Source organism: Acidovorax sp. K2F (assembly GCF_025246485.1).
Taxonomy (GTDB): domain Bacteria; phylum Pseudomonadota; class Gammaproteobacteria; order Burkholderiales; family Burkholderiaceae_C; genus Acidovorax; species Acidovorax delafieldii.
Window position 1 is genome coordinate 1 of sequence record NZ_JAOBSQ010000052.1, and the last position, 57,062, is coordinate 57,062.

The window sequence follows — 57,062 nt, forward strand, 5'->3', positions numbered from 1 at the left end:
AGCTCCCGCCCCATCATCGAATCCCTGGAGGCTTTCGCTACCCAATGGACCGGCGAACTCATCCTGATCACCAGCCGCGCCAGCCTGGCGGGCGAGCTGGCCAAGTTTGACTTCTCCTGGTTCATACCCAGCCTCATCAAACACCGCAAGCTGCTGGGAGAGGTGCTTCTGATCTCCTTCATGCTACAGCTCTTCGCGCTGGTCAGCCCCTTGTTCTTCCAGGTTGTGATGGACAAAGTGCTCGTGCACCGGGGCGTCACCACGCTCGATGTGCTCGTCATCGGCTTGGTGGTGGTGGTGGTGTTCGAGAGCCTGCTCAACGCCTTGCGCACCTACGTTTTCAGCCACACCACCAGTCGCATCGACGTGGAGCTTGGTGCGCGGCTGTTCCGCCACCTGGTGCAACTCCCGTTGGCCTACTTCCAGGCCCGCCGCGTGGGCGACTCGGTGGCCCGCGTGCGCGAGCTGGAGAACATCCGCAGCTTTCTCACCGGCAACGCCTTGACCGTCGTGCTCGATGTGCTGTTCTCGGTGATCTTCATCGCCGTCATGCTGTTCTACAGCGTGCCGCTGACCCTCATTGTGCTGGTCAGCCTGCCCCTGTACTTTGGCTTGAGCCTGGCCGTAGTGCCCATTTTGCGGAAGCGGCTCGACGTCAAGTTTGCCCGAGGAGCAGAAAACCAGTCCATGCTGGTGGAGACCGTCACCGGCATCCAGACCGTCAAGGCCAGCGCGCTGGAGCCCAGCTTCGCTCGCCGCTGGGACAACCAACTGGCCGCTTACGTCAGCGCCAGCTTCAAGACCCAGAACCTGGCCAGCTGGGCCCATGAAGGCGTCAACCTCATTGGCAAACTCGTCAACGCCGCCACGCTCTGGTACGGCGCCCACCTGGTCATGGGAGGCGAACTCACCGTGGGCCAGTTTGTGGCCTTCAACATGTTCGCCCAGCGCGTGGCCCAGCCCATCATGCGCATGGCCCAGCTGTGGACCGACTTCCAGCAGACCGGCATCTCCATGGCCCGCCTGGGCGACATCCTGAACACCCGCACTGAAGTCCCCCCCAGCAGCGCCGCCCAGCTGCCGCCCATCAAAGGCCGCATCACCCTGGACGGCATTCACTTCCGCTACCGCCCCGAAGCTGCTCCCGTGCTCGGCGGCGTGAGCCTGGACGTGCGCCCTGGCGAAGTCATCGGCATCGTCGGCCGCTCCGGCTCCGGTAAAAGCACCCTCACAAAACTGGTCCAGCGCCTGTACACGCCCGAACAAGGCCGCATCCTGGTGGACGGCATCGACATCAGCCTGATCGACGCCGCCCAACTGCGCCGCCAGGTTGGCGTGGTGCTGCAGGAGAACCTGCTGTTCAACCGCAGCGTGCGCGAGAACATTGCCATTGCCGACCCCGCCGCCCCCATCGAAGCCGTGGTCCACGCCGCTCAACTGGCCGGCGCACACGACTTCATCAGCGAACTGCCCGAGGGCTACGACACCCTGGTGGGCGAACAAGGCGGCAGCCTCTCGGGCGGCCAGCGCCAGCGCATCGCCATCGCCCGCGCCCTGTTCACCAACCCGCGTATCCTCATCCTGGACGAAGCCACCAGCGCGCTGGACTACGAGTCGGAGGCCATCATCCAGCGCAACATGCAGCACATCTGCCAGGGCCGCACCGTGCTCATCATTGCCCACCGTCTATCCGCCGTGCGCCATGCCCACCGGATCATCGTCATGGACAAGGGGCGCATCGTGGAGGCCGGCCCGCACGACGCCCTGATCCAGAAACAGCAAGGCCTGTACGCCCATCTGTGGCGCATGCAGGATGGAAGTGGCAGGGCCACGGCACCACCCACGCCCGGGGGCGGCAGCCACCCCACGCAAGAGGTGGCGGCATGAGCAGTTCAACAGCAAATACCCTTGCCGACGCAGCAGCCCCTCGCCATCCCGCCGTCGAACTCCTGGCCCGCTACTGCGCCATCTTTAAAGCTGTCTGGCAGCACCGTCACGAACTCGCGGGCCCCGCACGATTGGCCGACGAGCAAGCCTTCCTGCCCGCAGCGCTGAGCCTGCAAGAGACCCCCGTGCACCCCGCACCCCGGCGCATCGCCCACATGCTCATGGCCCTGTTCCTCATCGCCCTGGCCTGGGCCATTCTGGGCAAGATCGACATCGTGGCCGTTGCCCCTGGCCGCATCATCGTGAGCGACCGTACCAAAGTCATCCAGCCCCTGGAGCGCAGCGTGGTCCAGCGCATCCTCGTCAAAGACGGGGACCATGTGGAAGCTGGCCAAGCCCTGGTGGAACTGGACCCCACCGCCGCCCGGGCCGACAAAGCCAGCCTGAGTGAGTCCCGCAAAGCCGCCCAATCGGAATGGCTGCGCTCCAAGGCGTTGCAGCAGCTCCTCTTGAAAGCAGAGCACACATCCCATTCGTCTGGAACACCTCCGCTTGGCAAAACGGCCATCCAGGGTACTCCCACCGACTGGACCGCCGCCGACAAAGCCGACGCCCATGCCCAATTGGCCGCCGAGTGGAGCGACATCACTGCTCGCCTGGCCAAGCTCTCGGCCGAGCACCAGCGCCGCCAAGCCGAGATGGCCACCGTGCAGGCCATGATCGGCAAGCTCGAAGCTACCCTGCCCATTGCCCGCCAGCGCGAGCAAGACTTCCAGGCGCTCACCACCCAGGGCTTCATGTCCGGCCACGCCAACCAGGACCGCGCCCGCGAACGGATCGAGCTCGAACGCGACCTGGCCACCCAGCAAGCCCGGTTGCAAGAAGCCCGGGCCGCACTGCGCGAAGCCGAACAAACCCGCAGTGCCTACCTGGCAGAAACACGAAGAGCCTTAAGCGAACGCCAAGCCCAGGCGGACTTGAAGCGCCACCAGACTGGGCAAGAACTCAACAAGGCTACCCAGCGCGAACAACTCGCCACCCTCACGGCCCCGGTAGCAGGCACCGTGCAGCAACTGGCCATGCACACCGAAGGCGGCGTGGTCACCGAAGCCCAGGCTCTCATGGTCATCGTGCCCGATGCGGCCAGCGTGAGCGCCGAAGTCACTTTGGAGAACAAGGACATCGGCTTTGTGGCGCCAGGGCAGGAGGTGGCGATCAAGCTGGAAACCTTCCCGTTCACAAGGTACGGCACGGTAAAAGCCAGCGTGGACAAGGTCACGCAGGACGCAGTGAATGACGAGAAACGCGGAGCGATCTTCCCGGCGACCCTGAAACTGAACCAGTCCACCATCGATGTGGACGGCAAGCCCATCAAGCTAGGGCCGGGGATGAATATCACTGCGGAGATCAAGACCGGGCAGCGCCGAGTTATTGAATACCTGCTCAGTCCGATTCAACGGGCGGGGGGTGAGAGCTTGAGGGAGCGATGACTGCAAATGCTGATAGTCAAATTGGACCAATCAATAAGGAGAAACTTGTGAGAAATATGCTATTTGATGAAGCGACCCAGACATACAACGGAATCTTGGCCCCATATCCGTTTAATGACGAGTTAATGATTCAGACTTTCATGGGAATCAACAAACCATTACTCACAAATAGTAGCTGGACGCTCGATTTGCAACTGCAAGCTGCTGAATATTATTCATCAACCCTACCCACCCTCCCAAATAGTCAATGGCCATGGATAAACAGCCAGTGGGTTGACTTGAACCAAACAACCTACAAATTATTCAACAGCACGGAACACTCACTTCAACAGTTGATAAACGCCATGGCAATATTTCCCATGGCGCCAAATATGAACAAATGGAGTGGCAGCCTTGACCAAGCTACATTGGCACCGGCAGAAATTCACGATCCGTTACCGTTTGGTTTCTGATTATTCCAGGAATTCAATTAGGCGTATCAATGATGGACAACCCACCAAACAAGCCGTCCCGATATTAATTAGAAATTCAAATTTCAGCCCGAGGAAAAATTATTTTTGAATATTGCCAACAGAATTTAATCTTTCAAAATTTATAAACACACAACATGCCACAAATAATCATGGATGAAAACCTAAGACTACTCATAAAACTGGGGTATTTTTCCCTTTCGGCAATTGTATTTATTGGCTTCAATATTCCATTTTGGTCAGAAATGAGGAATGAGCGTTCATATTTCTCAAATTTAATCAAAGTCATCAAGGATAAAAGAAAAGGCTCAATACCTCTCGCAGTTTCGTTCTGCAATCTACTATTTTCAGCCCTTCTGTTTATTAGGAAATAATTATGGCATCCGTCATTGATATTATTGCGATCGTTCCTACTATTGCCGACAATGGGCCTGCAGTTGTTGATGCCCTCAACGGGCAAACAACTGGCAGTATTGCAACTCCTGGGTTGGCAGGGGGTAATATAATTGCCGCCGTTTCCGGCCCGTTTGTTTCGTTGCCTGTCAATGCGCAATTTCAAGGGGTTCTGGGAGGTCTGACATTGATCAGAATATCGGCAACACTGGCAAATGGAGCGTCTGTCGAAGACATTGGAGTTGGAGACATAATTCAAATAGTCTCCGGTGCTGCAGTTATTACGGCAGGTGTCGCATTTGTTACGGCCGGAGTTGTCACATCAGGACCTTTACTTTCTGTGCTGGGGCTCACAGCAGCGATCGGCCAATTCGCCGCGAGTCAGCAAAACTTGACACTCAGAGATTTAATGTCCTCGCTGACATTCGATTGGATTACTGCTACGAATGTGTCGTCGCCTTTAATCTTGGACTTAGACGGTGATGGGGTCGAGACCTTGGGAGTGGGAGCGATAGTACATTTTGATCACGCTGGTGATGGGTTCGGAGAAAGAACCGGCTGGGTTGACAAAGATGACGGTTTACTAGTCCGCGATCTGGATGGGGACGGAGAAATTACTAGCGGCGCAGAACTTTTCGGAAATAATACTCGACTTAGCAACGGAAATCATGCTGCAAACGGATTTTTGGCGTTGGCAGAACTAGATAGCAATAGTGACGGGAAAATTGATAGTAATGATGCCGCGTGGAGTTCACTCCAAGTATGGAAAGATACCAACAGCGATGGAGTGACGGATACAAGCGAACTACTGACCTTGGCGCAAGCCGGAGTAGGCGAAATTGGACTGAGTTATGTTAATCAGGGCAGTGGTGTAGCGCCAGACGCCAGCGGCAACCTTCACCAACAAGTCGGCGGTTATGTTACAGCTAGTGGTGGCTCTCGCGCAATGACTGACGTGTGGTTTACAACGAGCAATTGGGATACCTTAGATCAAAGAACTCCCCTCACGCTATCTCCAGATATAACAGCTCTCCCAGACTTGCCAGGTTTAGGAAATCTCGGCAGTCTTCGCCAAGCAATGGCAAGGGATTCAAGTGGAGCTTTGAAAGCTGCAGTGTCCGCGTTTGGAACGGCTTCAAGCGCGAACCAGCGCTCAACTCTACTCCGTGAAGTTATGTTTCGCTGGGCAGGAGTTTTCGATCTTGATCCAGCCTCTCGAGGTAATGCAATAGGCGACGCAAGAATATTAGCCTTTCTTGAGGCTGTATTTGTGCAAAATTTCCAACAGAATGGCGGAGCGAATAACAACCCCGGCGGAGGGGCTGTGCCGATATTGCAGAATATATTTACTCAATTGTCCTCAAACTTTGCCGCACAGATGGATCTGCAAGGAAGGGACAAATTATTCTACGAAACCATCAACTTAGAGTGGAATGATAGCCAGCAAAGTTATGAAATTGACGCTGATGCGTTGGAAGTCTTCGTCCGACAGCAGTATGCAGCCGGCGCTAACAGTGCTATCTTTGAGCTAAAACGCTTCGGAGATAATATTCTGGCTTTAGGATCGGAAGAGTTGCTAAAGGCAATATCCGCCACTGGTTCATTTCACGGGGATGAGGTGGATAGAACGCTCTTTTGGCTTGGTCAGAAGCTAGGCAACGAAAACTCGGAATCTATTTACGGTATATCAGGAGTGTCGAATAGAATCAACGCACTTGGAGGAAACGATCAAATCAATGGGGCCGAACTGAACGACATGTTGGACGGCGGAGAAGGCAACGACAACATCTGGGGTAATGCAGGTAACGATACGTTGTCAGGCGGACTGGGCAACGATTACCTTTCCGGTGATGCAGGCGACGATACCTATTTGTTTAATCTAGGGGATGGTAACGACATCATCGCGGAATATTCCAATCAAGGCATTGATACGCTGAATCTTGGATCAGGCATTACCACGTCTAACGTTCAGATTACGCGGACAGGCAACAGTTTTTCCGATCTAGTATTGAGCTTTGGTGGCACCGACTCCATCACGATCCGAGACTATTTTTACGGCAACTCCAACGCTGGAAGAGTTGAAAATATTGTCTTTACCGACGGGACAGTCTGGGATTTCGCTGCCCTGACCAGCAGGCTGACCACCCAAGGTACTGCTAACGGTGACTACCTCTATGGAATCAGCGGTGTGTCGAACCGCATCAATGGACTTGGGGGGGGTGATCAAATCAATGGGGCCGAACTGAACGACGTGCTTGACGGCGGAGAAGGCAACGACAACATCTGGGGTAATGCAGGTAACGATACGTTGTCAGGCGGACTGGGCAACGATTACCTTTCCGGTGATGCAGGCGACGATACCTATTTGTTTAATCTAGGGGATGGTAACGACATCATCGCGGAATATTCCAATCAAGGCATTGATACGCTGAATCTTGGATCAGGCATTACCACGTCTAACGTTCAGATTACGCGGACAGGCAACAGTTTTTCCGATCTAGTATTGAGCTTTGGTGGCACCGACTCCATCACGATCCGAGACTATTTTTACGGCAACTCCAACGCTGGAAGAGTTGAAAATATTGTCTTTACCGACGGGACAGTCTGGGATTTCGCTGCCCTGACCAGCAGGCTGACCACCCAAGGTACTGCTAACGGTGACTACCTCTATGGAATCAGCGGTGTGTCGAACCGCATCAATGGACTTGGGGGGGGTGATCAAATCAATGGGGCCGAACTGAACGACGTGCTTGACGGCGGAGAAGGCAACGACAACATCTGGGGTAATGCAGGTAACGATACATTGTCAGGCGGACTGGGCAACGATTACCTTTCCGGTGATGCAGGCGACGATACCTATTTGTTTAATCTGGGGGACGGCAATGACACCATCAGCGATTACGACAATACCGCCGGAAATATTGATACAGCATTTTTCGGCATAGGGATCGCGGCAGATCAGATTTGGCTACAGCAAGTTGGGAATAATCTCGAAGTTTCTCTAATAGGGCGCAATGACAAATTGGTGATTAATAATTGGTATTTGGGTAACGGCTACCATGTGGAGCGGTTTAGAATAAGTAATGGTCTGACATTGACAGACGATAGAGTTCAGAACTTAGTACAGGCAATGGCCAGCTTCTCCCCACCAGCCACTGGGCAAACGACTTTGCCATCAAATTACCAAACTAGTTTGTCATCTGTAATTGCTACGAATTGGCAATAGCTAGTCCACCCGCAAAAACAATTCCGCTTCCAACTACAGGCGAGTTGGCACTGTAGCGAAGCAGCAACTAGCGCTGTGTTGATTTCAACGCAAACCTAACCCACGAGAGGGTCACTTTAGCGTGGAAATCAACACTCACCCGCGCCATGTCCCGCAAGACCTGTTCTCCCGATAACGCGGCCTGGTTGGGGCTTCTTCGGTACGCTGCAGAACGAACTGTTCTGTCCTCGAGACCAGAAGGGCACGGCCATTGAGCAATTCATTTAGTTGATCGACTCGTACATCCGCTGGTACAAGCAGAAGCGGATCAAGCGCTTCCTTGGCTCTTTTAGCGCCATTGAATATCGGCTGAGCCTTGGTTTTACGACATAGACCAATCCAAGTTTTTATCCGTACCCCTTCTATCGCTTGGTCCTTTCTTGCGCGGCGCGACAAGACATCGCACGCGAAACATAGGCAAAATATGAGCTCAGATCTGCGTGACCCATGCGCATCGCAACCACTGTAGATATGGAGGCTGCGGAGGTGTGAATCGCCCCGGGGCGATTCAACTCCCCATAGCTTCGTGAGCTGACAATAAAAAGCGCCTCAACTGAGGCGCTTGGAACACATCGGTACAGGTGCACGGCACCCTTACAGGTTTTATATACAGGTTACAGAGTTCATTTTTACGATCACATCCGAGCCAAAGTGGAACACCCGTTCCGAGTGCTCAAGCAGCAGTTTGGTTATGTGAAGGTGCGCTACCGTGGTTTGAAGAAAAGCACGGCGCAGATCGTGACGTTGTTTGCCCTGTCCAATCTGTGGATGGTCAGGTACAAATTGCTGGCCATGGGGCAGGTGCATGCGCGAGGGGCGTAATGCCCACGAAATCAGGGAATTGCTTCCCCCAGGAGGCGCTTGGACAGCGTTTGGGCGCCTTGCCGGGGCAGGCTTTATCTCACGGACGGGCGTAGCTCACTTCCAAGTGATTCGTGCAGACCTTCCCTTGAGGTTTGTTTACGACTTCAACTACCCGAATTGCCAACTCTCTATCTGTTGGGGCAAAGATCATTGTCAAAAATATCCTCAATTCCAAATTAATTGTCATTTTACGGATTTTATAGGATAAGTTTCCATAATTTTAGTCAATCAAAGCAGGTAATATTTTTTCGATCAAAAAAAGCGGTCCGTTCGACAAGTCACTCCACCGTGACGCTTTTGGCCAAATTTCTGGGCTTGTCCACGTCCGTCCCCCGCGCGCAGGCCGTGTGGTACGCCAGCAGCTGCAGCGGCACCACATGCAGCAGCGGGCTCAAGGGGCCGTAGTGCTCGGGCATGCGGATGACGTGGATACCCTCGCTGCTCTCGATGCGGGTGTCGGCGTCAGCCAGCACGTACAGCACACCTGCGCGCGCACGGACTTCCTGCATGTTGCTCTTGAGCTTTTCGAGCAGGGTGTCGTTGGGTGCTACGGTGACCACGGGCATGGCGCTGGTCACCAGGGCCAGGGGGCCGTGCTTGAGTTCGCCGGCCGGGTAGGCCTCGGCGTGGATGTAGCTGATTTCCTTGAGCTTCAGGGCACCTTCGAGGGCGATGGGGTAATGCAGCCCCCGGCCCAAAAAGAGCGCGTTTTCCATGCGCGCAAAGTCTTCGGCCCAGCTGATGATTTGTGGCTCCAGCGCCAGCACGGCCTGCAAGGCCACAGGCAGGTGGCGCATGGCTTTGAGGTGCGCAGCTTCCTGCTCGTCATTCAAACGCCCCTTGGATTGGGCCAGCGCCAGCGTCAGCAAGAACAGGCCTGCCAGCTGGGTGGTGAAGGCCTTGGTGCTGGCCACGCCAATCTCGACCCCGGCGCGCGTGATGTAGGCCAACTTGCATTCGCGCACCATGGCGCTGGTGGCGACGTTGCAGATGGTGAGCGTGTGCTGCATGCCCAACGACTGCGCGTGGCGCAGGGCGGCCAGCGTGTCGGCGGTTTCGCCGCTTTGGCTGATGGTGACAACGAGGGTGCGCGGGTTGGGCACGCTGGTGCGGTAGCGGTATTCACTGGCCACTTCCACTTGCGTGGGGATGCCAGCAATGTCTTCCAGCCAGTATTTGGCGGTGCAGCCGCTGTAGTAGCTCGTACCGCAGGCCAGGATCAACACGTTGTCGATCTCCTTGAACACACGCCAGGCGGCCGCGCCGGGCTGGCCATGCTGGCCTGCGCCGTCGAACAGCTCGGGCACGATGCCGGCCAGGCCTTCCAGCGTGTCGGCGATGGCGCGCGGCTGCTCGAAGATTTCCTTTTGCATGTAGTGGCGATAAGGCCCCAGCTCGGCCGCGCCACTGTGGGCGAGCACGGTGCGCACTGGGCGCTGCTCGGTGGTCAGCGCGTTGCCGTCCTTGCCTACGATCCAGTAGCGGCCCAGCTGCAGGTCCACCAGGTCGCCCTCTTCCAGATAGATGATCTGGTCGGTGACGCCTGCCAGGGCCATGGCGTCGCTGGCCAGAAAGTGCTCGCGCGACGCAGATGCGCCAGCGGTGGCGTCTTTGCCCACCCCCAGGATCAATGGAGACCCGGCGCGTGCCCCCACCACGCGGTGGGGTTCGTCCTTGTGCATGACGGCGATGGCGTAGGCGCCGTGCAGTTCGGCCACGGTGACCTGCACGGCTTCGAACAGGTCGCCGCTGTAATGGCTGTCCACCAGATGGGCGATGACCTCCGTGTCGGTCTGGCTCGCAAACACATAGCCGCGTGCCTGCAGTGCCTTGCGCAGTTCTTCGTGGTTTTCAATGATGCCGTTGTGCACCAGCGCCACGCGACCTGCGCCTTGGACCTGCGCGTCTGCGCCCGTGCCGTGGCTGAAATGCGGATGGGCGTTGTGCACGGCGGGCGCGCCGTGCGTGGCCCAGCGGGTGTGGGCGATGCCGGTGGCGCCGTCGATGTGCTCGGTGCTCACCTGCTCCAGCAGCTCGGCCACGCGGGCGGTGCTGCGGGCGCGCTGCAGGCCGGCAGGGAGCGTGGCGTCGAGGCTGGACGCATGCACGGCCACGCCGCAGGAGTCATAGCCCCGGTATTCAAGCCGCTGCAGGCCCTGCACGAGGATGGGAACGATGTTGCGCGTGGAGACTGCGCCGACGATGCCGCACATGGTGGTTGCCCTTGGGTTGGATTCGATGGGGCGATCGTAGGCAGCAAAGAGAAAAATTATTCATTGATATTTGCATAAAAATGAACTTAAATTTCACCAATTCATACCGGTGAAATTTGCATTCATTTTTTATCAATTAATGGAATCCATATCTCTCGATGCGATCGATCTCCAGCTGCTCAACCTGCTGCAAACCGATGCCGCACAAAGCAACCAGGCCCTGGCCGAACAGGTGCACGTGTCCCCGCCCACCTGCCTGCGCCGGGTCAAGCGCCTGCATGATGTGGGGCTGATCGAGCGGCAGGTGGCCATCCTGCAGCCCGACCGGCTGGCAGCGCTGCAGGGCCATGGGCTGGGGTGCATCGTGGAGGTGTCGCTGGACCGCCAGGGTGCCGAGCAACTCGACGCGTTCGAAGCCCGAGCCGTGCAGGAGGCTGCGGTGCAGCAGTGCTGGCGCGTGTCGCCGGGGCCCGACTTTGTGCTGGTGGTGCACACGCGGGACATGCCGGGCTACCTGGCACTGTCGCAGCGGCTGTTCACGGGCGACGCCAATGTGCGCAATGTGAAGGCGTTCTTTGCGACCCGGCGAGCCAAATTTGAAACAAAAGTGCCAGTAGCGCTAGTGTGATATGCCTTGGTTGCTATTAATTTATTAGCAAATCACCCCAAATCATCACCAACGCCCTCTCACCAGCGAGCCCCACAAACCACCCAGACAGACCCGGCAACAAGGCCCCACCACCCACCAACGTCATCCAGGCGACGGATGGGACGTGGCCCGCGGTCATTTCTTGCTGGTCTCGCCTGGCGGTGCGTTGTAAGCTCCGCCGCACTTTCTACCTACCTGGCCGGTGGATGCCCGCGTGGCAGCGCCGCCTTTTCCCCCGCATACCCCATGCCGACGCCCCGCCGCCAGATGCCCCGCCGCATCTACCCCTTGCGCATCCTGGGCATGGGGCTGGGCGGCATGGTGGTGGCAACGGTGCTGTGGGAGCGCCAGGCACCCCCCATGGCCTGGACCGCGCTCTTACTGGCAACGCTGGGGTGGCCGCATGTGGCCTACCTGCTCACCCGCCGCGCGGCCGACCCGTACGCCGCCGAGGTGCGCAACCTGCTCATCGACTCGGCGCTGGTTGCTGCGCTGGTGCCGCTGATGCACTTCAACCTGCTGCCCAGCGTGATGTTGCTCACCTTGACCATGGTGGACAAGATCACGACCGGCATCCGGGGGCTTTGGGCGCGCGCCCTGTGGGTCATGCTGGCGGCCGGCGCCGCCAGCACAGTGGTCATGGGCCTGCACTGGGCGCCCGAGACCTCCATGCGCGTGATGGTGGCCTGCTTGCCGGTGATGTCGCTGCACACGCTGTCGGTCAGCGTGGTCAGCTACCAGCTCATCCGGCAGTCTGCGCGCCAGAACCAGATGCTGGACGAACTGCGCCGCGTGGACGCGCTGACCGGCCTGTTCGGGCGCGGCCACTGGCAAGAGCAGGCAGAGGCCGCACTGCGCCGCCACCACACCACCGACGAGCCCGCCTGCATGCTGATGCTGGACATCGACCATTTCAAGGAGATCAACGACGCCTACGGCCACACCGTGGGCGACGAGGTGATCCGCGCGCTGGCCCATGTGGTGCGGGGCAACGTGCGCGCAGGCGACTGCGCGGGGCGCTACGGCGGGGACGAGTTCGCCATCGTGCTGCCCGGCATGCAGGCCCGGGACGCCCTGGCCATTGCCCAGCGCATCCGCGAGCAGACCGAAGGCGTGCGCCTGCGCAGCCTGCCCGAATTGCGCATCACCAGCAGCATCGGCGTGGCCCCGGCCGACCACCGCCACAGCAGCCTGCGTGCGTGGATCGACGCGGCGGATGCGGCGCTGTACGTCGCCAAGAACGGCGGACGCAATCAGGTGGCGGGGTGCATGGAACCGGCGCTGGTGCCGGCGGTGTAGCCACCAGCACTGCGTGCAGGTTCAGGACTCGTCGGTGGCGACTGCAGGATTCACCGGCCACTGCACCCGCACCGTGCAACCGCCACCCAGCACCGCCGTCGCACTGATCTGCGCACCGTGGCGCTGCGCAATGGAACGGCACATCGCAAGCCCTGTGCCCACGCCCTCGAACTCCGTCTCGCGGTGCAGGCGCTGGAACACGCCAAACAAGCTGCCCGCGCGCGCCGGGTCAAAGCCCACGCCGTTGTCCTGCACGGAGAAGGCGCCCTGGCCTGCGGGTGCCGCGTCCGCCGACACCGTGATACACGGGTGCGCCACGGAGCGCGTGAACTTGAGGGCGTTGCCCAGCAGTTGCACCAGAAGATCCTGCAGCAGCGTCGGGTCGGCCCACAGCGTGGGCAAATCGGCACCCACACGCCATTCCACCGCGCGCCCGGCCTCGGCCGGGGCCAGTGTGGCGCGCGCCTGGGCAACGGCATCGGCCAGCGGCACGGGCTGCAGGCGCAGCGGCGCACGGCTGGCACGCACCAGGGCTTGCAGGCCGTCGATCATGAGCCCCATGCGCCGAGCCGAGTGGTCCATGGTGGCGAGGAAGCCCAGGGCCTCTTGCACCTCAGCACCCTGCACCACCTCGGGCGGCAGGTCGCCCAACACCTCGCGCACCAGCGTGCCGTAAGACGTCACGTGCCGCAGCGGCGCGCGCAGGTCGTGCGAGACGGCGCGCAAGAACTCCTCTTGCGCAGCCGCCATATCGGCCACCTGCTGCTGACTGCGGGCCAGTTCGGCTCGCAGCTGTTCGGGGGTCATGTCTGCAGCAGCCACTTTCATGTCCTGCCGCAGGCCACAGAAGCGTGCCCGGCACAACGAGGCGCCAACGCACTACGCACGAAGACGAAGACGCAGGCGAGGACAGCCAGCAAGGACCGCCCCGCAGCAAAGGCTGTCGTCCCCCTGGAGGGGGAAGGCGCGAAGCGACTCAGGGGGGGCTTCATTTTTTCGGACGAGACCAGTTGGCAATGCTGACTTGCTTGCCCCGCGCCACGCTCAGCGCACCGGGCGCCGTGCTCTTGGTGATAGTGCTGCCGCCGCCCACCGTGCCGCCAGCGCCAATGGTCACAGGCGCCACCAGCACGCAGTTGCTGCCCACATGCACGTCGGCCTCGATCACCGTGCGGTGCTTGTTGGCGCCGTCGTAGTTGGCGGTGATGCTGCCCGCGCCGTAGTTCACGCGCTCGCCCACCGTGGCGTCGCCCAGGTAGGCCAGGTGGTTGGCCTTGGCGCCGTCGGCCAGCGTGCTGTTCTTCACTTCCACAAAGTTGCCGATGTGCACTTCGCGGCCCAGTTGGGCGCCGGGGCGCAGGCGGGCAAAGGGGCCAATCAAGGCGCCCTCGCCCACGGTGGCTCCGGCTTTTTCGCCGTCGATGTGGGTGTAGGGGTGGATCACCGCACCTGCCGCAATGCGCGCATTGGCAATGCAGCAGTTAGCGCCAATGCTCACGCCCTCGCCCAGCTCCACGCGGCCGGTGAAGACGCAGTTCACGTCGATCTCCACGTCCTGCCCGCAGGCCAGCTCGCCGCGCACGCCGGTGCGGGTGTCGTCGCGCAGGTCAAAGCGGGCGGGGTCGGCCAGGCGCACGCCTTGCTCCATCAAGGCACGCGCCTGGCGCAGCTGGTGGGCACGCTCCAGCTCAGCCAGTTGCAGCGGGCTGTTGACGCCCGCCACCTGCAGCGCGTCGGTGATGCGGTGGGCCACCACGGGCACACCATCGGCCACGGCCATGGCGACGATGTCGGTGAGGTAGTACTCGCCCTGGGCGTTGTGGTTGGTCAGCCGCGCCAGCCAGGGCGTGAGCAGCCGCGCGGGCACAGCCATGATGCCGCTGTAGACCTCGGTGATGGCGCGCTGGGCCTCGGTGGCGTCCTTGTGCTCGACGATGCCTTGCACGGCGCCGTCGGCGTTGCGCACGATGCGGCCGTAGCCCGTGGGATCAGGCAGGGTCACCGTCAGCAGGGCCAGCTTGTCACCTTCGCTGGCAGCCACCAGGGCGCGCAGGGTGTCGGCGTGCGTCAGCGGCACATCGCCCGACAGCACCACGGCCGTGCCGTCGTCGCGCAGGTGCGGCACGGCCTGCTGCACGGCGTGGCCGGTGCCCAGCTGGGGCTCCTGGCGCACAAACTTCAGGTCAAAAGTGCCCGTAGCGCTAGTCGTGCTTGCGGTAGCTGCTTCTACTTCCGTAGCACCATGGCCTGTGATGACGATGGCGCTGCGGGCCTGCAGGTGCGCGGCCTGGTCCAGCACGTGGTGCAGCAGCGGGCGCCCGGCCAGGCGCTGCAGCACTTTGGGGATGCGGCTTTTCATGCGCGTGCCTTTGCCGGCCGCCATGATGAGGATGTCGAGTGGGATCATGAAAATGGAATGGGGGTTGCGCAGCATAAGCCCGCCGCGCGGGCGTTGCGTGGATTATCGGCTGCAGCCCACGGGGCACAACACGCTATCCAATCCATAGCTAACTGCACATGATTGACTAGCGCTTGCGGCCTGTTGAACCCCAAACCTGCCGCAACGACGGCGCTACAGCAGCGGCATCAAGCGTGGCGGGGTGTCGTAGTACTCGGCAATGCGCGCCAGCGCGCGGGTGTTGAGCAGGCGCAGCCGCCCGTTTTTCAGCTCGTGCAGGCCGAGCTGGGCCAGGCGCCGCAGCGTCTTGTTGGTGTGCACCAGCGACAGCCCGAGCGCGTCGGCAATGTGCTGCTGGTTGAGCGGGAACGCCACCGAGCCCTCCTCCACCAGCCCGATGCGATCCAGCCGCCGGTACAGGTGCATCAGCAGCATGGCCACGCGCTCGGTGGCGTTGCGGCGGCCGGCGGTGAGCAGGTTGTCGTCCACATGGCCCTCTTCGTGCGCCGACAGCCAGGTGATGTCGTAGCCCAGGCGGGGGTGCTCGCGAAACAGCGCCCACAGGCTGTCGTTCTGGAACACGCACAGCGAGCAGTCGGTCAGCGCCTCGATGCCGTGCGCCGATACATCGCCAAACTCCTGCTGCAACCCGACCAGATCGCCGGGCAGCAAGAAGTTGAGGATCTGGCGGCGCCCGTCGCTCAGCGTCTTGTAGCGAAACGCCCAGCCCGAATACAGCGTGAACAGCTTGGCGTTGGTCTGGTTCTCGCGCACCAGCGCACCGCCCGCTTCCACGGCAAGGCTGTCGGTGCGAAAGCCTTCGATGAAATCCAGCACCTCCGGCTTCACGGGTGTGAAAGCCCCAGTCTTGCGCAATCGGCAATCGCGGCAGGCCGGAGGGCAGACATTGGGTGGCAAGGTGACGTTCATGAGGAAGCGATTCTAGGGATGGAAATCACGGAGAAACAGCTCGTTGCAACAAAGCTGCGCGCAATGTGCAACGGCTGTCCCCTCTATGTCTTTTGACATTGCGCAGGCACCATGCGCCACCTACATTGGGCTGCATCTATGAACCTATTCCCTGCCCTGTACGAGGTGCTGTACGTGAGCACCATCGCCCCCGATCAACCGCTGAGCGTGGTGGCCGAGATTGCAGGGCGCGCGCGCTTTGTGAATGCCGAGCTGGACATCACAGGCCTGCTGATCTTTGACGGACAGCGCTTTTGTCAGCAGCTGGAAGGCCCGCAAAAGGCCGTGCTCAAGCTCATTGAACGCATCCGCAACGACCCCCGCCACATCAACGTCGAGGTGTTACACCACGGCCCGCTGGCGGGGCGGCGCTTTCAGCACTTCAGCCTGGCGTTCAGCACCGTAGAAGATGTGGATGCACTGGCTCGCATGGAGCTGCTGGATGGGGAAGCGGCCATCGCCGCATTTGAGATCGTGCGGGGCGAGCTGGTGATCTGACCGGCCTCCTCGCGCTTCTTTCATTCAAACCATCACGCGGCCTCGGTCCAGCGCCGCAGGATCAGCGTGGCATTCACGCCGCCAAAACCAAACCCGTTGAGCATGGCATGCGTGAGCGCCATGGACCGGGGCTGCAGGGCTACCAGGTCCAGCCCCTCGGCCAGCGCATCGGGCGTGTGCAGGTTCAGCGTGCCGGGCACCACCTGGTCGCGCAGCGCCAGGGTGGTGAAGATGGCGGCCACGGCGCCCGCCGCCCCCAGCAGGTGCCCGGTGGCCGACTTGGTGGAGCTGATGGCCACCGGCGCGTTCGCACCAAACACCCGCCGGATGGCGGCCAGCTCGCCCCGGTCGCCCACGCCGGTGGAGGTGGCGTGCGCGTTCAGGTGCTGCACGTCCTGAGCCGTGAGGCCCGCCTGCGCCAGCGCGGCCTGCATGCTGCGCGCGGCGCCGTCACCGTCTTCGGGGCCGGAGGTGATGTGATACGCGTCGGCCGACGTGCCGTAGCCCACCAGCTCGGCCAGCGGCGTGGCGCCGCGCGCCAGCGCGTGGTCCAGCGCCTCGATCACCAGCATGCCTGCGCCCTCGCCCATCACAAAGCCGTCGCGCTGCGCATCGAACGGGCGCGATGCCTGCTCAGGCGTGTCGTTGAACGCCGTACCCAAAGCCTTGGCCGCCGCAAAACCGCCCAGGCTCACACGGTCGATAGCGGCCTCGCTGCCGCCGCACACGGCCACATCGGCCTCGCCGCTGCGGATCAGGCGTGCGGCATCGCCAATCGCCTGCACGCTGGCGGCGCACGCAGTGACCGGAGCCCCCAGCGGTCCCTTGAGCCCGTGGCGGATCGACACCTGCCCTGCGGCCAGATTGACGAGGAATGACGGCACCGTGAACGGCGACAGCCGCTGCGGCCCGCGCGTGTCGGTGGTGCGCACGGCCTCGGCAATCGCACCAAAGCCGCCGATGCCCGAGGCGATCACCGTGGCCGTGCGCTCACGCGCCCGCTCGTCGGCCGGTGGCCAGCCCGCCTGGGCCAGCGCCTGCTGCGCCGCGCCCAGCGCAAAGGGGATGAAACGGTCCATCTTGCGCTGGTCTTTGGACGAGACGATGGCGTCCACATCCCAGCCGCCCTCGGGGTCTTGCGCTGTGCCGGGAACCTGCCCCGCGACCTTGGCGGCAATGCCTTCTGTCACCACGTCCGGCAAGCGCGAGAGGCCGGAGCGCCCAGCCAGCAAGCGCTGCCACGCCAGTTCTACACCGCAGCCCAGCGGCGACACCAGGCCCATGCCTGTGACCACCACGCGGCGCATCAGGCCACCCCCTCGTTGCTGCACATACCACTCGCTTTTTTCATGGATTCACCTCGTCAGACAGTTGGGGCACAGAGGTTCTGCACCTTTATGATTGCAAACGTCATCATAAACCGCAAACCCATTTTTGCGTACGACCGCAATCAATAAGAGGCTTCCATGAAGGTTTCCAAAGCACAGGCCGCAGAGAACCGGCAGGGCATCCTGGATGCGGCGGCCCGCCTGTACCGCGAGCGGGGGCTGACCGGCGTAGGGGTGGCCGACATCACGCGCGATGCCGGGCTTACGCACGGCGGGCTGTACCGGCATTTCGCGTCCAAGGATGTGCTGGTGCAGGAGGCGTGCACCAAGGCGTTCGACTGGTCCATCCCCGTGCTGGACGGCGAGCGGCCCCACGCCACGGTGGGCGACCGCATCCAGCGCTACCTCTCACCTGAACACCGCGACGCGCCGGGCTCAGGCTGCCCCGTGGCCGCATTGGCGGTGGACGCCGCGCGGGCGGGCGGCGGGTTGTCCGAAGTGTTTGCCCAGGGCATCGAGCGCAACATCCAGCGGTTTGCCCAGCTGCTGGCTGACAGCGCTGCCGATGCCGGCGGCGGCGGCACCCCATCGCCACAAGACCGCGCCCGCGCGATCCATGTGCTGGCCACCATGGTGGGGGGGATGGTGCTGGCCCGCGCCACGGCAGCGGCGCAACCCGCGTTGTCGAATGAGCTGATGGCGACGCTGCAGACGCAGCTGACGGACTGGCTGGACAACACATCCACCAGCCCCTCGAAGTAAAAAAGAACGGCCAGCGCTTGCGTCACAAGCACTGGCCGTTCTTAACAAGTCACATCACCCGGAGCAAGACGCCCCTGGGATCATGTCAGGCGCAGCAGGCGTCGCCCCAGGCGGGCGCCCCATTGCCCACCGACGCACGGCGCCACCACGTGGCAGGGCGCGCATTGGCGGCATCGCCACGCACCCAGCGGTATTGCAGGCGGCGACCGTTCAGGGGTTCGACCACCACCGCCTGGCCTGCCGCCACAGGCAGCGACTGACCGGCGCACAGAAACACGTCGCTGCCATCGCCCAGGCCCTGGCCCAGCGTGACCCAGGCCTGGCCTTCGGCAATGCGCAGGGTCATCGCGGCCTTGGGGGCCAGGGTGACGGCGGCGCCTGCGGCCACATGTCCCGCCTCACCGGCGGCAGCGCCCGTGGCGCGGGAAGATGCAAACAGATGAAGAGCGTGAGAGGTTGTCATGGTTTTCTCCGGGTTAACCCTAATATGACCGTATGGTGCGCCGGTTGCAGAACAACGTCCAATGAAAAGCACGGCACCGATTGATGCTTTTCCTGCATGAGCTGTTCACGCCGGCCTGCGCTGTAGCGGCGCTGCTATCCGAAGCAGAGCAAACCGGGCGAAGCCGACGGCAAACCGGCCGCCCGCGCCCGCCACACCCGCCAGCGCCGTGCCCAAGGCGCGTCCACCCTGCCCTAGCGCCTGCCCCAGATCGCGCAGCGGCTGCACGACGCCACATTCCCAATCCCTGGCGGCCGTGCTGGCGGGCTGCGCCAGAGCGGGGGCCGCCACGACGTCCCAGCGGAAAGCCACCGGCTCCGCGCAGCCGGACCCGGTCCAGGCTTCCATCACCACATGCTGCCCCGGCGCAACCGTCAGCTGTTGGCCGGGCAGCAGCACGTGGTCCACAGCGGCGCCCGGCATGTCCGCCAGAACGCCACGCAAGGTGACCCACGCCTGCCCCTGGGCGATCTGCAGCACGCCATGGGTGTCGGGGTGCAATGACAAGGCCTGGCCTGTGGCCAGCTTCCAGCAACCGGCCGCGCGACGGCCAGCCGTGGCGGCGTGGACGGATTGTTGCGATTCCAGAACGTTGCGGGGGGACATGACAGGCTCCTTGGCTTCAGTAAAACGTGTTGAGGAGCCTGGATAGTGCGCTTTACACCGTACACAGTCCAATGAAAACAAGGTACGCTATTCATTCCGTCAACGCATGAATCTCACTCAGGATCACTGCCATGGCCTCTGCCGAATACTCTCCCGCCGTCTTGCGCACCCGGCCCGTGGCCACAGGGCACTGGCGGGCCTTCCTGACTGTGGCCAAACACCTGAACTTTCGCGCGGCTGCCGACGAGCTGGCCCTCACCCAGTCGGCCGTGAGCCGCCAGATCCAGGCGCTGGAAGAAGAGGTGGGCGTGCCCCTGTTCCTGCGCCACACGCGTGCCGTGGAGCTGACCAGCGCGGGCGCACAGTTGCAGCGCGCCGTGGGCCCGGCGCTGGAGCGCATGGACGCCGCCGTGCGCCTGGTGCGCCAAACGGCGGGGCGCCGCAGCGTGGCCATCACCACCTGGGCCAGCTTTGCATCGATGTGGCTGATCCCGCGCATGGAGGAGTTCCAGCGCGACAACCCGGGCATCGACATCCGCATTGATGCGAGCGACGTGCAGGTGGACCTGGAAACCTCGGACGTGGACCTGGCCCTGCGCTACGCCATGCCCGCCGGAGCCACGCAGGGCGGCATCCGCCTGTTTGGCGAGCAACTGGCCGTGGTGGCAAGCCCCTGGCTGCTCAAGAGCGGCAAGCCGCTGCGCACCCCCGCCGATGTGGCGCAGTTCACCCTGATCGAGGCGGGCGACGCCCACCGCACGCACTACCTGGAGTACCTGAGCTGGCGCCGCTGGTTCGACACCCGCGACCTGACCAAGCTGCAACCCCAGCGCTGGCTGTACTTCAACTACGCCCACCAGATCGTGCAGGCTGCCCTGGCCGGCCAGGGCCTGGCGCTGGCCCGCATGCCACTGATTGCCGATGCCCTGGCCTCGGGCGACCTGGTGGAGGTGCTGCCCGGCCACCGCATCGACTCGCCCCTGGCCTACTGGCTCATGGTGGGGCCGCGCAGCGCGCAACGGCCGGAGATCAAGGCCTTCTGCGCCTGGTTGCAGGTGCAGGCCGAGGCCACCCGCCAGGCAATTGGCGATGTGCCCGATCCGGACCTGAACGACAACCTGGACGGGTCATGAAAAAAGCGCTGGGCCCTGCGGCCTCAGCGCTTTCATTTTGATAGCTATCAGCGCTTATTCTTCTATCGCTTGCGGCTGTTTTGACCCCAAATCAGGCCAAAGTCACCCGTGCAAACTTGCGCTTGCCCACCTGCACCACGTAGGTGCCGGCGTCCAGCTTCAGGCCCTTGTCACTGACCACGCTGCCTTCCACGCGCACGCCGCCGCCGTCGATCAGGCGGTTGGCCTCGCTGGTCGAGGGGGCCAGGTTGGCCTGCTTGAGCAGCGCACCGATGCCCAGCGGCGCGCCAGACACGCTCACCTCGGGGATCTCGTCCGGCACGCCGCCCTTGCTGCGGTTGATGAAATCCTGCTCCGCGGCATCGGCCGCAGCCGCGCTATGGAAGCGCGTGGTGATCTCCTTGGCCAGCATCACCTTGGCGTCCTTGGGGTTGCGCCCGCCAGCGATCTCCGCCTTGAGCGCGGCGATGTCGGCCAGGCTCTTGAACGACAGCAGCGTGTACCAGTCCCACATCAGGGTGTCACTGATCGACAGCACCTTGGCAAACATGGTATTGGCGTCCTCGGCAATGCCGATGTAGTTGTTCTTGGACTTGGACATCTTGTCCACGCCGTCCAGACCCACCAGCAGCGGCATGGTGAGCACACACTGCGGCTCCTGGCCATACTCCTGCTGCAGGTGGCGGCCCATGAGCAGGTTGAACTTCTGGTCGGTGCCACCCAGCTCCAGGTCGCTCTTCAAGGCTACCGAGTCGTAGCCCTGCATCAGCGGGTACAGGAACTCATGCACCGAAATGGACTGGCCGGTGGTGAAGCGTTTGTGGAAGTCGTCGCGCTCCATCATGCGCGCCACGGTGTACTTGGCGGCCAGCTGGATCATCCCGGTGGCGCCCAGGGGTTCGCTCCATTCGCTGTTGTAGCGGATCTCGGTGCGGGCCGGGTCCAGCACCAGGCTGGCCTGCTTGTAGTAGGTCTCGGCATTCACCTTGATCTGCTCGGGCGTGAGCGGCGGGCGGGTGCTGTTGCGGCCCGAGGGGTCGCCAATCAGGCTGGTGAAGTCGCCGATCAGGAAGATGACCTGGTGGCCCAGATCTTGCAGTTGCCGCATCTTGTTCAGCACCACCGTGTGGCCGATGTGGATGTCGGGGGCCGTGGGGTCCAGACCCAGTTTGATGCGCAGCGGCTGGCCGGTGGCCTCCGAACGCGCCAGCTTCTTGACCCATTCGTCCTGTGGCAGCAGCTCTTGCACGCCGCGCAGCGAGATTTCGAGGGCTTGTCTTACACCATCAGAGACCGGGGTTGTTGTAACAGCAGATTGATTCATAAGGGTTTTTTGGGATGTCTAGACAGCATGCACCGCTATACTTCAGCCCACATTGCAGAGGCGGATTCTAGTGGGCCCGCCGTTTCGACCTGTTTTTCATCAACCTGTCGAATGGCTGCAGCCTGACAGTCTGTGCTCCTGGCCCCGCCCCGCATTCACACCGGGGGTGTGCCACGGATCCGCAATCACCCTGGGGATAGACCTTTGATTCACGGCCTCACTACGGTCCGCACCGCCAGCATCGCTTTGCTTGACCGGCTGTCCCGCACGATCCAACAACATCCCAAACGCATCACCGCCGCCGTCGCAGCCATTTTGCTGACGGGTGGCGGCGGCGCATTTGCCGTGGCCTCCTTCGCACCCGACCCGGCCGAGCTGCCGGTGCGCATGGTGAATTACCCGGTCGAATCGCTCGCCGAAAACATGGTGCTGGGCCAGCTGGATGCGCCCAGTTTTTCGCTGTTCCGTTCCGAACAGGTGCGCAGCAGCGACACCCCCGAGTCGCTGCTGCAGCGCATGGGCGTGGCCGACCCGGCCGCCGCCGCCTTCATGCGCAGCGACACGCCGGTGCGCCAAAACGTGCTGGGCCGCACCGGCCGCATCGTGTCGGCAGAGACCACCGACGACCACCGCCTCATCCGCCTGACGGTGCGCTGGGTGCCAGACGACAGCGGCAACTTCCGCCGCCTGATCGTCGAGCGCACGGGCGACAACAAGTTTGCGACCCGCATCGAAACCGCCAAGATGACGACCAACAGCCGTCTGGCGGGCGGCATCATCAATAGCTCACTGTTTGCAGCCACCGACGCGTCGAACATCCCCGACGCCGTGGCCGTGCAAGTGGCCGAACTGTTCTCGGGCAATATCGACTTCCGCCGCTCGCTGCGCAAGGGTGACCGCTTCTCGGTGGTGTACGAAACCCTGGAAGCCGATGGCGAGCCCCTGTCCAGCGGCCGCGTGCTGAGCGCCGAGTTCGTCAACAACGGCAAGACCCACCAGGCCGTCTGGTTCCAGGAACCCAACGCCACCAAGGGCGCGTACTACACGCTGGACGGCGAAAGCATGCGCCGCGCCTACCTGACCTCGCCCGTCGAGTTCTCGCGCGTGACCAGCGGCTTCAAGATGCGCCTGCACCCCATCCTGCAAACCTGGCGCGCCCACCTGGGCACCGACTTTGCAGCCCCCACAGGCACCGCCGTGCGCACCGTGGGCGATGGCGTGGTGGAGTTTGCAGGCGTGCAGAACGGCTACGGCAACGTGGTGTTCATCAAGCACCGCAACCAGCACGTCACGGTGTACGCCCACCTGAGCCGCATTGACGTGCGCCAGGGCCAGTCGGTCGAACAAGGCCAGACGCTGGGCGCCGTGGGCGCCACGGGCTGGGCCACCGGCCCGCACCTGCACTTCGAGTTCCGCGTCAACGGCGTGCACCAGGACCCGATGACCATCGTGGCCCAGAGCGAAGCCGCAGCACCGGTGTCTGCAGCCGCACGCCCTGCGTTTGACCGCCTCGCGGCCAACATGCGTGTTCAGCTGAACGCCGCTGCGCTCATCGAGCAGGCCAGCGCAGACTGATCGCTCCCGCACCTCCAGATACCACCCGTCAGGCCATGTCCGATCTGTACATCGGCCTGATGTCGGGCACCTCGCTCGACGGGATCGACGGGGTGCTGGCTGATTTCTCGGGCCCGCGCCTGCAGGTCACACACCACGCCAGCGCCGCCTTTGCCCCCGCACTGCGCGCCGAGCTGCTGGCCCTCAACACCCCCGGTGACAACGAGCTGCACCGTGCGGCCCTCGCAGGCAACGCCCTGTCGCGTGCCTACGCCGGGGTGGTGCACACCCTGCTGCAACGCAGCGGCCACCCCGCGAGCGCCATCTGTGCAATAGGTGCCCACGGGCAGACGGTGCGGCACCGCCCCCAGGAATTTGACGGCACTGGCTACACGCTGCAACTGGGCAACCCCGCCCTGCTGGCCGAGCTGACGGGCATCACCGTGGTGGCCGACCTGCGCAGCCGCGACGTGGCCGCGGGCGGCCAAGGTGCGCCGCTGGTGCCCGCCTTCCACCAGGGCGTGTTCGGCCGGCCGGAAGAGACGGTGCTGGTGCTGAACATTGGCGGCATCTCCAACCTCAGCGTGCTGGGGGCAGATGGCAGCGTGCTGGGCTTCGACTGCGGCCCGGGCAACGCCCTCATGGACCACTGGTGCCAGCAGCACACCGGCCAGCCGTTTGATAAGGATGGCGCCTGGGCCGCCACGGGCCACGTGCTGCCGGGCCTGCTGGCTGCGTTGTTGCAGGAGCCGTATCTGCACAAGCCCCCCCCCAAAAGCACGGGCCGCGACCTGTTCAACCCCGCCTGGCTGGCAGCGCACCTGCAGCCCTTTGCGCAGGCCGCAGCGGCCGATGTACAGGCCACATTGACCGAATTCACCGCAAGCGCTAGTGCCATATGCGCCAACAGCTATCTAAACAATAGCAAAAACCTGGCCGTATGCGGCGGCGGTGCGCTCAATGGCCAGCTCATGCAGCGACTGCAGGCCGCCTGCCCGTCCTTGCAGGTGGTGGCCACCGATGCGCTGGGCCTGCCCGCCCTGCAGGTGGAGGCCGCCGCGTTTGCCTGGCTGGCGCGCCAGGCGCTGCAGGGGGCGCCAGGCAACCTGCCCAGCGTGACCGGTGCGGCCGGTACCCGCGTGCTGGGCGCGGTGTACCCAGCCTGAGCCGTCCGGTCTACACAGCCCTGGACAGGGCGATCAGCCGTGGTCCCCGGCATCAACCGAGGCGCCTGCCTGGGTGCCGGAACGGTCTTGCGGCGACAGTTGCCAGAAGATACCGGCTGAAGCCACCGTGATCAGCCCCATACAGGCAAACGTGGCCTGAAAGGCTTGCAGGGTCTGGGCGGTGCCCGGAGGTTGGAAGAAATCGGTGAACGCCGCCAGCACCGCCCCCGCCGCAGCCACCCCCATCCCCATGGCCACCATTTGCACCATGGACAGCAGGCTGTTGCCGCTGCTGGCCATGTCGTGCCCCAGGTCCTTGAGGGTCACCGTGTTCATGGCCGTGAACTGCAGCGAGTTCACCGCACCAAACACCGCCAGCTGCACCACATGCACCCATAGCGGCTGCGCGGGTGCCGCCAGCCCGAAGCTGGCCATGGTCACCCCCACCAGCAGCGTGTTGCCCACCAGCACCTGGCGGTAGCCGAAGCGGGTGATCAGCGTGGTGGTGAACCGCTTCATGGACATGCCCGCCACCGCCACGGGCAACATCATCATGCCCGCCTGCAGCGGCGAATAGCCCATGGTGACCTGCAGAAGCAACGGAATGAGGAACGGCATGCACGAGCTGCCCAGCCGCGCAAACAGGTTGCCCAGCAGCCCGATGCGCAACGTGTCCACCGAAAACAGCCGGGGCGAAAACAAGGGGTCGGGCCGCCGCGCCGCGTGCAGCCAGTAGGCCACCAGGCTTGCCAGTCCGAAGATCATGAGCACCAGCACGCTCGCCTGCCGCAGCCCCAGGCTGGCCAGGCCATCCAGCGCCAGCGACAGCGCCACCATGCCAAAGGCGAGCATCAGGTAGCCCGCCAGATCAAACCGCGCCACCGTCGGCGCGGGTACCCCGGGCATGTAGCGCATGGTGGCGGCACAGCCCAGCAGGCCCACCGGCACGTTGATCAGGAAGATCCAGTGCCAGGAGGCCACCTCGACCAGCCAGCCACCCAGCGTGGGACCGATCAGCGGGCCGATCAGCCCGGGAATGGCCACAAAACTCATCGCCTGCAAGAACTTCTCGCGCGGAAAGGTGCGCAACACCACCAGCCGCCCCACGGGCAGCAGCAGCGCTCCCCCCAGCCCCTGGAGCACCCGGGCGGCCACCAGTTGGGTCAGGCTGTGCGACAGCGCACAGAACACCGAGCCCGCCACAAAAAAGACGATGGCCAGAAAGTACACCCGGCGCGCACCAAACCGGTCGGCGACCCAGCCCGATGCCGGAATCAGCATCGCCATGGCCAGCGAATACGCAACAACCACCGACTGCATGCGCAGCGGACTCTCGCCCAGGCTCTGCGCCATGGCGGGCAGCGCGGTGTTGACGATGGTGGCGTCCAGCGTCTGCATGAAGAAGCCGACGGCCACCAGCCACAGCAGTACTTTCTGGGAGGGTTCCTGGTGCATGGTTTGCAGGGTTTTCAAACGAAACGAACGCGCCCCATGAAAAAACCGCCCGAAGGCGGTTGATTCAGTCAGGGGTGCAGGGCTGCGCCTGTCACGGCGCCCCTCAGGCCGAGAAGCTGGAGCCGCAGCCGCAGGTGGTGGTGGCGTTCGGATTCTTGATCACGAACTGCGCCCCTTGCAGGTCTTCCTTGTAGTCGATCTCAGCACCCACCAGATACTGGTAGCTCATGGCGTCGATGAGCAGCGACACACCGTTCTTGGTCATGGTGGTGTCGTCTTCGTTGGTAATTTCATCGAACGTGAAGCCGTATTGGAAGCCGGAGCAGCCGCCGCCTTGCACGAACACCCGCAACTTCAGGTCGGGGTTGCCTTCTTCGGCAATCAGGTCCGCCACCTTGGCCGCCGCGCTGTCGGTGAACAGGATGGGGGCGGGCATTTCGGTCTGGATGTTTTCGGCAACTGCGCTCATGGGGTACTCCGGGTTCAGGGTTTGCAGGGAATACTACTGCAAACCTCTCGGGAATTCAGATCACTGGCTGTTTGACGCTAACTTCAGTGGGGGCTTTTCCTCCACCAGCACCGCCGTAGGGATCAACTGCCCCGCGATCACGGCGCCTTGGTGCATCTCCAGCGCCTTGTAATGCACATTGCCGGTGATCTGCGCCTTGGGCTGCAGTTCCAACAGTTCGCCCGCATGCACGGGGCCCAGCACCTGGCCGTTGATGATCACGTGGTCGGCATGCACCGCGCCCTCGACCCGCGCGGTTTCGGAGATCACCAGGATGCTGGGCTGGTCCGCCGCTGCCCGGATATCGCCGACCACATCGCCATCAATGCGCATGCCCTCGGCAAAATGCACATTGCCTTCGATCTTGGTGCCCTGTGCCACCAGGCTTTTGATGGGTGGCTGCTTTTTACGCGAGAACATGGTCGGAAGACTCCTGAAGTGCCAAGCGGTTGCAAAGGCCCGCTTGGGGATGGAATTCGTGCCAGCAAGGCGGCAGGTTGTGGGTGGCAGCTGGGGCTGGATTGCCGGGGCGAGAGCGCCAAAACCTGATCAGCGCATCCACCGTCCACCTTGCACTATTCGATGGCCATGGTCTGGGTGGTGCGTACGGTGGCTCCCTCCAGCACGCGCGCGGTCACGGTTTTTACCACGGCCTGGGGCGGCAGATCGAGCACGCCCTCGATGCGGCGGTATTGTTTGACCTGCAGCGACTGGCCTTGGGGTGGCTGGGTCTGTGCCCATGGTTTGCCATCCAGAGTGCCCACCAGCACCAACTCCAGCCGCCCGTTGAACTCCGGCGCATTGCGGGCGGCCTGGATCACCAGCACCTGCCAACGCAGCTGCATCCCGCCGAGCACCTCAGCCTGCAGCGCGCGAATGGCCAGCCCATCGGTCTTGGCAGCAGGAATCAGCTTTTCAAAGAAGCCCAGATCCTCGCGCAGCGTGCGATTGTCGGCTTCAAGCTGGCGCACCTGGGCCATCAGGCTCTCCTTGACAGCGCGCTCGGTGGCCAGCAGGCTCTCGGCGGTCAATGCCACCGTCTGGCGCTCCTGGCCCTCTTCGCGCAGGCGGCTGATCTCCGCCTTCATCTGGACCACTTCGTCACGCGAAACAGTATCGATCCCGGCAATGGATTTGCCGAACTCAAAGGCCCACAACGCCACGGCAGCGCAGAAACCCATCACCACGGCCAGGGCCAGCCATCGAAAGGGCCAGGGCAAGGCGCTGCGGATGGCCACCCGGGGGGCGCTGATGGTCAACCGACGGCGAAGCAGGCGAAAGCGCATAGGCTCGACAGGCGGACCATGGAAGGCCTCCCAAAAAAACGAAAAGAGCGCACCATAAACGAAAAAACCGCCCGAAGGCGGTTTTTCTCTGTAAAGCACTCGCAAGGAGTGCCTTGCAGTGGATGCTGCACAAGGCAACATCCGGCAGCGCCACAGCTTAACGCTTGGAGAACTGCTTGGCGCGGCGTGCGGAGTGCAGACCGACCTTCTTACGTTCGACTTCACGGGCATCGCGGGTCACGAAGCCGGCTTGGCTCAGGACGGGCTTGAGGGATGCGTCGTAATCGATCAGGGCGCGGGTGATACCGTGGCGGGCAGCGCCAGCCTGGCCGGATTCACCACCACCGTGCACGTTGATCTGGATGTCGAAGGTTTCGACATGGTTGGTCAACGCCAGGGGTTGCTTGGCAATCATGATCGAGGTTTCGCGGCCGAAGTAGGACTGGATGTCCTTGCCGTTCACCGTGATCTTGCCGGAGCCTTTTTTCAGAAACACGCGGGCGACGCTGGACTTGCGACGGCCGGTGCCATTGTTCCATTCACCAATCATCTCAAGGCTCCTTAGATTTCCAGCACTTTGGGCTGCTGGGCGGTGTGGGGATGCTCAGCACCACCGTACACCTTGAGTTTCTTGATCATCGCGTAGCCAAGGGGGCCCTTGGGCAGCATGCCCTTGACAGCCTTTTCCAGCGCGCGGCCGGGGTGCTTGGCTTGCATGTCGCGGAAGTTCGTGGCCGTGATACCGCCGGGATAACCCGAGTGACGGTAGTACACCTTGTCCAGGGACTTGGTGCCGGTGACCTTGAGTTGGGCTGCGTTGATAACGACGATGAAGTCACCGGTATCGACGTGAGGCGTGTAAATGGCCTTGTGTTTGCCGCGCAAACGGAGAGCAACTTCGCTGGCTACTCGTCCGAGGACCTTGTTGGTCGCGTCAATCACAAACCACTCGTGCACGACCTCAGCGGGCTTTGCGCTGAAAGTAGTTGTCATGAGTTTTCTCTTCAAAAGAGGGTTTGGCGGGTCCTTTTCCACGGTCGGTGCTTCTCTGAAGGAAGCCTCTTAGGTGGCAAAAAGTCTTCGCCGCGGGACCACAAAAGCGCTGCGAAGCCTTCCATTATACGAAAGAGCCATGCGTTAGCGCAAGAGCACCCCAGCCACGGCCCCCAGGGCACCTGCTCCGGTCAGTTCGGCGTCTGGCGGCGGCGCTGCTCGTCGGCCTCGTAACGGCGACGGTTTTCCACGCAGACAGTTTGATTGGCCTGGGACGGTTTCTGGCATTCCTGGTGAATACACATCGGGCGGGCCAGGAAGTTGGCGTCGGCACACACCTCTTGCGGCGAGGGCAGGCGGGGCGGCGGGGCGGGGCGGGGCTTGGGCTCGGCCACCACCGGAGGCGGCGCCGGCACGGGCTCTTCATGCACCACGATGGGTGTGGGTGCGGGCTCTGCGCCTGCACGCTTGGCCCCCCGGGGGCTCGGCTTGGGTGCAGACGCAACCACAAAGGCAGGAGCAGGTGCGGCCGCAGAGGCGGCGCTGGCTGACGCCACTGCGCCATCCGAGCTTAGACCTTGCGCGTCGCCCCCGGCAGCAGCCGGAGCGCTGACCTCCACCATGGCTGCGTCTGAAGCCGCCGCTGCGGCAGGCCGCTCGGCCATCTCCGTAATGATCTCGTCCCGGGGCGGCTTGCTGCCCTGGCTCCAGCGCCAACCGGCGCCGGCCACCACAGCCACCAACGCCGCCACCACGATGCCCGCCACCAAAGGGGAACGCCGTGGGGATGGGGTCGGCTTGCCATTGCTGCGCACTACATCCCGCTCCAAAGGCGCAGAACGCCGATCGGCTGCACGCGACCCGCCTGCGCCCGGTGAACGGTGGTGTGGCAGGTCCTCAAAGCGCGAATCGTCGTCGGCCACCACGGTATCGCCGGCATCGATGAACACCGTGTCGCCAGCATCGGCCGCCACGGTGTCAGGACCAGCCAGCATGACCGTATCCCCACCAAAATCATCGCCAGGGCGGCTGGCATCCGATGCGGGAGCCGCCGCCACCAATTCCTCACGCTGGGCCTGTGCCTGCATCTCGGCCACGATCTTGGGGGCGGAGGTTACGTCCACGGTAGGGGTGGCCAGACCCGGGCCAAGCTGGTCGGCGGGCTCCACCCAGATGTCGCCCAACTCCGCCCGGAAGTCGAAGTGCTGCACATCGTCCGGCGCCGACGTCATCTCCATGGTCTGGAGAAAGGCATCAATGCTCTGTGGGCGGTCCTCGGGCCGAAGGGCCAGCGATTGGGCAATCGCCGCGACAAAAGGCGCTGAATACTCCACCCCAAACTGCCGCTTGACGGTTTTGGCGATGCGGGAGAACGACACCATGCGGTCACGGATGGAGCGCAGCGTGGCGGGCAGGGGCGTGTCATTGGCCAGACACCCGTGCATGACCGCTGCCAGCGAGTACAAGTCGCTCCACGGGCCTTGGCGCAGTTCCTCGTCGCCGTCGGAATACTGCTCGATGGGGGCGTAGTTCACCTTCAGCACCGCCGTGTGCTTGCGGTCCTGGTCGTTGATGGCGTGCCGGGCGGCGCCCAGGTCCAGCAGCACCGGCGGGCCGTTGTCCTGCAGGAAAATGTTGTCGGGCGAAATGTCGCGGTGCAGCGTGTTGCCATCGTGCAGCACGCGCAGCGCATCCAGCACCGACCACAGCAGCTTGCGCAGCCAGGCCTCGGGTGGGGGGGTGCGCATCTGGGCACGGGCTTGCTTGAACGTCATGCCCGAGTACAGCGGCATGACCATGTAGGCCGTGTTGTTGGCCTCCCAGAAGCGGAACACCTTGACCAGAGAGGGATGGTCAAACTGCGCCAGCAGACGGGCCTCGCCCACAAAAGAGACCAGCCCGGCCTGGAAGGTCTGCTGGTCAGACGAGGACCGCACCCAGAGCGACTGCCCCTGCGAGCGCCCGGCCAGCGCCGAGGGCATGTACTCCTTGATGGCCACCGCCCGGTGCAGGGAATGGTCAAACGCCTTGTAGACCATGCCAAACCCGCCCACCCCCAGCAACCCCAGGATCTCGAACTCCGCCAGGCGGGTGCCGGGGGGCAGCGCATCGATATGGCTGACACCACTGGCGGGGGCTGTGCTGGAGCTTGCGGTCATGGTCAGAGGACGGGGCGGGCTGGCAATTTCAAATGCAAATCAATGAGGCAACTACGGCGACGGCGAAACGCTGGCCCCGCCGCAGGCGCGATCATGAAGCATGGCCGCGCCGGATTTGGCAACAAATGGCTAACAAAGTACGGCCTGTCTGCCAAAAACATCACGTCCCCCGCCACCACACGGCCCCCCCGATTGTGCCGCGCCCGGACATGGGAGCCCCCTTGGCGCAACACACTCGTTACCATTGGGCCATGTTCAGTTATCGCCACGCCTTCCACGCAGGCAACCATGCCGATGTGCTCAAGCACACCGTCCTGATTGCCGCCTTGCAACATCTCACCGAAAAAGACGCGGCGCTGACCGTGCTGGACACCCATGCGGGCGCGGGCCTGTACCGGCTGGACGGGGACTATGCCAGCACCAGTGGCGAAGCCGCCGATGGCGTGGCCCGGCTGTTTGCGCCAACCACCCCCGCCCTCACCCCCGCCCTGCAGGCCTATGTGGACATGGTGGGCGCCTTCAACCAGGGCAAGGCGCTGCGCGTGTACCCCGGATCGCCCTTTATCACTCAGCGCCTGCTGCGCGACCACGACAAGCTCAAGCTGTTTGAGCTGCACCCCACCGACCTGCGCGCGCTGGCCGGTAACGTGGCCCAGCTGGAGGCGGGCCGCCAGGTGGCCGTGCTGCACGAGGACGGCTTTGAGGGCATCAAAAAGTTCCTGCCCCCACCGGCCCGACGCGCCCTGGTGCTGTGCGATCCCAGCTATGAAATCAAGAGCGACTACGCCAAGGTGCTCGACATGGCGGCCGACTCGCTCAAGCGTTTTGCCACGGGCACCTATGCGTTCTGGTACCCCATCATTCCGCGCCCCGAAGCCCACGACCTGCCCCGCCGCCTGAAAACGCTGGCCACCAAGGCGGGCAAAAGCTGGCTGCACGCCACGCTCACCGTCAAGTCAAGCAAGATCACGGAAACCGTCACCGGCGACACCAAGCGCCCAGGCCTGCCCGCCAGCGGCATGTTCCTGATCAACCCGCCCTACACGCTGAAGGCCGCGCTCAAAGACGCCTTGCCCCAGATGGCCGAGCTGCTGGCGCAGGACAAACACGCCACCCACACGCTCGAATCGGGCGGCTGACCGGCCTCCCAAGAACCTGTTCAAAGCCTGGCGTCAAGGCGCCGCCGGGCAGTCCTTGTCGTCGTCCTGCAGGGCGAACAGCTCCACCGGCTTGAGCCCCAGGCCCACCATGCCCAGCGCCTCGGCGGCGCCCCGGCTCAGGTCAATCACCCGGTTGCGGGTGTGCGGGCCACGGTCGTTGATGCGCACGATCACCGTGCGCCCGGTGGCCTGGCTGCGTACGCACACGCGTGAGCCAAAGGGCAGCGTGGGGTGCGCGGCCGTGAGCGCTCGCATGTCAAACAGCTCCCCGCTGGCAGTGCGCCGCCGGTGGAACTGCGCCCCGTACCATGAGGCAAGGCCCACCTCATCCGCCTCCAGGCTGAGCGGCGACCCGGCAGGAGTGCTGGGTTCCGGTTTGGCCGGGGGATCCATCAGCATGGCCTCGCCCGGCACGGACAAGAGATTAGGGGCCAGCGCATCCGGCTCTGCCTGCAACCCCTGGGCTTGAACAGCAGTGCAAGCGCTGCACAGCAGCCACAGACCCACCGCTCGCCGCAGCAGCCCCCGCAGGGCAGCGCCGCGATGGGCCCCGGGAGGCTGTGTGCCCCCCGCCATCAGATCCCCAGCCGGCGACAGATCTCCAGCGTCGCGGCGCTTTGGTTCATGGTGTAGAAGTGCAGCGCGGGCACGCCGGCACTGCGCAGCTGGTCGCACAGGTCGGTCACCACATCCAGGCCAAACGCCTTGATGCTGGCGGTGTCGTCCCCAAACGCCTGCAGCCGCAGGCGGATCCAGCGCGGAATCTCGGCACCACAGGCATCCGAAAACCGCATCAGCTGCGTGGAGCTGGAAATCGGCATGATGCCCGGCACCACCGGTACGTCGGCACCCGCCTGGTGAGCGTCTTCAACGAAGCGGAAATACGCGTCGCTGTTGTAGAAGTACTGGGTGATCGCGGAGTCCGCGCCCGCCTGCACCTTGGTCACATAGGCCTGCAGGTCCGCCTCGGGCGACCTGGCCTGGGGATGCACCTCGGGGTAGGCTGCCACTTCAATGTGGAAGTCCCGGCCCGTTTCGGCGCGGATGAAGGCCACCAGATCGCTGGCGTACTGGAACTCGCCGCCCGCGCCATAGCCGCTGGGCAGGTCGCCGCGCAGTGCCACCAGACGCTTGACACCCATGGCCTTGAGTGTGGCCAGCTGCTCGCGCACCGACTGGCGCGTGGCCCCGATGCACGAAAAGTGCGAGGCGGCACCCACGCCTTCGGACAGGATCTCGCGCACCGTGCCGAAGGTGCCTTCTTGCGTGGAGCCCCCTGCGCCATAGGTCACCGAGCAGAAGTCGGGGTGCAGGGCATACAGCTGCTGGCGTGCCACGCGCAGCTTGTCGGCACCTTCAGGCGTCTTGGGCGGAAAAAACTCGAAACTCACCGGGAACCCGGTGCCTTGCGCGTGGGCTGCATTCATGCGGCTCTCCTTGCGTGTACAAAAAATTCTCGGTTGCCATCGCCGCCCTGGATGGGACTATCGATCCACGCCAACACCTCCAGGCCCAACGCGGCGCAGCAATCGCGGATGCGCTGCTCCACCACCGCATACAAGGACTCATCGCGCACGATACCGCCCTTGCCCACCTGCCCGGGTTGCAGCTCGAACTGCGGCTTGACCAGCATGACCAGGTCGCTCTGGGGCGCCAGCAACGGCACCAACGCAGGCAACACCAGGGTGAGCGAGATGAAAGACAGGTCACCGGTCACCAGCGCAAAACTGGGTGTGATGTCCACATCAGCGCACTCGGGCCGGCGGCGGCGCTCCACCGGCAGCGTTCCCTGGGCGCGCTGCGCGCGCTCGGACTTGAAGGCCTCAATGTCCTGGTCCTTGGCGTCGTCGCTGTCGTCGTACGCCTCGTCCACCAAGCCGCCGTTGCGCATCCAGCTGTAGGGTGCCTCGGGTTGGGTCTCGTTGTCCTCTTCGGGCACGATGACTTCGGACAAGGCCATCTCACAAGCCTGCACCAACGCATCGGGAGTGAGCGAGCGGGCATTGACGCCCTCCACACACACCACACGCAGATCGCTGCGCAGCCGGTCGTGCAACTGGGCGTGGCCCACGTCCACCCCAATCACCTGGGCAGCGCCCTGCTGAAGCAGGCAGTCGGTAAAGCCGCCTGTGCTCTGCCCGACATCCAGGCACCGCAGGCCAGCCACCGACAGGCCCAGCGCCTTGAGCGCGCCTTCCAGCTTGAGCCCGCCGCGCGAGATGTACTTGGCTTCTGCATCGTCCAGCAGCTGCACCTCGGCCACTGACGGAATGTCGTCGCCGTTCTTCACCACCTTCTGCCAGGGCGCCAGCGGCGACAGGCGCCACTGCACGCCCGAGGCAATCAGGCGCTGCGCCTGCGAGCGCGTGGCAGCGTGGCCACGCTCCACCAAAAATACATCTGCGCGCATCGCGCCCATCCTTTTAGAGTCAAATCGGCTGGTAGCGCTAGTGAATCATGCGCCAGCAGCTATCAATTAAAGAGCAATCAGACATTGCTCCGAGCAACGGCGCCAGACCACCGTGCGCGCGCCCCGTCGCCGGGGCGCGCTGCACAGGGATCAGTAGCGGTAGGTGTTGGCCTTGTAGGGGCCTTGCTTGGACACGCCGATGTAGGCGGCCTGCTCGTCAGTGAGTTCGGTCAGCATGGCGCCCACCTTCTTGAGGTGCAGGCGCGCCACTTTCTCGTCGAGGTGCTTCGGCAGCACATAGACCTTGCCAGCCTGGTACTCGTCCTGCTTGGTGAACAGCTCGATCTGCGCGATGGTCTGGTTGGCGAAACTGGAACTCATCACGAAGCTGGGGTGGCCAGTGGCGCAACCCAGGTTCACCAAGCGGCCCTTGGCCAGCAGCGTGATCTTCTTGCCGTCAGGGAAGATGACATGGTCCACCTGGGGCTTGATCTCGTCCCACTGCAGCTTCTCCAGCGAAGCCACATCGATCTCGTTGTCGAAGTGACCGATGTTGCACACGATGGCTTCGTCCTTCATGGCGGCCATGTGCTCGTAGCGGATCACGTTCTTGTTGCCGGTGGCAGACACGAAGATGTCGCACTTGTCGGCAGCGTATTCCATCGTCACGACCTTGTAGCCTTCCATTGCGGCCTGCAGGGCATTGATGGGGTCGATCTCGGTGACCCACACCTGGGCGCTCAGGGCACGCAGCGCCTGGGCAGAGCCCTTGCCCACGTCACCGTAGCCCGCCACGCAGGCGACCTTGCCGGCGATCATCACATCGGTGGCGCGCTTGATGGAGTCCACCAGCGATTCGCGGCAACCGTACAGGTTGTCGAACTTGGACTTGGTCACCGAATCGTTCACGTTGATGGCACGGAACATCAGGCTGCCCTTGGCGGCCATTTCGTTCAGGCGCAATACGCCGGTGGTGGTTTCTTCGGTCACGCCGATGATGTGGGCGCTCTTGCGGCTGTACCAGGTCGGATCCACGGCCAGCTTGGCCTTGATGGCGTTGAACAGGCAGGTTTCTTCTTCGCTGGTCGGGTTGGCGATCAGTGATGCATCCTTTTCGGCGCGCTTGCCCAGGTGCATCAGCAGCGTGGCATCACCGCCGTCGTCCAGGATCATATTGGGACCTTCGCCCTCGGTACCGGCAGCGCCGAAGTCAAAGATGCGGTGGGTGTAGTCCCAGTATTCCGCCAGGGTTTCGCCCTTGATGGCGAACACGGGCGTGCCAGCGGCAGCAATCGCGGCTGCGGCGTGGTCTTGTGTGGAGAAGATGTTGCACGATGCCCAGCGCACTTGTGCACCCAGCGCCTGCAGGGTTTCGATCAGCACGGCGGTCTGGATCGTCATGTGCAACGAGCCGGTGATGCGCGCACCCTTGAGCGGCTGCTTGGCGGCGAATTCTTCGCGGATGGCCATCAGGCCAGGCATTTCCGTTTCGGCGATGCGGATCTCTTTGCGGCCCCATTCGGCCAGGCCGATGTCGGCAATGATGCAGTCGGTGTTGACCGGGGCGTTGACGCGTGCGTTCATGATGGTGTGCTCCAAAGCATGTTTGAAAAGCCACTGCGCGAAGGGGATGGTCGATACGACTCACCGCACGCGAAGTGGATGAGCGTCGTTGCTAGATGACTCCGAGCCTCACGCCCCGCCTACGCTGGGGACGCTGCAACGCTCCTCGGATCGCCGGATTATAAAAGCAAGTGCTCGCCCGGCGCTACGCCAGCGGGGCAATCCATCCCCGAGCCTTGCACGGAACAGTAAAATCCCGCGACCGCAGACCTCGTGGCCTCCCCGCAGGCCCCGCCCCCAGATTCTTGTGCAGGGCACGCTGCCCCGCTCCATCCCATTCAGGAACCCCTGTGTCCTACGCCCCAGAAACCCGGCGCCGCCGCACCTTTGCCATCATTTCCCACCCCGATGCGGGTAAGACCACGCTGACCGAAAAGCTGCTGCTGTTCTCGGGCGCGATCCAGATCGCCGGCGCCGTGAAGGGCCGCAAGGCCAGCCGCCACGCCACGTCAGACTGGATGGAAATTGAAAAGCAGCGCGGCATCTCGGTGGCCTCGTCGGTCATGCAGATGCTCTACCGCGAGCATGTCATCAACCTGCTCGACACGCCCGGCCACAAGGACTTCTCGGAAGATACCTACCGCGTGCTCACCGCCGTCGATTCGGCGCTGATGGTGATCGACGCTGCCAACGGTGTGGAAGCGCAGACGCGCCGCCTGATCGAAGTCTGCCGCCAGCGCGACACGCCCATCATTACCTTCGTCAACAAGATGGACCGCGAAGTGCGCGACCCGCTGGACATCATGGACGAAGTGGAGCGCGAGCTGGGCATGCCCTGCTGCCCCATGACCTGGCCCGTAGGCCAGGGCAAGGCCTTCGGCGGCATCATCAACCTGCGCACCAAGACCATGACGGTGTTCGAGTCCGGCAGCGAACGCCGCCCGCAGGACTTTGAATCCATACCTCTGTCGGATGAAACCACACTGCGCGCGCGCTTCGGCGCCGAGTTTGACGCCGCGCTGGAGAGTATGGAACTGGCCGTGGGCGCATCCCCCGCATGGGACCACGAGGCCTTCCTGGCCGGCAAGCTGACCCCTGTGTTCTTTGGCTCCGGCGTGAACAACTTCGGGGTGATGGAGGTGCTGGACGCACTGGTAGACATGGCACCGCCACCTGGCCCGCGCGTGAGCACGCTCGAAGTCAACAAACAGCCCGTGGTCAAGACCATCCAGCCCGAAGACGAAGGCTTTGCTGGCGTGGTGTTCAAGGTGCAAGCCAACATGGACGCCAACCACCGCGACCGCATCGCCTTCGTGCGCGTGGCGAGCGGCAAGTACACGCCGGGCATGAAGCTCAAGGTGCAGCGCACCGCCAAGGAGCTGCGCCCCACCTCAGTCGTCACCTTCATGTCGCAGCGCCGCGAGGCGGTCGAAGAAGCCTACGCGGGCGACATCATCGGCTTCACCACGCACGGCGGCGTGCAGCTGGGCGACACCATCACCGACGGCGCCAACCTGCAGTTCACCGGCCTGCCCTTCTTCGCGCCAGAAATGTTCATGACCGTGGTGCTCAAGAACCCACTGCGCACCAAACAGCTCCAGCAGGGCCTGGCCCAGCTGGGCGAGGAAGGCGCGATCCAGGTCTTCAAGCCCGACGCAGGCGGCAACATGCTGCTGGGCGCCGTGGGCCAGTTGCAGTTTGAAGTGGTACAGCACCGCCTGAAGGCCGAGTACGACGCCGATGTGCGGCTGGAGGGCTGCCAGTACACGGGCGCGCGCTGGATCACAGCGGACAACGCCGCCGACCTGCGCGCGTTCACCGACGCCTACCCGCTGCGGCTGGCGCACGATGCGGCCGACACACTGGCGTACCTTTGCACCTCGCCCTACGACGTGCGGCTGGCGCAGGAGCGGTTTCCGAAGATCCACTTCCATCCTCTGCGGGAGCATGCGGGGTTGGCTTTGCAGGCAAACTAGCTGGATAGAGATCGCAATCTGAACACTAGGTAACGAGGGTAGCTTTTAGCCCCGTATCGACATTAAAAATAAAATGCTACGCAACTTACTGGTCACATTTTTATTAATTGCATTTCAAGCGGGCGCTTGGGGCGATGCGAACGTCATCGCGAAGGGAATAGTCGATGGCAGTGAATATGACCTAACGTCAAAAACGATCAAAATCTCCGGACACACCACAATAGACCACCTTGCGGAAAGTGAACCTAGATTTGAGGTGCAGATTGGTGGCAGCAATGGAAAAATAAAAAATCTATCAGTAGAAGAAAACAGGTTTGTCGTCTATTTTTCTTTTGATAAGGGTCTGCGTGGCGGCTTGAGTGAAATGCATCTCGCCGCAACGCTAAAAAACAAAGAGAGGATTGAGTTTTTAGCCGCCAACGGAAAACCTCAGGTTGTTCATGTATCAAAGACGTACGCGCGGCATTGGGCACTATTGATAATAGTACTACTCGCTATCGGCGTTGTTTACACAAAACGCTTCGAAAAATTGACCAACGACACGGCCGACTGGATACAGAATAGACACAAATCTATCTCCATTGGAATAATTTTTACAGCCTTGATTCTCGTTGCAATTGGCGTTACGGGGAGTTCTTTTAGAATTGTGCTGGACGGACCGGTAGCAAGAGCTGTTTCCAGCACAACGGGAAGTGACTCTAAGATATTCAAACTCCAATACTCCCGCGGAGATGAATGGGGAATACTGACTCCCAATGTGCTCGCACAGGTCAACCACACTCCCCAATTCCCCATCATCAATACCAATCTTGGGATTGATGGACAAAACATGGGAGTTTTGGGAATGACTGGCGTTCCCATAGCGCAATGGTCTGCTCTAGCACGTCCCGCAACTTGGGGCTACTTTTTTCTCCCGCTTCGTCAAGCACAGGCTTGGCATTGGCAGCTTCCATTTTGGGGATGCTTCCTTGTTTTATGGTGGCTCCTCAACTTAATCAAGCCTTCATCAGTCGGCCGAAACTTCGCTCTGGCATCTCTCTTCGTCGTGGCGCCCTATGCAGCGGCATGGTCGAATTGGCCCTTATATTTCACCTTATTCCCGGCGTTGGCATTTGCGTGCACTATCAAGTTAATGCGCACACAAAAGTTAAGTCACGCATTGGCCTGGGGTGCAACAGTGGGCTATGCCCTCGCAGCATGGGTGCTGACCCTGTACCCACCTTGGATGGTATCGATCGGCACACTGCTTGCGCTGCTCTTCACTGGCTGGGCTATTGATCAGCGAAAAACCTTGGCCTTCCATCGACCGCAGATTGCGGGCGCAATTACCCTTCTCGTAGTATTGGCGATGTTGGTGGGAAGTTGGTGGTCGGATACCAAAGACGCCATCCACTTGATGCAGAACACGGTTTATCCCGGGCAGCGCACCACTCTTACCGGCGGCGACCAGAATTTGCTATGGGCGTTTCGTGGATACACAAATGCGGAGTCCATCACCTTCAGCCGGGACGATCCATGGACAAATCAGCCTGAAATAAGCTCATACATCTGGCTTCCGTTCGCCATGGCTTGGCTTTGCATTTGTGACGTATTTCAGGAAAAAAGAGGGAGATGGATCACCCTGGGTTGCGCCCTGTTCATTGCCTATTATTTCTTCTTCGCGTTTATCGGCGTCCCGGAATTTTTTGCGAATGTGAGCCAATGGGGTAGAGTTCCAACCAATCGGGCAGATGTTTCTCTGGGCTTGGCCTTCATAATACTGCTGAGTCTCATGACTACTGCATCGAATCGTACGGTCACGTGCGAATCGAATGTCCTTTTGAGAAAATCCTTGATTGCCGCCACTGTAGTATCAAGCGTTTGGTTGGCGTATTTCGTACTAACCAGAATGCCAGCGATCACATTCCCTAAAAATAGCGCGATTTATACAACCGCAGTTTTGATAATTGTAATTTTCAGTGTTTGGTGGTTGACTCAAAAAAATGTAAAAGGACCTATTTTACTTTTTTCTATTTTCTTTCTCACCGCATCTTTGGGATTCAATCCAATAACCAAGGCCCCCAAAAATGTGAAACTCCAGCCAGAAGTGAGGGCACTGGCGTCAGATAACACAGGCACACTTCAACGAACGCTGTTCGTCAGCGGAGAAGGAATGGGCCCACATTTTCTGCCTGCTGTTGGCCTGCCAGTTGTAAACGGCGTGCTGGCATATCCCCATACCAGCCTTTGGAAACAGCTGGGATTGGCAGAGAAAGACTGGCCAACAGTCAACAGGTATCAGCATCTAGCTTTCAAAACAGGCCCTGTCGCCGATGGCGGCACTTATTCTGTGACGTCTCCCTGGATGGAGTGGGTTGTAGTGACTCTCGACCCCAAAACCTTCGACTTCCGCCGCACTAGCGCAAAACGGGTGGCTGCGTTCGAAGATGAAGCATTGCGGCTTCGCGATAGTCCGATGCTGAAAGAAATCGGAAGCCACGGAGGTTTGACGTGGTTCGCTGTTGCTGACCCTGAGAAAATATAGGCTTCCCATGACTATTACGCTGGCCTTTTTCACCTTTGCCTGTGTGCTGGGCATCTCTTTTGGGCAACTACTTTTCAAGAAAGCAGCAGAAACCTTACCCGCAGCACTGTCCATCACTGCTTTCTTGCACAACGGATGGCTCATTGCTGCCTTCGCACTTTACGGAGTCACCACGATTGCATGGGTCTGGGTGCTTCGTCACGCCCCGCTGCATTTGGCCTATCCATTTATGGGATTGGCATTTTTGATAGTGCCCACTTTGGCGTGGGTATTCTTGGGCGAGCCCCTTCACTGGCGCACTCTGGCAGGCGGTGCGCTCATCATGGTCGGTGTGACGCTGGCCGCCACGAGTTAAGGAATTTCGACTTATGCGAATTGCCGTTGCCATCCCTTGCTACAAAGTAACCCAGCATGTGTTGGGCGTTATCTCTGCGATCGGCCCCGAAGTTCAGACCGTATACGCGGTCGATGACGGTTGCCCGGAAGGTAGCGGGCGATTTATTGAAGAGCACAACCGGGATCCGAGGGTACGGGTGCTCTACAACCCCGAGAATCGTGGCGTTGGCGGGGCTATTGTCACCGCCTACCACGCTGCGATCCAAGACGATATGGACATCGTCGTAAAAATTGATGGCGACGGGCAAATGAATCCCGTATTACTACCCCATTTCGTGCGGCCTATTGTTCGTGGGTTGGCTGACTACACGAAAGGAAATCGCTTCTATAGGCCGGAGTCACTGCGCGGCATGCCCCCTATGCGGTTGTTCGGCAACGCTGCGTTGTCTTTTCTGACCAAACTCAGCTGCGGGTATTGGTCGTCGATGGACCCAACAAATGGGTATACAGCCATCCATACCGCGGTACTGCGCAAACTTCCTCTCGAAAAACTAGAACGCCGCTACTTTTTCGAAACCGATATGCTTTACCACCTCAACACCATTCGCGCAGTGGTGCACGACGTGCCGATGGATTCAGTGTATGCAGACGAAGAATCCAACCTGAAAATTTCGAAGATACTCCCCGAGTTTCTAAGAAAGCACGCTACACGGCTCGTGAAGCGCTACGTCTATCTGTACCTGCTCCGGGACTTCAACATTGGCAGCCTGTACAGCATACTGGGCTCTGCACTGTGCTTGGTGGGCATGATTTTCGGCGGCGTTCACTGGGCTCAAAGCGCCATTACGGGACAACCAGCTTCGAGCGGCACCGTCATGTTCGCAGCGCTTCCGTTGATCATCGGCATCCAGTTTCTCATCGCCTTTCTCCACTACGACGTGAGCAATGCGCCGCGCGAGGCATTAAGCCCCGAACTGTCCAATGAACACTAAGCCGCCGATCAACTCAGAACTGCAGTGGATCCAAGCGCTGCGCGGTATCGCCGCACTGATGGTGCTCTTTTTCCATATGCACCCCCATTGGGATCTGGTACCACTTCTGTCAATGACGAGCGCCGTGACACACTGGGGATTTTCCGGCGTGGACATCTTCTTTGCCCTGAGCGGCTTCGTGGTGTACCGCTCTGCCCAAAGGACGATTCCTGCGAGAGGCGCTTGGCCATTCATCAAGAGGCGGCTCCTGCGTATCTATCTGGGATACTGGCCCGTGCTGCTGCTGATAGCATTCACGACTGCCTTCGTCTACCACGAGCGCCTGCCACCGCTCAGGAAGATGGTTATGAGCACCTTCTTGTTGTACCCGAACATTTGGGACAACTGGTTGCCGCCTGCTTGGTCGCTGACGATGGAGATCTACTTTTATCTATGGATCGTCTTGGTTGCCTTGCTCCCTCAACGCCACCAAGTCAAAGCGATCGTTGCTTTCATGGCGCTGCTCGCGGCGTGGGGCGTGGGCTGGCTCATTGCTGACACACCTGCGGTACTCGATGGGCGCCAACCACTCAGATACGGGCTGACTGGCTTGGGTATCGAGTTTCTGGGCGGGGCATTATTGGCCCAAGCATACGACAGCAGATCACGGTTATTCTCCATACCTCAAGTCACCATTCCGGTGTGCACGCTTGCGTTCACGGCAGGCCTCATCCTCGGTTCAACATCGTCCTACTTTGATCGCATTGAAGTATTACGTGCCGCAAGCTTTGGTGTGATGGGATTGGCGGCGTTGTGTGCCGTGCTGGCCCTAGAGCAGACCAGTATTAGGCCACCGGGCTGGCTGGTGCGTGTCGGCGACGCATCCTACAGTCTCTATTTACTACACACATTCTTGCTCGATTTAAGTGGGAAGGCGCGGGCGTACTGGGGAGTCCATTCACCTACTGCGTTGATGCTATTCATGCTCGCACTTCCCATAGCTATCGTGCTCATTAGCTGGCTGTGGTACCTACGGGTAGAACGCCCCATCATGAGAGCAGCGTTATGAAGCCATTGGACGATTGGGCACGCAACAAGCCGGTCGATATCATTGGGTTGTTTACTGACATCGACGACACGCTGACGACGGATGGTGGCATCTCGGATGACGCGCTCGGAGCCCTCCACCACCTGCGCCGGATCGGGTTACCCGTAGTCCCCATCACAGGCCGGCCTGTCGGCTGGAGCGAACCTTTCGCGCTGTCCTGGCCGGTCAACGCCATCGTGGCGGAGAACGGTGCCGTTGCACTTGTCCGGCAACCCGATGGTTCTCTTGCAAAGCTCTACCAGCAAGATGCTGCCGCCCGTGTCGCCAACTTCGCCCACATGCGACAGGTACTGGAAAAGATAGAGCATCAGGTCCCTGGCGCTCAGCGTGCTACCGACTCCGAAGGCCGCGAGTGCGATATCGCCATCGACCACAGCGAGTTCACCCAAATGCCGCAGGTCGACATCGACCGTTGCGTAGCACTGATGCGAGCGGCCGGGATGAACGCCACTGTGAGCAGTATTCACATCAACGGCTGGTACGGCACGCACAACAAGCTGGAGGGGGCCCGATGGATCGTGCGCGAGCTGTTCAGGCGCGACCTTGATGCAGAGATCGACCGATGGGTCTACGTGGGCGACTCTACAAACGACCAGCTCATGTTCGAGCATTTTCCGCACAGCGTGGGCGTGGCCAATATCGCGCGGTTTGTGCCGCAGCTCACACATCTGCCACGCTATGTGACGCAGGGCGAACGGGGCGCGGGGTTTGCCGAAGTGGCGCGGGCGATCCTGGCGGGGCGCTAACTGTCAGCAAAGCAAGCGCAGCAGGCAACAGGGCGCAGTCGCCACAGCCCCTGGCTGATCGACGCAACTGGGCCAGCGCTCCCAGGAGGGCACAGTGTACGCAAGACCTCCAGGAAGCAGTTTTGACTGAAAACGCCACCTGCGCTAGTGGAATATGCCGTGACAGCTATTGTTTCAATAGCACGACCATCAAGCCTTGAGGAAGATATCGGTATCCGGCGCAAAACACGCATGCAGCGGCAGCAGCGCTCCGCCCAGCGCGCGGGCGTCCGAGCCCATGGTGCCCAGCTCCAGGCGGGGGGGCTGGTGCAGGCCTTCCCAGTTGTAGTCGGCCAGCGCGTGGCGGGCGCCTTCGCACAGGGCCTGCAGCAGCTCGGGGGCTGCGGCGCCATCGACCACCACGGCGTCCAGATCCAAAAACGCGGTGGCCGAGACGATGCAGTGCGCCAGGCCCGCCGCAGCGCGCGCAATCCAGCCCCGGCTGTGTTCCAGCCACGGGGCCTGCAGCACACGCTTGTCGTAGGCGGCCATAGGGTCGAGGCCATGTTCGCGAAAGCGCTGCTCCAGCTCCCACAGCGATGCCTGGCTGATGAGCTGCGCGGGGGCCTGCCCGGGAAGGGCTGGTGACAGCGGCAGCGAGGCCACCGCGCCGGCATTGCCGTGCAAGCCCCGGTGCAGGTGCGAGTTGATGACCAGCCCGCCACCCACAAAGGTGTCCATGAACAGGTACAAAAAGCTCGGGATGTCGCGCCCACGCCCCTGCAGCAGCTCGGCCACGCAGGCGGCGGAGGTGTCCTTGGCAAAGCTCACGGGCAGCTCGGTCATCTGCTGCACCTGCTCGGCCAGGTCGATGTTGTTCCAGGCTTCCGACTGCGCCTCGGTGAGCCCCAGCATGCGGTGCCAGCCGCCGAGCTGGAACGGCGCTGCCACGCCCACGCCCACCACGCGCGAGCGCAGCGGACCCAGGCCGTCGAGCAGCTGGTTCAGGTGCGTGCGGATGGCGGGCAACAGCACGTCGATGTCAGGGAAGGCGTAGTCGAGCACGATGCGCTCGCGCACATGGCCGGTGAAGTCCACCAGCAGCCAGTCGGCGCTGCGGCGGCCGATCTTGATGCCGATGGCAAAGGCGCCGTCGGGGTTGAGACCAATGGGCACCGAAGGCTGGCCCACGCGGCCGCGCACGGGCGCTTCGCGGCGCAGCAACTGGTCTTCGTCGAGCCGGGCGGTGATGAGGCCGATGGTCTGCGCCGTGAGTCCCGTGACCCGCGCCATCTCGGCCTTGGCCAGGCTGCCATGGGTGCGCAGCGCCTGCAGCACCACACGCTCATTGAACTGGCGCAGCCCCACGTGGTTGGAGCCGCGCTGGCGCAGCAGCGCGGGGCTGGCGGCAGTGTTGTCAACGGCGGGTAGGGATGCGTCGGTGTCCAGCATGGTGATGAAACAATCAGGCGTTCAGAGTGTCGCCGATGACGCCCTTGCGCAGCAGGAAGTTGCCCCAGGGCTGCAGCTCGCCCGTCACCACGATGGCATAGGCCTTTTTGACGCGCTCGTAGAACGCGAAACGCTCCACGCCTTCTGCCTGCGCGCTGGCCACGCCCTCGCGTGCCAGCACGTCCATGGTTTCGCGCTGCAGGGCCGAGCGGTACGGCGGCTCGGTGCCACCCACCTGCATGTAGGCCACGGGGTGCGCCACGTCCTGCGCCAATGGCAGCACGCTGGCCACGGCCTGCACGGCGCGTGCCATGCCAATGCCGGGCAGGCGCAGCACGGGCTTGCCCGCGCCCAGGCTCATGGCGGTGAAGTTGGCATCGGCCAAAACAATGGCGTCGTCATGGCCCATCTCGGCCAGCACCTTGAGCAGGTCGGGGGTCAGCAGGGGGTTGATATTTTTCAGCATGGTTCAGGCAAGGCATTCAGCGGGCAGGTCAGATGCGGCCATGGCCCCGGTCATCACGGCCACGGTGTCGCTCATGCTGATCTTCTTGGGGTTGACCACGGCGGCGCGCTTGCCCAGGCGGGCGATGTGGATGCGGTCGGCAATCTCGAACACATGGGGCATGTTGTGGCTGATGAGGATGACGGGCAGGCCCTTGTCGCGCACGCGGCGGATGAGCTCCAGCACCATGTTGCCCTCCTTCACGCCGAGGGCGGCGGTGGGCTCGTCCATGATGACGACGTGGCGCGCAAACGCTGCCGCCCGCGCCACGGCCACGCACTGGCGCTGGCCGCCGGAGAGCGTCTCCACCGCCTGTGTCATGGAGCGGATGCCGACCTTCAGTTCGGCCATGCGGGCCACGCTTTCTTCGAGCATCTTTTTCTTGTCGAGCATGCGCAGAGCGCTGCCCAGCAGTCCGGGGCGGCGCAGTTCGCGGCCGAGAAACAGGTTTTCAGCAATCGTCATGGCCGGGGCCACGGCCAGGTCCTGGTACACGGTTTCGATGCCCGCGCGGCGTGCGTCGATGGGGCTCTTGAACTGGATGCGCTGGCCGTCGAGCAGGATCTCGCCTTCGTCGGGCACGGTGGCGCCCGACAGCGCCTTGATGAGACTCGACTTGCCCGCGCCGTTGTCGCCGATCACAGCCAGGATCTCCCCGGCGCGCAGTTCAAAGTCGGCGCCATCCAACGCGGTGACCTGCCCGTAGCGCTTGACCAGGCCCTTGGCCTGCATGACGAGCGGGGCGTTCGTGGTGTGTGGGGAGGTGGTCATGATCAACGCACTCCTTTGCGCGAGAGTTGGTCGGTGGCCACGGCCAGGATCACGAGGATGCCGGTGACGAGGATCTGGTACACCGACGACACGCCCATGAGCGTGAGCCCGTTGCGGAACACGCCCACAATGAGCGCCCCCACCAGCGTGCCCAAAATCATGCCGCGCCCGCCAAACAGGCTGGTGCCGCCCAGCACCACGGCGCTGATGGCATCCAGGTTTTCGGTCTGGCCCGCGTTCGGGTCGCCCGCGCCGGTGCGGGCCACCGACAGCACCGACGCGATGCCGTAGAACAGGCCCGCCAGCACATACACGCCCAGCAGCACCTTGTCGGTGGCAATGCCGGTAAGGCGCGTGGCTTCGGGGCTGTTGCCCACGGCGTAGACATGGCGGCCCGGCGCGGTTTCGCGCAGCGCAAACCAGGTGACGAGGTACAGCACCAGCATGAGCACCGCGCCCCAGACGATGGCGGTCTGCCCCAGCTGGAAGGTGTTGCCCAGTGCGGTCATGCCAGCGGGGATGTCGGTGATGGTCTGCGCGCCCGAGTACAGCTGCGTGGCGGCAAACGCGATGTTGAGCGTGCCCAGCGTGACGATGAAGGGCGGCAGCTTGATCTTGGTGACCAAGAGGCCGTTGATCAACCCGAACAGCACGGTCACCGCCATGCCGCAGGCAATCGCCACAGGGGCAGAGAGGCCGTAGTCCGCCGCCATCTTGGTCATCACGATGCCACCCAGTGCCATGACCATGCCACACGACAGATCAATGCCCGCCGTGAGGATGACCAGCGTCTGGCCAATTGCGATTACGGCCACGACCATGACCTGCTGCAGGATGAGCGCGAAGTTCTGCGCGGACAGAAAACGTTCGCTCTGCGTGGCAAAAAAGGCGCACGCCAGGATCAGCGCGATGAACGGCCCCAGCGTGGCCAGCGGCGGTAGTTTGGAAGCGGTCGAGGACATGGCGGCTCCGTGCGGGTGGATGAGGTGACTCTCAGAGAGAAGGCGTTTTTTTCAGAGCTGCTCGCAAAACTCAGCGAAGCGGTTCTGGCTAGGCGCTGCGTCGCAGGCAGTACGGTAGTACGACAAGACGCAGCAACGACGCCAGAAGAGTTTTGAGAACGGCTCTTACTTGGCGCCCCAGCACAGGTCGGTGCCGGTCTTCACATCCTTGCTGTCCACGCCCGCCATGGGCTTGGCAGCGATCAGCGTCACGCCGGTGTCGGTGTAGCCGCTGACCTTCTTGCCGGTCTTGGCGTATTCCACGCCTGCCGCCACGCCCATCGCGGCCATGCGCAGCGGGTACTGCTGGCTGGTGGCGGCGATCACACCCTTGCCCACGTCGGCGATGCCAGCGCAGCCACCATCCACCGAGACGATGAGCACGTTCTTCTCCTTGCCTGCGGCCTTGAGCGCGTTGTAGGCACCGGCGGCGGCGGGCTCGTTAATGGTGTAGACGATGTTGATGTCAGGGTTCTTCTGCAGGCAGTTTTCCATGCCAGTCTGGCCCTTGGCGCGGTCGCCAAAACTGTCGGCCATGCACACCACTTCGGCGGGGCGCGACAGCTCGTTGCTCTTGGCATCGTTGGCCTGCAGACCAAAGCCCTTCAGGAAGCCGTTGTGCCGCTGCGCGCCCACCGGGTGGCCGGGGAACAGGTCCAGCGTGGCAATCACGGGCTTCTTGCCCGCAGCGGCGGCCTTGGCGTATTGGCCGATCAGCTCGCCCGCCTTGTAGTTGTCGGTGGCAAACAGCGCGTCAGTCGCATCCATGGGCTCGGTGGGGCTGTCGAGCGCAATCACCATCACGCCGCGCGCCTGCGCCTTCTTGATCGCGGGCACGATGGCCTTGGCGTCGCTGGGGGTGATGAGGATGGTCTTGGCACCGGCGGCGATCAGGTTCTCCATGGCCGTGACTTGGCCCGCGTTGTCGCCATCGGTCTTGCCTGCGGCCGACACCAGCTTGGCACCCAGCTTCTTGGCCTCGGCCGTGGCGCCCTCTTTCATCTTCACGAAGAAGGGGTTGGTCTCGGTCTTGGTGATGAGGCCGATGACGGGCTCGGATGTCTGCGCCTGGGCCAGGCCACAGGCCAGGGCGCCGGTGAGGGCAAGGGCAGAAAGCGCAAAGGCGGGGGTGCGTCGCATGGTGTTGTCTCCGGGTGTTGGGATGGCAGATTCCTGTCGGCCCCGTGCTGCGCGGCTGGCAGGTGAACCACTCTTGTCGGGTGGATGGGATCGAACTATAGTGGCCGACGAGTTAATAAATCAAGTGGATTTACTTATGGTTTTCCCTATCCAGTCCGCCGACTCCAGCCCCGCCCACACCGCACCGCCGCTGCGGGTGGCCACGGCGGGCGAGGCCTTGTTTGACCTGATCGAAGAGCCCGATGGCCGCCTCAAGCCCTGCGCGGGCGGCGCGGTCTACAACCTCACGCGTGCGCTGGGCCTGCAGGGCGTGGGCACGCTCTACCTCAACCCGCTGTCGGGCGACATGCTGGGGCGACAACTGGCGCACGGCCTGCACGACGCGGGCGTGGCCCTGGCAGCGCCCGCGCCAGTGCGTGCGCCCAGCGCGCTGGCCCTGGCCGCGCTGGATGCCGCGGGCAAGGCGAGCTACAGCTTCTACCGCGACGGCGTGGCCGACCGCCAGGTGACCGCTGCTGCGCTGATTGCCGCCTGCGCTGCTTTGCCCGACTTGCTGGTGGTGGCCACGGGCTGCCTGGCGCTGGTGGCACAGGACGCTGCCGTTTACCAGCCCTGGCTGGCAGCGCAGCGCGTAGCAGGCCGCATGGTGGTGGTGGATGCCAACCTGCGCCTGTCGGCCGTGGACGATGCCGATGCCTACCGCGCCAACGTGATGGCCGCCCTGCAGCACGCCCACCTCATCAAGGTGAGCGACGATGACCTGGAGGCGCTGGCCGTTCCGGGCGCCAACGCATTGGAACGCGCCCACTATTTGCAGCAGCAAACACAGGCCCAATGGCTCGCCCTGACCCTGGGTCCGGAAGGTGCCTGGCTGCTGCAGCGCGACGGCCTGGCCGTGCATGCGCGCGACGAAGCGCCGATCACGGTGGTGGACACGGTGGGCGCGGGTGACTGTTTTCTGGCGGGCTTGATCACCGCCTGGCTGGCAGGGCCTGAGCGCGGCGAAGAGGCCTTGGCACTGCGTCATGGTGGCCTGACAGCCCCCGTCACCGAAGCCCGTTTGCTCGCCGTGCTGCACCATGCGCTGGCCAGCGCCAGCCACTGTGTGGAGCGGGCGGGCTGCACGCCGCCCCGTTACGAAGAAGTGCAAGAGCGGCTGGCGTTGCGGCGCTCAGCGACCGCAGCGGACCAATAACACTTACTCGGCGGGTTTGGCGGCCGGCTTGCGGGCCCGGCTGCGTGGACGGGGAGCGGCCGCCTTGGTGGGATCCGCGTCTTGTGCCTCAGCGGCTGGTGCCTCGGCCGCAGAAGCCGATGCCTCGGCAGCTGTAGCACCGCCCGCATCCGCCACGGCACGCGCGCCACGCGCTCGGGGCGTGGCAGCAGCCTTGGGGGCGCTGGCAGCTGGCTTGGCACCGCCTCCACTGCGGGCGCGGCTGCGGCGAGGGGCTGCAGGCTCGGCACCATCGTTCTCAGCAGGTATCTGCGCTGCCGGGGCCTCGGAGCCATCCAACGCTTTGGCGCGCGCATCCTGCTCAGGGCTGCTGTCGATCACCCGCTCCAATGGCCCGGCCTCGTGGGCCACCGGCTGGCTGAAATAGCGGCTGGCCGGGCGCTCTGACGGCACATCCGCCTGCTCGGACGCCTGTGGCTCCTGGTTCGAGTCATTGCGCGGCTCGCTGCGCTGCGTGGAGCGTGTGTCGGGGCGGTCTGCGCCCTCACCGCGACGCCCCCGGCTGCGGCCCGGCGCGCCCTGCCCTTCGCCACTGTCAGAACGCAGATCGGGTGCCGTCGCCACCGCATGAAAGTCATGCCGCGTGGCGCCGCCCTGGCTGGCTCGCTCACCGGCTCCTTCAGGCCGCGCGGGCGCGGCCGTCGGCCCACCATGGCTGCGGAACACATACGCGCCCGATTTTTCATCGCGCCCAAACTCCAGCAGGCCGCGCGCCTGCGCTTCTTCGAGCAGGTTGCCAAAGGTGCGGAAGCCATACCGGCCTTCGCTGAAATCGGGCTTGCGGCGCTTGATGGCCTCCTTGAGCACCGACGCCCAGATCTTGCCGGTGTCGCCGCGCTCGGACAGCAGGGCTTCAAACGTTTCGGCCGCCAGCTCCACGCCCTGGGTGCGGCGCGCGTCCTGGCTTTCCTTTCGGCTGCGCTCCTCCTCGGGGCTGCGGCGTGGCGCGGACGGCGGGCTGCTGCCTGGGGCCTGGCGGCGGGCCTGCGCACGCTGGTTCTCGCGCACCAGGTCGTCATAGAAGATGAATTCGTCGCAGTTGGCAATCAGCAGATCGGACGTGGACTGCTTCACGCCCACGCCGATCACCTGCTTGTTGTTCTCGCGCAGCTTGGACACCAGCGGCGAAAAGTCCGAGTCGCCGCTGATGATGACGAAGGTGTTGACGTGCGACTTGGTGTAGCAGAGGTCCAGCGCGTCCACCACCAGGCGGATGTCGGCCGAGTTTTTGCCCGACTGGCGCACATGGGGGATCTCGATCAGCTCGAAATTCGCCTCGTGCATGGTGGCCTTGAAACCCTTGTAGCGCTCCCAGTCGCAATAGGCCTTCTTGACCACGATGGAACCCTTGAGCAGCAGGCGCTCCAGGATGGGCTTGATGTCGAACTTTTCGTACTGTGCATCGCGCACGCCCAGGGCGACGTTTTCAAAGTCGCAGAACAGGGCCATGCTGATGCTGTCGGAGGGGGATGCCATATCGTGTGTGAGTTCCGTTCAATGCTGCGGATCATCACACGGAACGCATAGCGCCCTCCGAAGGGAGTGGCCTCAGGTGGGTTTGGCCAAGCCCAGTTTCTCCACCAGCGCCTTCTCGCGCGTGAACGTGTCCTGCGCAAACTTCTTGTACGCCGACGTGCTCATGTACATCGGCACCATGTCGTAGCGGGCCAGTGCGGTCTTGTAGCTCTCCTGCTCCATGGCCTGCTTGAAGGCATCATGCAGGCGCTTGACCACCGCATCGGGCGTGCCCTTGGGGGCGCCAATGCCAAAGGGCGAGTTCTGCACCAGGTTCAGGCCCAGCTCCTTGAGCGTTGGCGCATCGGGGAACTTGGCCAGGCGCTCGGCGCCCCAGGTGTTGAGCACGCGCAGCTTGCCCGCCTCGACCTGCGGTGCAAAACCGGTGGAGTCGGCCGCCGCCATGATCTGCCCGCCCAGGATGGATTGCATCAGGTCGGCACTCCCCTTGTAGGGCACGTGCAGCAGCTCCAGGCCCAGCTGCTGCGCGATCAGCTCCATGGTCAGGTGCGGGCTGGTCATAGTGCCGGTGGAGCCGTAGCTCAGCTTGCCGGGGTTGGCCTTGGCCCAGGCCACGAAGTGCGTCCAGGTCTTGAGGGGCGAGTCGGCAGGCACCACCAGGCCAAACGCGTAGCCGGTGACGTTGAGCACGTAGCTGATGTCCTTGACCGGGTCCCAGTTGATCTTGGTGGTGTAAGGCAGGCGGAACACGCCCAGCGGAATCTGCGCCACCGTGTAGCCATCGGCCGGAGACGTTTGTAGCTGCTGTGCGGGCAAGGTGCCGCCGGCTCCGGGCTTGTTCTCCACGATCACGGGCTGGCCCAGGATCTTGCTGGCGTTGTCGGCCAGCGACCGCATGGTGATGTCGGTGGGGCCACCGGCCGGGAAGGCGATCACGAGCTTGATGGGCTTGCTGGGAAAGCTCTGGGCCTGCGCCAGGAATGCGGGGGCAGCGAGGCTGGCGGCGCCCCATTGGATGATCTGGCGACGTTGCATGGCGAGGCTCCTGAAAATGCAAAAACAAAGACTTCGCCATTGGACTGCAGGCCGCGCTGCGAGGGCATGCGGAAACCCCCTAGCCGCTGTCGCCCAGGCGCCAGCGCGCAGCCCTTGCGCTGGTGCACCGCCAGGGCCGCATCACGCCTTGTAGGTGGACAACAAGATGCTGGTTTCGGTGTTGCCAATGCCGGGCGTGAGGCGAATGCGGCCCAGGGCCGCGTCAAACGACTCCAGGCTCTCGGCACGCACCTCGGCCACGATGTCCCATCGGCCATTGGTGGTGTGCAGCGTCCCCACCGTGGGCTCGCCGCGCAGCGCGCGGATGACGGCGGGGGCGGCATTGCCTTCGACCGCAATGCTCATCCACGCCCGGATGCGCTGCGGCTCGGAATCAGGGCGCAGGCGCACGGTGTAGCCGGTGATGACGCCGCTCTCTTCCATCTTGTGCAGGCGGTTCTGCACCGTGCCGCGTGATACGCGCAGCTTTTGCGCCAACGTGGCCACAGGGGTGCGCGCGTCCGCACGCAAGATGCTGATGATTTCGCGGTCGGTGTCGTCGAGCTTGGTCATAGTGGGCTTCAAAACTGGCAGAACGGCAATTTATCAGCCATTTTGACCAGTTATGAGGCTAGAGGATAGCAGGGGCTGCCAAGAAAATTCTGGGAAGTCTTCCCGCTTCTTTCACACCCCGCCCCGCCATGCACGCCTCAGTCCAAGCCCCCAGCGCCGTTGTGATGGTGCGCCCGCATCGCTTTCACCCCAACCCCGAAACCGCCGCCGACAACGCCTTTCAAGTGCGCACCGCGCAGCCGGCGGCCCGTGACACCTCGCGTCGCGCGTTTGCCGAGGTCACTGCTGCTGCAGAGCGCCTGGAGGGCGCAGGGGTGCGCGTGCACCTGTTCGACGCCCCCGGCGAGCACGACACGCCCGACGCAGTGTTCCCCAACAACTGGTTCTCCACCCACGCGGGCGGCCATGTGGCGATCTACCCCATGTACGCCAGGAGCCGGCGGCGAGAGCGGCGCAGCGATGTCATCGAGTTGCTCAAGGCCGAGTACCGCGTGCAGGACGTGATCGACTACTCGGGACTGGAGGCCGATGGCATGTTTCTGGAGGGCACCGGTGCGATGGTCCTGGACCACATCGGCCGCATTGCCTACACCGCGCAATCGAACCGCGCCGACCCCGTGGCTCTGGAGCGCTTTTGCACACACTTCAACTACGAGCCCATGGTCTTTGCCACGGCAGACGAGGAGGGCCAGCCCTGCTACCACACCAACGTGATGCTCTGCATTGGCACCGCGTTTGCGCTGGGTGGCTTTCACATGATCACCGATCCTGCGCGCCGTGCAGCCGTGTGCGAGCGCCTGCGCGAGACGGGCCGCGAGGTCATCGCCCTGAGCCCCCACCAGATCAGGGAATTTGCCGGCAACGCGCTGGAGCTCTCGGGCGCCCAGGGCCGGGTGCTGGCGCTGTCGGCGCGCGCCGCTGCCAGTCTCACACCGGCGCAGCGTGCCACCATCGAGCAAAGCGCCCGCTTGCTGCCGTTGGACGTGCCAACCATCGAACTGGCGGGTGGATCGGTGCGCTGCATGCTGGCGGGCGTGCACCTGGCCCGGCGCAGTGCGGGGGGCTGAAATTTCAGTCCAATTCACTGCTTGCGCTAGTCAAACACGCCCGAATAGCTATTGAATTTATAGCGGATTACTTCAGCTGGTTGCCTGGAGGCGGGCCCTGCACGTCCAGCCGCGCATCACAACCCACGCCCGATGCGATCCAGCGCCGCGCCAGCGCCGACATGGCGCGCACTGCCCAGGGGTGGGTGAGCCCCGTCACCCCGGCCGGATCGGCCACCATGCCGCACCAGTAGCGCTGGTCCACATCGCTCCAGCGCAGGGCTACGCAGGCGCCACGGCGGCGGCGCGAGACCAGTACACCCAGCGGACAGGGTTCCGCCAGGCAACACAGACCACAGCCATTGCAGGGCGCTCCCTCGGCCGGTTTGGCAGGTGCTTCGGGGTGCAGCCACACCACGGTGGTTGGTTGAGGGGGTGGTACGGGCATGGACGATGGGTAGCGTGCAGCGCGGCCACAGCGCCGCAAGCACACCGATGCATTGTGCCGCCAGCAAACCGCTGCGCGCACCGGGATCGCGGGTACACAGGTTCGCCCAGCCCTGCGCCGCAACCCGAGGGAGAGCGGTGTGCACCCGCCCCGCGCACGCCCCCCCAAAAAAACCCTGCCGCTATCGCAGCTGGGGCTGAACCGGCCGAAGGGACCGGGGAGGGAGACAAGCAATCAGATCTTGAACCGAGTCTCCGAGGCGCAAAACGCGGACTCAACAGCCCGAAGGACGGTTGGGGCGCATGGGCACGATGCCGCTGACGCGCAGCGTGGCGCCAGATCCATCCGACGCCGTCAGCGTCTTGCCGCTGAAGCGCACCTGGTCGCTTTCGCGGACCACGGCAGTGTCGGTGGGTTCGCCGCTGCCGTATTCCTTGCCATCGAACGTCAGGAACACCTGGTGCAGGCTGGTGGCGTCGGGGCGGTAACGGATATCGCCAAAGGCCGTGGCCGATGAGCCCACCTTGTTGGCGCCATCAAACCGGAAGGTGCACAGCTCCGGCACCGAACCGACAGGGTTCTTCTTGTCGACATCGGTGAGGTTGAGAGCGCCATTGCCATACACGCCATTCAGGCCGTCGATGGTGGCGTTGCTGACTGTCAGCACACCGGGCTCGTTGCTAGGAGATGGGTCGTCGTTATTGCCACCGCCGCAGGCCACCAGCAACACGGAGGTGGCCGCCAGAGCGGTACAGGTCTTGAGGAATTTGAATGCGTTCATGGTGATGGGCGTCCTTGAAATGTGGATGGAAGGTGGGGAGCCGATCCCCTGCAATCCATCGTAGGAAGCCCATCCCATGCAGCGCGTGCGCCATGTTCTGCGCAGTGCGTAGGACAGAGGCCGACAGCGCTGTGCGCCAACCACCAGGCTGGCCCAGCCTCCTGCCGTCAGCCCTGCACGCCTCAGCGGGCCAGCACGGGCGCGAGGGCCTTGCCGGTGTGGGTACCCGCCGCCACCACGTCTTCGGGCGTGGCCGCCGCCACGATGCGACCGCCTGCGCCACCACCCTCGGGCCCCAGGTCCAGAATCCAGTCGGCTTCGGCGATCACGTCGAGGTCGTGTTCGATCACGATCACGCTGTGGCCGCCGTCCACCAGGCGGTGCAGCACGCGGATGAGCTTGTCCACGTCGGCCATGTGCAGCCCCACGGTGGGCTCGTCCAGCACATACAGCGTGTGTGGTGCCTTCTGGCCCCGGCGACCGACCTCGTCGCGCACCTTGGTCAGCTCGGTGACCAGCTTGATGCGCTGCGCCTCGCCACCGCTGAGCGTGGGTGACGGCTGGCCCAGCGTGAGGTAGCCCAGGCCCACGTCCTGCAAGAGCTGCAGCGGATGCGCAATGCTGGGCATGGTGGCGAAGAAGCCCACCGCCTCGTCCACCTCCATCTGCAGCACGTCACCGATGCTCTTGCCGCGCCAGGTCACGGCCAGCGTTTCGGGGTTGAAGCGCGCGCCGTGACAGGTCTCGCAGGGCACCTTCACATCGGGCAAGAAGCTCATCTCGATGGTGCGCACGCCCGCGCCTTCGCAGCTGGGGCAGCGGCCTTCGCCGGTGTTGAAGCTGAAGCGCCCGGCCGCGTAGCCGCGGGCCTTGGCCTCCAGCGTTTCGGCAAACAGCTTGCGGATGGTGTCCCAGAAGCCGATGTAGGTGGCGGGGCACGAACGCGGCGTTTTGCCAATGGGCGTCTGGTCCACTTCGAGCACGCGGTCGATGCTCTCGAAGCCTGACAGGCCTGCGCAACCCACCAAAGGCGGCGCCTTGCCTGCATCCATGGCATCGCGCCCGGCTTTGGTACTGCGCTGCTGCACCCAGGCCTGCACGTTGGCCAGCAGCACATCGCGCGCCAAGGTGGACTTGCCCGAGCCACTCACGCCCGTCACCGCCACCAGGCGGTGCAGCGGCACGGTGGCCGTCACGTTCTGCAGGTTGTGCAACTGCGCGCCATGCACCGTGAGCCAGCGCATGGCAGCGCGCTCCTTGGCTTCATTGAGGGCGTCAGCGGCCAGCGATGCAGCCTGCGCCGCACGCTTCTTGACGGCGGCGCTTTGGCGGCCCGTGGGCGCTGCCGCCTCGGCATGGGCAAAGGCCGCCGTGGCCTCGGCACTCACCTCGCCGGGCGCCATGCTGCGGCGCAGCTGCAGCGGATGCTTCATCGCGTGCAGCAAGTAGCGGCCGGTTTGGGAATCTTCGGCGCCCGTGATGTCGGCCACGCTGCCCTGCGCCACCAGGCGCCCGCCGCGTTTGCCGGCGCTGGGGCCGATGTCGATGATGTGGTCGGCACGGCGGATGGTGTCTTCGTCGTGCTCCACCACTACCAGCGTGTTGCCCTTGTCACCCAGCTTGTGCAGAGCGTTGAGCAAAATCTGGTTGTCGCGC

51 protein-coding genes, 1 pseudogene and 1 riboswitch (1 of these 53 running past the window's edge) are annotated in these 57,062 nt (G+C 63.0%); of the genes and pseudogenes, 22 read left to right on the top strand and 30 right to left on the bottom strand.

Features of this window, described 5'->3' with window-relative positions; genetic code table 11:
* From N4G42_RS20555 to N4G42_RS20580, 6 genes and pseudogenes are all read left to right on the top strand, one after another.
* Positions 1-1,887 (top strand): type I secretion system permease/ATPase (locus tag N4G42_RS20555; protein WP_260668518.1); only part of this gene is annotated, 1,887 nt, incomplete at its 5' end.
* Positions 1,884-3,377 (top strand): HlyD family type I secretion periplasmic adaptor subunit, encoded by a 1,494-nt coding sequence (locus tag N4G42_RS20560; protein ID WP_260668519.1) that lies wholly within the window; start codon positions 1,884-1,886, stop codon positions 3,375-3,377. The genes N4G42_RS20555 and N4G42_RS20560, both read left to right, overlap by 4 nt.
* Positions 3,374-3,829: a hypothetical protein gene (locus tag N4G42_RS20565; protein WP_260668520.1), complete on the top strand. Its 456-nt coding sequence runs from the start codon at positions 3,374-3,376 to the stop codon at positions 3,827-3,829. Before N4G42_RS20560 ends, N4G42_RS20565 begins: the two co-directional genes overlap by 4 nt.
* 394 nt (positions 3,830-4,223) lie before the next feature.
* The gene (locus N4G42_RS20570; protein ID WP_260668521.1) at positions 4,224-7,466 is read left to right on the top strand and encodes a calcium-binding protein; all 3,243 of its coding nucleotides are present in this window, start codon (positions 4,224-4,226) and stop codon (positions 7,464-7,466) included.
* 134 nt (positions 7,467-7,600) lie between these two features.
* Positions 7,601-7,838 (top strand): annotated as a pseudogene (locus N4G42_RS20575) (IS3 family transposase); the annotation flags it as partial.
* Positions 7,839-8,042: 204 nt separating this feature from the next.
* Positions 8,043-8,327, top strand: coding sequence for a transposase (locus N4G42_RS20580; protein ID WP_260668589.1), 285 nt, complete (start codon positions 8,043-8,045; stop codon positions 8,325-8,327).
* Positions 8,328-8,647: 320 nt separating this feature from the next.
* On the opposite strand, the gene glmS is transcribed toward N4G42_RS20580, so the two are convergent.
* Positions 8,648-10,582, bottom strand: a complete 1,935-nt coding sequence (glmS, locus tag N4G42_RS20585) for a glutamine--fructose-6-phosphate transaminase (isomerizing) (RefSeq protein ID WP_260668522.1) — start codon at positions 10,580-10,582, stop codon at positions 8,648-8,650.
* Between the two features lie 139 nt (positions 10,583-10,721).
* Here glmS and N4G42_RS20590 point away from each other — a divergent pair, with 139 nt between their 5' ends.
* Entirely contained in the window at positions 10,722-11,210 is a 489-nt protein-coding gene (locus tag N4G42_RS20590) for an Lrp/AsnC family transcriptional regulator (protein ID WP_108498955.1), read from the top strand.
* A 267-nt stretch (positions 11,211-11,477) separates the two neighbouring features.
* Positions 11,478-12,530 (top strand): sensor domain-containing diguanylate cyclase, encoded by a 1,053-nt coding sequence (locus tag N4G42_RS20595; protein WP_260668524.1) that lies wholly within the window; start codon positions 11,478-11,480, stop codon positions 12,528-12,530.
* Between the two features lie 21 nt (positions 12,531-12,551).
* On the opposite strand, the gene N4G42_RS20600 is transcribed toward N4G42_RS20595, so the two are convergent.
* From N4G42_RS20600 to N4G42_RS20610, 3 genes are all read right to left on the bottom strand, one after another.
* Complete coding sequence (locus tag N4G42_RS20600; protein ID WP_260668525.1) at positions 12,552-13,337, bottom strand: sensor histidine kinase; 786 nt, start codon at positions 13,335-13,337, stop codon at positions 12,552-12,554.
* A gap of 181 nt (positions 13,338-13,518) precedes the next feature.
* Positions 13,519-14,937: a bifunctional UDP-N-acetylglucosamine diphosphorylase/glucosamine-1-phosphate N-acetyltransferase GlmU gene (gene glmU, locus N4G42_RS20605; protein WP_260668526.1), complete on the bottom strand. Its 1,419-nt coding sequence runs from the start codon at positions 14,935-14,937 to the stop codon at positions 13,519-13,521.
* A gap of 165 nt (positions 14,938-15,102) precedes the next feature.
* The gene (locus N4G42_RS20610) at positions 15,103-15,858 is read right to left on the bottom strand and encodes a Crp/Fnr family transcriptional regulator (RefSeq protein ID WP_260668527.1); all 756 of its coding nucleotides are present in this window, start codon (positions 15,856-15,858) and stop codon (positions 15,103-15,105) included.
* Positions 15,859-15,996: 138 nt separating this feature from the next.
* On the opposite strand from N4G42_RS20610, the gene N4G42_RS20615 reads away from it, so the two are divergent.
* Positions 15,997-16,395 (top strand): BLUF domain-containing protein, encoded by a 399-nt coding sequence (locus N4G42_RS20615; RefSeq protein WP_260668528.1) that lies wholly within the window; start codon positions 15,997-15,999, stop codon positions 16,393-16,395.
* Positions 16,396-16,427: 32 nt separating this feature from the next.
* Here N4G42_RS20615 and fabF read toward each other — a convergent pair whose 3' ends face one another.
* Positions 16,428-17,702 (bottom strand): beta-ketoacyl-ACP synthase II, encoded by a 1,275-nt coding sequence (gene fabF / locus N4G42_RS20620; protein ID WP_260668529.1) that lies wholly within the window; start codon positions 17,700-17,702, stop codon positions 16,428-16,430.
* 159 nt (positions 17,703-17,861) lie between these two features.
* On the opposite strand from fabF, the gene N4G42_RS20625 reads away from it, so the two are divergent.
* Positions 17,862-18,485, top strand: coding sequence for a TetR/AcrR family transcriptional regulator (locus tag N4G42_RS20625; RefSeq protein WP_108497191.1), 624 nt, complete (start codon positions 17,862-17,864; stop codon positions 18,483-18,485).
* 85 nt (positions 18,486-18,570) lie between these two features.
* Here N4G42_RS20625 and N4G42_RS20630 read toward each other — a convergent pair whose 3' ends face one another.
* Both N4G42_RS20630 and N4G42_RS20635 read right to left on the bottom strand, forming a co-directional pair.
* The gene (locus tag N4G42_RS20630; RefSeq protein ID WP_260668530.1) at positions 18,571-18,948 is read right to left on the bottom strand and encodes a DUF2917 domain-containing protein; all 378 of its coding nucleotides are present in this window, start codon (positions 18,946-18,948) and stop codon (positions 18,571-18,573) included.
* 105 nt (positions 18,949-19,053) lie between these two features.
* Entirely contained in the window at positions 19,054-19,593 is a 540-nt protein-coding gene (locus tag N4G42_RS20635; RefSeq protein WP_108497193.1) for a DUF2917 domain-containing protein, read from the bottom strand.
* A gap of 131 nt (positions 19,594-19,724) precedes the next feature.
* On the opposite strand from N4G42_RS20635, the gene N4G42_RS20640 reads away from it, so the two are divergent.
* A complete protein-coding gene (locus N4G42_RS20640; RefSeq protein ID WP_056057969.1) occupies positions 19,725-20,726 on the top strand; it encodes a LysR substrate-binding domain-containing protein in 1,002 nt (333 codons plus the stop codon).
* A gap of 91 nt (positions 20,727-20,817) precedes the next feature.
* Here the strand turns inward: N4G42_RS20640 and tyrS are convergent, their stop codons facing one another.
* A complete protein-coding gene (gene tyrS / locus N4G42_RS20645; protein ID WP_056743852.1) occupies positions 20,818-22,050 on the bottom strand; it encodes a tyrosine--tRNA ligase in 1,233 nt (410 codons plus the stop codon).
* A gap of 204 nt (positions 22,051-22,254) precedes the next feature.
* Between tyrS and N4G42_RS20650 the strand changes: the two genes are divergently transcribed.
* Positions 22,255-23,625, top strand: coding sequence for a M23 family metallopeptidase (locus tag N4G42_RS20650; protein ID WP_099729252.1), 1,371 nt, complete (start codon positions 22,255-22,257; stop codon positions 23,623-23,625).
* Between the two features lie 35 nt (positions 23,626-23,660).
* Positions 23,661-24,770 carry an anhydro-N-acetylmuramic acid kinase gene (locus N4G42_RS20655; protein ID WP_260668531.1) on the top strand — a complete coding sequence of 370 codons (1,110 nt, stop codon included), beginning with the start codon at positions 23,661-23,663 and terminating at the stop codon, positions 24,768-24,770.
* A gap of 33 nt (positions 24,771-24,803) precedes the next feature.
* Here the strand turns inward: N4G42_RS20655 and mdtD are convergent, their stop codons facing one another.
* The 7 genes from mdtD to N4G42_RS20690 form a co-directional block, all read right to left on the bottom strand.
* On the bottom strand, positions 24,804-26,225 hold the full coding sequence (mdtD, locus tag N4G42_RS20660; RefSeq protein WP_260668532.1) for a multidrug transporter subunit MdtD: 1,422 nt from the start codon (positions 26,223-26,225) through the stop codon (positions 24,804-24,806).
* 103 nt (positions 26,226-26,328) lie between these two features.
* Positions 26,329-26,694 carry an iron-sulfur cluster insertion protein ErpA gene (erpA, locus tag N4G42_RS20665; protein WP_008907234.1) on the bottom strand — a complete coding sequence of 122 codons (366 nt, stop codon included), beginning with the start codon at positions 26,692-26,694 and terminating at the stop codon, positions 26,329-26,331.
* A gap of 60 nt (positions 26,695-26,754) precedes the next feature.
* A complete protein-coding gene (locus N4G42_RS20670) occupies positions 26,755-27,153 on the bottom strand; it encodes a polymer-forming cytoskeletal protein (RefSeq protein WP_060986949.1) in 399 nt (132 codons plus the stop codon).
* A 155-nt stretch (positions 27,154-27,308) separates the two neighbouring features.
* Complete coding sequence (locus tag N4G42_RS20675; RefSeq protein WP_260668534.1) at positions 27,309-28,019, bottom strand: DUF6776 family protein; 711 nt, start codon at positions 28,017-28,019, stop codon at positions 27,309-27,311.
* 157 nt (positions 28,020-28,176) lie between these two features.
* Positions 28,177-28,569 carry a 30S ribosomal protein S9 gene (rpsI, locus tag N4G42_RS20680; protein WP_005798582.1) on the bottom strand — a complete coding sequence of 131 codons (393 nt, stop codon included), beginning with the start codon at positions 28,567-28,569 and terminating at the stop codon, positions 28,177-28,179.
* An 11-nt stretch (positions 28,570-28,580) separates the two neighbouring features.
* Positions 28,581-29,012: a 50S ribosomal protein L13 gene (gene rplM, locus N4G42_RS20685; protein WP_015015720.1), complete on the bottom strand. Its 432-nt coding sequence runs from the start codon at positions 29,010-29,012 to the stop codon at positions 28,581-28,583.
* A gap of 191 nt (positions 29,013-29,203) precedes the next feature.
* Positions 29,204-31,171 carry a serine/threonine protein kinase gene (locus tag N4G42_RS20690; RefSeq protein WP_260668535.1) on the bottom strand — a complete coding sequence of 656 codons (1,968 nt, stop codon included), beginning with the start codon at positions 31,169-31,171 and terminating at the stop codon, positions 29,204-29,206.
* Positions 31,172-31,422: 251 nt separating this feature from the next.
* Between N4G42_RS20690 and N4G42_RS20695 the strand changes: the two genes are divergently transcribed.
* On the top strand, positions 31,423-32,310 hold the full coding sequence (locus N4G42_RS20695) for a 23S rRNA (adenine(2030)-N(6))-methyltransferase RlmJ (protein WP_099729247.1): 888 nt from the start codon (positions 31,423-31,425) through the stop codon (positions 32,308-32,310).
* A gap of 33 nt (positions 32,311-32,343) precedes the next feature.
* Here the strand turns inward: N4G42_RS20695 and N4G42_RS20700 are convergent, their stop codons facing one another.
* From N4G42_RS20700 to ahcY, 4 genes are all read right to left on the bottom strand, one after another.
* Complete coding sequence (locus tag N4G42_RS20700) at positions 32,344-32,730, bottom strand: septal ring lytic transglycosylase RlpA family protein (protein ID WP_369816936.1); 387 nt, start codon at positions 32,728-32,730, stop codon at positions 32,344-32,346.
* Positions 32,731-32,906: 176 nt separating this feature from the next.
* Positions 32,907-33,758 carry a methylenetetrahydrofolate reductase [NAD(P)H] gene (metF, locus tag N4G42_RS20705; RefSeq protein ID WP_260668536.1) on the bottom strand — a complete coding sequence of 284 codons (852 nt, stop codon included), beginning with the start codon at positions 33,756-33,758 and terminating at the stop codon, positions 32,907-32,909.
* The gene (locus N4G42_RS20710) at positions 33,755-34,741 is read right to left on the bottom strand and encodes a TlyA family RNA methyltransferase (RefSeq protein WP_260668537.1); all 987 of its coding nucleotides are present in this window, start codon (positions 34,739-34,741) and stop codon (positions 33,755-33,757) included. Before N4G42_RS20710 ends, metF begins: the two co-directional genes overlap by 4 nt.
* 150 nt (positions 34,742-34,891) lie before the next feature.
* On the bottom strand, positions 34,892-36,325 hold the full coding sequence (gene ahcY, locus N4G42_RS20715; protein ID WP_056058155.1) for an adenosylhomocysteinase: 1,434 nt from the start codon (positions 36,323-36,325) through the stop codon (positions 34,892-34,894).
* A gap of 73 nt (positions 36,326-36,398) precedes the next feature.
* Positions 36,399-36,478: riboswitch (S-adenosyl-L-homocysteine riboswitch) on the bottom strand.
* 176 nt (positions 36,479-36,654) lie between these two features.
* Between ahcY and N4G42_RS20720 the strand changes: the two genes are divergently transcribed.
* The 6 genes from N4G42_RS20720 to N4G42_RS20745 all read left to right on the top strand — a co-directional run bounded on the left by N4G42_RS20720 (position 36,655) and on the right by N4G42_RS20745 (position 43,965).
* Positions 36,655-38,280 (top strand): peptide chain release factor 3, encoded by a 1,626-nt coding sequence (locus tag N4G42_RS20720; RefSeq protein WP_260668540.1) that lies wholly within the window; start codon positions 36,655-36,657, stop codon positions 38,278-38,280.
* 73 nt (positions 38,281-38,353) lie between these two features.
* Positions 38,354-40,804, top strand: a complete 2,451-nt coding sequence (locus N4G42_RS20725) for a hypothetical protein (RefSeq protein WP_260668541.1) — start codon at positions 38,354-38,356, stop codon at positions 40,802-40,804.
* Positions 40,805-40,811: 7 nt separating this feature from the next.
* Positions 40,812-41,159 carry an EamA family transporter gene (locus tag N4G42_RS20730; RefSeq protein WP_260668542.1) on the top strand — a complete coding sequence of 116 codons (348 nt, stop codon included), beginning with the start codon at positions 40,812-40,814 and terminating at the stop codon, positions 41,157-41,159.
* Between the two features lie 13 nt (positions 41,160-41,172).
* A complete protein-coding gene (locus N4G42_RS20735; RefSeq protein ID WP_260668543.1) occupies positions 41,173-42,132 on the top strand; it encodes a glycosyltransferase family 2 protein in 960 nt (319 codons plus the stop codon).
* Entirely contained in the window at positions 42,122-43,180 is a 1,059-nt protein-coding gene (locus tag N4G42_RS20740) for an acyltransferase family protein (RefSeq protein ID WP_260668544.1), read from the top strand. The genes N4G42_RS20735 and N4G42_RS20740 overlap by 11 nt, the downstream gene beginning before the upstream one ends.
* Positions 43,177-43,965 carry an HAD-IIB family hydrolase gene (locus N4G42_RS20745; protein ID WP_260668545.1) on the top strand — a complete coding sequence of 263 codons (789 nt, stop codon included), beginning with the start codon at positions 43,177-43,179 and terminating at the stop codon, positions 43,963-43,965. The genes N4G42_RS20740 and N4G42_RS20745 overlap by 4 nt, the downstream gene beginning before the upstream one ends.
* A 189-nt stretch (positions 43,966-44,154) precedes the next feature.
* Here N4G42_RS20745 and N4G42_RS20750 read toward each other — a convergent pair whose 3' ends face one another.
* The 5 genes from N4G42_RS20750 to N4G42_RS20770 form a co-directional block, all read right to left on the bottom strand.
* Entirely contained in the window at positions 44,155-45,396 is a 1,242-nt protein-coding gene (locus N4G42_RS20750; RefSeq protein WP_218301640.1) for an ROK family transcriptional regulator, read from the bottom strand.
* A gap of 13 nt (positions 45,397-45,409) precedes the next feature.
* Positions 45,410-45,862 (bottom strand): RbsD/FucU family protein, encoded by a 453-nt coding sequence (locus tag N4G42_RS20755; protein ID WP_260668547.1) that lies wholly within the window; start codon positions 45,860-45,862, stop codon positions 45,410-45,412.
* Between the two features lie 3 nt (positions 45,863-45,865).
* Positions 45,866-46,672: an ATP-binding cassette domain-containing protein gene (locus N4G42_RS20760; protein WP_055393072.1), complete on the bottom strand. Its 807-nt coding sequence runs from the start codon at positions 46,670-46,672 to the stop codon at positions 45,866-45,868.
* Between the two features lie 2 nt (positions 46,673-46,674).
* The gene (locus tag N4G42_RS20765) at positions 46,675-47,634 is read right to left on the bottom strand and encodes an ABC transporter permease (RefSeq protein ID WP_260668548.1); all 960 of its coding nucleotides are present in this window, start codon (positions 47,632-47,634) and stop codon (positions 46,675-46,677) included.
* A gap of 165 nt (positions 47,635-47,799) precedes the next feature.
* On the bottom strand, positions 47,800-48,813 hold the full coding sequence (locus N4G42_RS20770; protein ID WP_260668550.1) for a sugar ABC transporter substrate-binding protein: 1,014 nt from the start codon (positions 48,811-48,813) through the stop codon (positions 47,800-47,802).
* Between the two features lie 136 nt (positions 48,814-48,949).
* On the opposite strand from N4G42_RS20770, the gene N4G42_RS20775 reads away from it, so the two are divergent.
* Positions 48,950-50,008 (top strand): PfkB family carbohydrate kinase, encoded by a 1,059-nt coding sequence (locus tag N4G42_RS20775; RefSeq protein ID WP_260668551.1) that lies wholly within the window; start codon positions 48,950-48,952, stop codon positions 50,006-50,008.
* 3 nt (positions 50,009-50,011) lie between these two features.
* Here the strand turns inward: N4G42_RS20775 and N4G42_RS20780 are convergent, their stop codons facing one another.
* The 3 genes from N4G42_RS20780 to N4G42_RS20790 all read right to left on the bottom strand — a co-directional run bounded on the left by N4G42_RS20780 (position 50,012) and on the right by N4G42_RS20790 (position 53,131).
* Positions 50,012-51,523: an NYN domain-containing protein gene (locus N4G42_RS20780; RefSeq protein ID WP_260668552.1), complete on the bottom strand. Its 1,512-nt coding sequence runs from the start codon at positions 51,521-51,523 to the stop codon at positions 50,012-50,014.
* Between the two features lie 72 nt (positions 51,524-51,595).
* A complete protein-coding gene (locus N4G42_RS20785; RefSeq protein ID WP_108498456.1) occupies positions 51,596-52,558 on the bottom strand; it encodes a Bug family tripartite tricarboxylate transporter substrate binding protein in 963 nt (320 codons plus the stop codon).
* Positions 52,559-52,699: 141 nt separating this feature from the next.
* The gene (locus N4G42_RS20790) at positions 52,700-53,131 is read right to left on the bottom strand and encodes an Lrp/AsnC family transcriptional regulator (RefSeq protein WP_260668553.1); all 432 of its coding nucleotides are present in this window, start codon (positions 53,129-53,131) and stop codon (positions 52,700-52,702) included.
* 128 nt (positions 53,132-53,259) lie between these two features.
* On the opposite strand from N4G42_RS20790, the gene ctlX reads away from it, so the two are divergent.
* Positions 53,260-54,198, top strand: a complete 939-nt coding sequence (ctlX, locus tag N4G42_RS20795; RefSeq protein ID WP_260668554.1) for a citrulline utilization hydrolase CtlX — start codon at positions 53,260-53,262, stop codon at positions 54,196-54,198.
* A gap of 67 nt (positions 54,199-54,265) precedes the next feature.
* On the opposite strand, the gene N4G42_RS20800 is transcribed toward ctlX, so the two are convergent.
* The 3 genes from N4G42_RS20800 to uvrA all read right to left on the bottom strand — a co-directional run.
* On the bottom strand, positions 54,266-54,625 hold the full coding sequence (locus tag N4G42_RS20800) for a hypothetical protein (RefSeq protein WP_260668555.1): 360 nt from the start codon (positions 54,623-54,625) through the stop codon (positions 54,266-54,268).
* 274 nt (positions 54,626-54,899) lie between these two features.
* Positions 54,900-55,406 (bottom strand): hypothetical protein, encoded by a 507-nt coding sequence (locus tag N4G42_RS20805; RefSeq protein WP_056057896.1) that lies wholly within the window; start codon positions 55,404-55,406, stop codon positions 54,900-54,902.
* A 182-nt stretch (positions 55,407-55,588) separates the two neighbouring features.
* Positions 55,589-57,062, bottom strand: partial view of an excinuclease ABC subunit UvrA gene (gene uvrA / locus N4G42_RS20810; RefSeq protein ID WP_260668556.1) — the 3' end only. The gene runs 4,400 nt beyond the window's last position; only the last 1,474 of its 5,874 coding nucleotides appear in the window; the start codon falls outside the window, past its right edge; it ends in the stop codon at positions 55,589-55,591.

Coding starts and splice junctions, on each gene's coding strand:
- N4G42_RS20560 (WP_260668519.1), top strand. CDS start 1,884: ATGAGCAGTTCAACAGCAAATACCCTTGCCGACGCAGCAGCCCCTCGC.
- N4G42_RS20565 (WP_260668520.1), top strand. CDS start 3,374: ATGACTGCAAATGCTGATAGTCAAATTGGACCAATCAATAAGGAGAAA.
- N4G42_RS20570 (WP_260668521.1), top strand. CDS start 4,224: ATGGCATCCGTCATTGATATTATTGCGATCGTTCCTACTATTGCCGAC.
- glmS (WP_260668522.1), bottom strand. CDS start 10,582: ATGTGCGGCATCGTCGGCGCAGTCTCCACGCGCAACATCGTTCCCATC.
- N4G42_RS20590 (WP_108498955.1), top strand. CDS start 10,722: ATGGAATCCATATCTCTCGATGCGATCGATCTCCAGCTGCTCAACCTG.
- N4G42_RS20595 (WP_260668524.1), top strand. CDS start 11,478: ATGCCGACGCCCCGCCGCCAGATGCCCCGCCGCATCTACCCCTTGCGC.
- N4G42_RS20600 (WP_260668525.1), bottom strand. CDS start 13,337: ATGACCCCCGAACAGCTGCGAGCCGAACTGGCCCGCAGTCAGCAGCAG.
- glmU (WP_260668526.1), bottom strand. CDS start 14,937: ATGATCCCACTCGACATCCTCATCATGGCGGCCGGCAAAGGCACGCGC.
- N4G42_RS20610 (WP_260668527.1), bottom strand. CDS start 15,858: ATGAACGTCACCTTGCCACCCAATGTCTGCCCTCCGGCCTGCCGCGAT.
- N4G42_RS20615 (WP_260668528.1), top strand. CDS start 15,997: ATGAACCTATTCCCTGCCCTGTACGAGGTGCTGTACGTGAGCACCATC.
- fabF (WP_260668529.1), bottom strand. CDS start 17,702: ATGCGCCGCGTGGTGGTCACAGGCATGGGCCTGGTGTCGCCGCTGGGC.
- N4G42_RS20625 (WP_108497191.1), top strand. CDS start 17,862: ATGAAGGTTTCCAAAGCACAGGCCGCAGAGAACCGGCAGGGCATCCTG.
- N4G42_RS20630 (WP_260668530.1), bottom strand. CDS start 18,948: ATGACAACCTCTCACGCTCTTCATCTGTTTGCATCTTCCCGCGCCACG.
- N4G42_RS20635 (WP_108497193.1), bottom strand. CDS start 19,593: ATGTCCCCCCGCAACGTTCTGGAATCGCAACAATCCGTCCACGCCGCC.
- N4G42_RS20640 (WP_056057969.1), top strand. CDS start 19,725: ATGGCCTCTGCCGAATACTCTCCCGCCGTCTTGCGCACCCGGCCCGTG.
- tyrS (WP_056743852.1), bottom strand. CDS start 22,050: ATGAATCAATCTGCTGTTACAACAACCCCGGTCTCTGATGGTGTAAGA.
- N4G42_RS20655 (WP_260668531.1), top strand. CDS start 23,661: ATGTCCGATCTGTACATCGGCCTGATGTCGGGCACCTCGCTCGACGGG.
- mdtD (WP_260668532.1), bottom strand. CDS start 26,225: ATGCACCAGGAACCCTCCCAGAAAGTACTGCTGTGGCTGGTGGCCGTC.
- erpA (WP_008907234.1), bottom strand. CDS start 26,694: ATGAGCGCAGTTGCCGAAAACATCCAGACCGAAATGCCCGCCCCCATC.
- N4G42_RS20670 (WP_060986949.1), bottom strand. CDS start 27,153: ATGTTCTCGCGTAAAAAGCAGCCACCCATCAAAAGCCTGGTGGCACAG.
- N4G42_RS20675 (WP_260668534.1), bottom strand. CDS start 28,019: ATGCGCTTTCGCCTGCTTCGCCGTCGGTTGACCATCAGCGCCCCCCGG.
- rpsI (WP_005798582.1), bottom strand. CDS start 28,569: ATGATTGGTGAATGGAACAATGGCACCGGCCGTCGCAAGTCCAGCGTC.
- rplM (WP_015015720.1), bottom strand. CDS start 29,012: ATGACAACTACTTTCAGCGCAAAGCCCGCTGAGGTCGTGCACGAGTGG.
- N4G42_RS20690 (WP_260668535.1), bottom strand. CDS start 31,171: ATGACCGCAAGCTCCAGCACAGCCCCCGCCAGTGGTGTCAGCCATATC.
- N4G42_RS20695 (WP_099729247.1), top strand. CDS start 31,423: ATGTTCAGTTATCGCCACGCCTTCCACGCAGGCAACCATGCCGATGTG.
- N4G42_RS20700 (WP_369816936.1), bottom strand. CDS start 32,730: ATGCTGATGGATCCCCCGGCCAAACCGGAACCCAGCACTCCTGCCGGG.
- metF (WP_260668536.1), bottom strand. CDS start 33,758: ATGAATGCAGCCCACGCGCAAGGCACCGGGTTCCCGGTGAGTTTCGAG.
- N4G42_RS20710 (WP_260668537.1), bottom strand. CDS start 34,741: ATGCGCGCAGATGTATTTTTGGTGGAGCGTGGCCACGCTGCCACGCGC.
- ahcY (WP_056058155.1), bottom strand. CDS start 36,325: ATGAACGCACGCGTCAACGCCCCGGTCAACACCGACTGCATCATTGCC.
- N4G42_RS20725 (WP_260668541.1), top strand. CDS start 38,354: ATGCTACGCAACTTACTGGTCACATTTTTATTAATTGCATTTCAAGCG.
- N4G42_RS20730 (WP_260668542.1), top strand. CDS start 40,812: ATGACTATTACGCTGGCCTTTTTCACCTTTGCCTGTGTGCTGGGCATC.
- N4G42_RS20735 (WP_260668543.1), top strand. CDS start 41,173: ATGCGAATTGCCGTTGCCATCCCTTGCTACAAAGTAACCCAGCATGTG.
- N4G42_RS20740 (WP_260668544.1), top strand. CDS start 42,122: ATGAACACTAAGCCGCCGATCAACTCAGAACTGCAGTGGATCCAAGCG.
- N4G42_RS20745 (WP_260668545.1), top strand. CDS start 43,177: ATGAAGCCATTGGACGATTGGGCACGCAACAAGCCGGTCGATATCATT.
- N4G42_RS20750 (WP_218301640.1), bottom strand. CDS start 45,396: ATGCTGGACACCGACGCATCCCTACCCGCCGTTGACAACACTGCCGCC.
- N4G42_RS20755 (WP_260668547.1), bottom strand. CDS start 45,862: ATGCTGAAAAATATCAACCCCCTGCTGACCCCCGACCTGCTCAAGGTG.
- N4G42_RS20760 (WP_055393072.1), bottom strand. CDS start 46,672: ATGACCACCTCCCCACACACCACGAACGCCCCGCTCGTCATGCAGGCC.
- N4G42_RS20765 (WP_260668548.1), bottom strand. CDS start 47,634: ATGTCCTCGACCGCTTCCAAACTACCGCCGCTGGCCACGCTGGGGCCG.
- N4G42_RS20770 (WP_260668550.1), bottom strand. CDS start 48,813: ATGCGACGCACCCCCGCCTTTGCGCTTTCTGCCCTTGCCCTCACCGGC.
- N4G42_RS20775 (WP_260668551.1), top strand. CDS start 48,950: ATGGTTTTCCCTATCCAGTCCGCCGACTCCAGCCCCGCCCACACCGCA.
- N4G42_RS20780 (WP_260668552.1), bottom strand. CDS start 51,523: ATGGCATCCCCCTCCGACAGCATCAGCATGGCCCTGTTCTGCGACTTT.
- N4G42_RS20785 (WP_108498456.1), bottom strand. CDS start 52,558: ATGCAACGTCGCCAGATCATCCAATGGGGCGCCGCCAGCCTCGCTGCC.
- N4G42_RS20790 (WP_260668553.1), bottom strand. CDS start 53,131: ATGACCAAGCTCGACGACACCGACCGCGAAATCATCAGCATCTTGCGT.
- ctlX (WP_260668554.1), top strand. CDS start 53,260: ATGCACGCCTCAGTCCAAGCCCCCAGCGCCGTTGTGATGGTGCGCCCG.
- N4G42_RS20800 (WP_260668555.1), bottom strand. CDS start 54,625: ATGCCCGTACCACCCCCTCAACCAACCACCGTGGTGTGGCTGCACCCC.
- N4G42_RS20805 (WP_056057896.1), bottom strand. CDS start 55,406: ATGAACGCATTCAAATTCCTCAAGACCTGTACCGCTCTGGCGGCCACC.